The following is a 55582-nucleotide window of genomic DNA, read 5'->3' as shown; positions in this document are numbered from 1 at the left end:
AGGTCGAGCATCCCGTCACCGAGCTCGTCACCGGCGTCGACCTCGTCGAGCAGATGATCCGCGTCGCCGCCGGCGAGAAGCTCGCCATTGCGCAGAAGGACGTCACGCTCACCGGCTGGGCGGTGGAATCGCGCCTCTACGCCGAAGATCCGTTCCGCAACTTCCTGCCCTCGATCGGGCGGCTCGTGAAGTATCGCCCGCCGGCGGAAGCCAGCAAGGACGGCATCACCGTGCGCAACGACACCGGCGTGCAGGAGGGCGGCGAGATCTCGATCCATTACGATCCGATGATCGCCAAGCTCGTCACGCATGCGCCGTCGCGCGCGGCCGCGATCGAAGCCCAGGCCACCGCGCTGGATTCGTTCTATGTCGACGGCATCAGGCATAACATCCCGTTCCTGTCGGCCTTGATGCATCATCCGCGCTGGCGCGAGGGGAGGCTCTCGACCGGTTTCATCGCCGAGGAATTCCCCAAGGGTTTTGCGGTGCGCGTGCCGGAAGGCGAGGTCGCCCGCCGCATCGCCGCCGTCGGTGCCGCCATCGATCACGTGCTTGGGGAGCGCAAGCGGCAGATCTCGGGCCAGATGGGCGGCCGTGTCGTGCAGCGCGAACGCCGCCGCGCGGTTTGGCTCGACCGCCAGGAAATCCAGCTCGAGGTCGGACGTGAGGGCGAGGCCATCGCAATCCGCTTCATCGATGCCGAAGGCAGGGCCGGCAATGCCCATCTGTTGCAGTCGCCGTGGAAGCCGGGCGATCCGGTCTGGCAGGGCACCATCGACGGGCACTTCGTCGCGGTGCAGGCGCGCCCGATTGCGAACGGCATCCGCCTCGCGCATCAGGGCGTCGAGGTTCCGGTCTATGTCTGGACCGAAGCCGAAGCCGCTTCGGCCCGGCTGATGCCGGTGATGACGGCCTCCGACAGCGGCAAGAAGCTGCTCTGTCCGATGCCGGGCCTCGTCGTCTCGATCGCCGTGAGCGAGGGGCAGGAGGTCAAGGCCGGCGAAACGCTCGCCGTGGTCGAAGCCATGAAGATGCAGAACGTGCTGCGCGCCGAGCAGGACGGCACTGTGAAGAAGATCCACGCCAGTGCGGGCGCGACGCTGGCGGTGGACGCGCTGATTTTGGAGTTTGCGTAAAGCAGGTGAGTGGGGCCCTCACTGGCCCCACCAACACTGTCATTGCGAGCGCAGCGAAGCAATCCAGACTGCCTCTGCGGAAAGACTCTGGATTGCTTCGCTACGCTCGCAATGACGGAGTATCTTGCGGCTGCGTCGCAACAATTGGGAGGGCAACCATGGCCTTTCGTTCCCGCCGCGAGAAATTGCGCTCCATCCTTTCGGGCGCAACGTGCGTCCATCCCGGTTCCGTCTACGACGCGATCTCGATCCGTATCGCCGAGGATCTCGGCTTTCCCCTCGGCATGTTCGGCGGCTCGGTGGCATCGCTCGCCGTGCTCGGCGACCCCGATATCACCCTGATCACGCTCACCGAGCTTGGCGAACAGATGCGGCGGATGTCGCGGGCCTCGACATTGCCTGTGCTGGTCGATGCCGATCACGGCTATGGCAATGCGCTCAACGTGCGCCGCACGGTGCAGGAGCTCGAGACCGCTGGCGCCGCCGGCCTCACCATCGAGGATACGCTGCTGCCGGCCGCCTTCGGTGAAACAAAGACGCAGCTGATCTCACTGGAGGAGGGCCTCGGCAAGATGAAGGCTGCGCTCAGCGGCCGCAGCGATCCGTCGCTGGTCATCATGGGCCGCACCGGTGCTGCCTCGATCACCTCGATCGAGGACGCGATCCGCCGTGCCAAGGCCTATGAGGCCACCGGCGTCGATGCGCTGTTCTTCACCGGCATCAAGTCGCGCGCCGAACTGGAAGCGGTCGCAGCGGCGACGCGCCTGCCGATCGTGCTGGGCGGCGCGCCGGAAGAATTGAGCACGCCCGACTATCTCGCCAGCCAGCGCGTGCGCATCGCGCTGCAGGGCCATGCGCCGATCGCCGCGGCGACGCAGGCCGTCTACGACACGCTGAAGGTGCTCCGTGAAGGCACCGCGCCAAAGGCCCTGAAGGGCATTGCCTCCGCCGAAATGATGGGGCGGGTCACGCGCGAGGCCGAGACGAGGGCGCGCAGCGCCGATGTTCTCGGGCTAAAGACATGAGCCGGGCGATCCTCCAGGTCATGATCCGCGGGCGCGTTCAGGGCGTCGGCTATCGCGCCTGGGTCGAATTCCAGGCGACCACCAGCGGTCTCGAAGGCTGGGTCCGCAACCGCCGCGACGGCAGCGTGGAAGCGCTGTTCGCAGGCGCGCCGAACCACGTCGCCGACATGGTCGCATTGTGCCGCCATGGTCCGCCATCCTCACGCGTCGACAGCGTCACCAGCGAGACGGCGAGCGCCGATCAGCTGGATCTGCGCCGGGCAGGAGAAGCATTCTCGGTGTTGCCGACCGTTTAGGTGGTCTGCCTCGGGGAGAGCTCGAGCCTCACCTCGGCAGCTTGGCGATCGCCTCGCTCAGCTCGTGGATCTCGTACGGCTTGCGCAGGATCGGGAAGTCGCCGCGCACGTCGGCGGCGACCTCGCTGTAGCCGGTGGCGAGAAGGATCGGCAGGCCGGGGCGGATCTGACGCAGACGATGGGCGAGGGTGAGGCCATCCATCTTGCCCGGCATCACGATGTCCGAGAACACGAAGTCGACGCCGTCGGTCTCGATCTCGCGCAATGCCGCTTCTGCGTCGGCGACCCGGCGTACGTGGTAGCCGAGCTGCTCCAATAGGCCGATGCTGACCAGCGCGACGTCGGGATTGTCCTCGACCAGCAGCACCGTTCCGCTTCCACGGAACGGGACCGCCTCCGCGGTGTCCCGTGCCGGCGCGTCCGTGCCGCGCGGCAGCAGGACGGTGAAGATCGTGCCCTTGCCGAGCTCGCTTGCGACCTTCACTGTGCCGCCGGCCTGATGGGCGAAGCCGTGCACCTGGGACAGGCCGAGACCGGTGCCCTTGCCGATCGCCTTTGTGGTGAAGAACGGCTCGAAGATCTTGTCGACGACGTCGGCGGGAATGCCGAGCCCGGTGTCGGCGACGTCGATCGCCACGAACTCGCCGGCCAGCGGGACCTCGTCCAACGTGACGTTGCGGGCGCTGATCGTCACCGTGCCGCCGTCGGGCATCGCGTCGCGGGCATTGATGACGAGATTGAGCAGCGCCGTCTCGAGCTCCGAGACGTCGGTCCTGACCGGCCAGACCTCGCGGGCGACGTCGAAGACGAGGCGCACGGAACTGCCGACACCGGTGTCGAGCACCGCGCGGATCGCCGCGATGCGTTCGGCGAGATCGATCACCTGCGGGTTGACACTCTGTCGCCGCGCGAAGGTGAGGAGCTGGTTGGTGAGCGCGGCGCCCCGCCTGGTCGCAGTCTCGATCGCGGAGATCGCGCGCTGAAGCTTGGCATCGTCGATCGCCCCCTTCTTCAGGACGTGGAGGCTGCCGCTGATGATCATCAGGAGGTTGTTGAAGTCGTGGGCGACGCCGCCGGTAAGCTGGCCGAGCGCATCGAATTTCTGCGATTCGGCGAGTTGCTTCTGCATCGCCTCGAGCTTGAGCTGGGCATTGCGCCGCTCCGTGATGTCGCGCGTGATCTTGGCGAAGCCGATGAGCTCGCCGTCCTCGTAGATCGGGTCGATCACGACGCTCGCCCAGAAGAAGGTGCCGTCCTTGCGGACGCGCCAGCCTTCTTCCTCGTAGCGCCCTTTGTCCCGGGCGATGCCGAGCGCGCGGGCCGGCTTGCCGTTGGCCCGGTCGGTCTCGGTATAGAAGCGCGAAAAATGCTGGCCGACGATCTCTTCGGGAGAATAGCCCTTGATGCGTTCCCCGCCGATGTTCCAGCTCGTGATGATCCCCTTGGGGTCGAGCATGTACAGGGCGTAGTCGGCAACTCCCCCAACCAACAGCCTGAAACTGCGTTCGCTCTCGAACAAGTCTCTCTGCTGACTGGACTTTTTAACCATTCCTGAAACCCCACCTCGACGGGTGCAAACGTTCAAGCGGTGGTTTGGTTCCGGGCCTCTGGGAGGTTTTTAGGCAAATGCGGCCGTCGGTATGCAGCAACCGGGCTGCGAAGAGGCTCTTGACACTCAATCGTGTCCGTCAGATATTTCTGTTATGACAGAAATGACCGGAAAAAAGAAACTCCCCGCCGCCGTCGAGCGCTTCATCCTGCATTGGGGCGACATGGGAGACGAGTGGGGCGTCAACCGCTCGGTCAGCCAGATCCACGGGCTGCTCTATTTGTCCGAGGCGCCGATGACGGCCGAGGACATTGCCGACACGCTCGGCATGGCGCGCTCCAACGTCTCCAATTCGCTCAAGGAGCTGCTCGCCTGGAATTTGATCCGGCGGGTGCCGATCCTCGGCGACCGCCGCGACCACTATGAGGCCGAGACCGACATCTGGGAGGTCGCGGCCCGGATCGCGGCACGGCGCAAGGAGCGCGAGCTCGATCCGGCCATCGCAGCGCTCCGGGCCTGCGTGTCCGATGCTGCCGAGGATCCGGCCGTCAATCCGGTCGCGAGCAAGCGGCTGAAGGAGATGCTCGCCTTCACCGAGCTCGCCGACCACTGGTTCATGCAGATGCTGAAGGTGCCGCGGCCGCGGCTTGTGGCCTTGATGCGGCTTGGCGAGAAGATCGCCAACCTGCTGCCGCTGGGCAAGGCCAAATAGTTCTTGAGGAGGGTGCGATGACGTCGGCTCGATTATCAGGCTCCAACGCACCTCCCTCCGCTCACACCAAGCTGCTCGACGATCGCCGCTTCCGTGTGCTGTTGCCGGACGAAGATTGGGGTCGCCTGCCGCTCGCGACCTGGCGGCGCTTTTCCAAGCGCGTCGCCGACGGCGACAGCGTGGTCTATGTCGGGATCGTCGACGAAGCCGCCTTCAGCGACTTCGGCTGGTGGTTCGCGCAAGCCGCGCGCCTGATCGGTGGGCCGCTGCCGACCGGACGCGATATCGGCGTGCCCATGATCGTGACTGTTACCGAGGACGGCGCGACCGGCGGCCAGACCTGGACGCGTATCTGCGCGCGCAAGCGCGGCTTTCCGCAAGTCATCCATTCCGCAAAACGCTTCGCCGGCCCGACCGGCCTCGAGGAATATGTCGGCTTTGGCGTCTCGATGGCGCTGCGCATCGCGGTCGAAGGCCAGACACTGACCTTCCGCAGCGCCGGTTACGGCCTGCAGCTCGGACGGCTCTGGATCCCGCTGCCGGAATGGCTCACGCCCGGCGACCTCACGGTGACGCACAGCGATCTCGGCGAGGGTGCCTTTCGTTTCACCCTCGATGTCACTCACCCGCGTTACGGCGCGCTGATCCACCAGTCCGCCGTCTTCAGGGAGACCGTATCATGACGCCGCTGCTGTGGGCCCTCATTGCCATCCAGATCGTGATGGGCGTGTTCGACACCCTCTATCACCACGAATTCACGGAGCGCTTGGCCTGGCGGGTGTCGCAGCGGTTCGAGCTGAAGCTGCACGGTATCCGCAACATGCTCTACGCGCTGCTGTTCCTGCTGCTCGGCTGGCTCGAGGTCCATGGTGTGCTGGCGCTGCTGATCGTTGCCGTGCTGGTCGGGGAGATCGTCATTACGCTGATGGATTTCGTCGAGGAGGATCTGAGCCGAAAACTGCCGCCAAGCGAGCGGATCAACCACACGCTGCTCGCCATCAATTATGGTGCCATCCTCGTGCTGCTGCTGCCCGTGCTGATCGCCTGGGCGATGCAGCCGTTTGCTGTCAGCGTCGTGTATCAGGGCCTGCTCAGCATCGCCGCGACCGCCTGTGCGGCTGGCGCGGCGCTGTGCGGTGTCAGGGATTTTGCGGCGACGCGCCGGCTCAGCCGCATGCGCAGCGTGCCGGCAGAAGGACTTGTCGAGAAGCTTCCCGGCCGCAAGACCGTGCTGATATCAGGCGCCACCGGGTTCATCGGTAGCCGCCTTGCGGCAAGCCTCAGCGGGTCAGGGCATCACGTCATCGCGCTGATCCGCAACCCCGCCAAAGCCGAAATGCTGCCGCCGCCGGTCACGCTGATCACAAGCCTCGACCAGCTTGCCTCGGACACGCCAATCGACGCCATCGTCAATCTCGCCGGTGAGCCGATCGGCAACGGCCTGTGGACCGAGGCAAAGCGCGCGAAGATCATTGGCTCGCGCATCGACATGACCGGCGCGATCGTGAAGTTGATCGCGAGGCTCGACCGCAAGCCCGAGGTGCTGGTCAGCGGCTCCGCGATCGGCTGGTACGGATTGTGGGCCGACCAGGTGCTGACGGAGTCGGCGAAGGCGCATGCCTGCTTCAGCCATGAGCTGTGCGCGGCCTGGGAGAAAGCGGCGCGGCCGGCGGAAGAACTCGGCATCCGCGTGGTCTATTTGCGCATCGGCCTCGTGCTCGGCACCGAAGGCGGCTTCATCACTCGGATGCTGACGCCGTTCGAATTCGGCCTCGGTGGCCCGCTTGGCACCGGCCGGCAGTGGATGTCCTGGATCGAGCGCGACGATCTGATCCGGCTGATCGCCTATGTGATGGCAACGCCCGATCTTTCAGGTCCCGTCAACGCCACCGCTCCGATCCCTGTCACCAACGCAAAATTCACCGAGGAGCTCGGTCGCCGTTTGCACCGGCCCGTGGTGTTCCGCATTCCCGGCGGCCTGTTGCGCCGTTTCGGCGGCGGCTTCGCCGACGAACTGCTGCTCGGCGGTCAGCGCGTGCTGCCGAACAAGGCGCTGAGCCGCGGTTTTGTCTTTAGGCACGAGACGCTGCGCAGTGCGTTCGAGGCGATCTTGTGAGACTTCAGCTGGCGGCCACGCTCCGGAACGTCGCCGCCACCGCGCGCAGTGCCGCGAGCTTTGTGGGGTCGCTGACCTTCGAATGCAGCATCACCTTTGAGCCGCCGAGTTTCGGTAGCTTGAGCGCAGGGCCAATGTCGACCAGCCCGGCAGGCGCGATCCGCCGCGCCAACGGTGCGATGGCAAGCCCGGCAAGGGCGGCGGCGACCACCGCCGTGACGCCGCCGCCGACAAAGCGCTCGCGCCAGGCGAGGCCGGCCTTGTCGAGCGCGCGCGCGGCGACCGCGCGGACGCCGCAGGGCGGGGCAAGCGTTGCGAGCGGCAACGGCTCACCCTTCGGCAAAGTGAAGCGCCGCGACGCGAACCAGCCAAACTCGTCCTCGGCCAGCTTCTCGCCGCCCCGGCGGCTGCCTTCCTGGCGGACGATCACCGCATCCAGCTCACCCCCGTCATAGGCATCCTGCATCTCGCGCGAGAAGCCGATGGTGACGGCGAGGGTGAGGCTTGAGGACATCGCGTGCAGGCGTTCGAGCAGCGGCACCAGTTCGGGGCCCGCGGCATGATCGGAGATGCCGAGCGAGAGCGACTGCGCGGCTGGCACCTCGCCCGACAGCGCGCGGTCATGTGCCTCCATCAGCGCGCGGGCGCGATCGAGGAACGCGGCGCCGTCGGCGGTGAGCCGGACCGCGCGGGGCGAGCGTTCGACGAGGCGTTTGCCCAGCAATGTTTCCAGCCGCTGCAGCTTCAGGCTGACGGCCGCCTGCGTCGTGCCGAGGGCTTCGGCCGCACGCGTAAAGCTCTGGAGGTCGGCGACCAGCAGAAAAGCCTGGACGGTGGCGATGTCGAGTGTGGTTGTCATTAGGGATCGTTATCACTTGTATCAACGAAGATGAGGTACCAAAATGAAGGCCGGAGGTCTAGCTTCTCACCAACGCCGCAAGAAACCCGCGGCAATCGAGGAGAACGACCATGCCCCTGATCACTGTGTCCTACACCACCTCCCGTCAGTCGCCGTCGCTGAAGGCCGACATCGCAAACGCTGTGTCCGAACTCACCGCCGAGATACTGCACAAGGACCCCAAGGTCACCGCCATCATCGTGAAGTCCGTCGATGCCGGCGACTGGTTCGCCGGTGGCAAGTCGCTCGCCGAGCAGAAGCTTGCCAGCTACTGGATCGACATCCACGTCACCGAAGGCACCAACACCAAGGACGAGAAGGCGGCCTATCTTGCCGCCATGTTCAAGCGCATGGCCGGGATCCTGGGCCCGCTGCATCCCGAGACCTATTTGCATGTCGACGAGGTCAAGGGCGATGCCTACGGTTTTGGCGGCCTCACCCAGGAGCGGCGTTACATTGCCGGCAAGCTCGAGGTTGCGCTCAAGGCGGCGTGATGCCGAAAGCCGCGGGTGAGCGATCTCACCCGCGGCCTGACCTTCAGCTCGCCGCGCGGAACTGCACTTCGGCGTTGTTGATGAAGCACGTCTTGTCGAACAGATTCAGGTCCAGCGGGTTCGGCAAGCGGACATCGCTGAGGTCCGGGCAGGGCTTGACTGCGGAATCGTAGGACCGATCGATCTGCGAGATGAAGACAACGATCAGCCCCTTGTCGCGCGCGAACGATTTCAGCGCGCGCACTTGAACGGTCAGGTCAGGGTTTTCCCGCCTCTGGTCGAGCAGTTGCAGATAGTCGATCACCACGAATGTGCCGCGCGGCGCCGAAGCCATTTGCTTCACGACATAGTCGGCACTGATGACGTCGGAGCAATCGATCTCAAGCAGCTTGTCGAATTGCGCCGGCTCCACACCGATCGCGCGAAGGCGTTCCAACACACCTCGCTCGGTATACTCGAGCGAGAAGAACGCGGCGCGATGGCCCGACCTCATGGCTTCGACGGCAAGTTCGAGGCTCATCAGCGTCTTGCCCTGGCCGGGACGCGCCCCGACCAGCACGAGGTCGCCCGGCCGGAGTTGCGGGAACAGTTTGCTCGCCGGCGTCAGCGCGGCTGCTTTGGCCGCGAGCATGCTCCAGGCGGAAAACCCCTCCGTCGCTGCGACGCGGTCAAGCGCGTCGTGGAGCGGAATGCTGGCTTCGCGGGACAGGCGCTTCGCCTTCCGCTTCAGATGATAGATAGGCGCAGACAGCTTCATCGTCAAAACCTCCCATTGCGAGCATGGATCGCAATCCCTCCTTATGCCTGGCGCTCGAACAGTCGGCCGATGATCAACTCGCCCGGCATGAGGTCTGCTTTCCCGGCGGAGGGGGGAGGCGTGGGCGGCACCGGAAACAAGCATAGCCGATTCCGCTACGAGCGGAGAATTCGTGCGGTCAGGCTCGAACAGAAAAATGTCAGGCAGCCGCTTCCGGCAGCCGCGCGCGGGTCGGTCCGAACAGCTGCTCGAACGCCTGGCGCAGCGCGACGTCGACATCGGCCATGGTCGCGAGCTGGCCGAGATCGACCAGCGAGGTGACGCCGTAGCGCGGGTCGGCGACGCCGCAGGGCACGATGCCGGAGAAATGCTCTAGCTCCGGCTCGACATTGATGGCGATGCCGTGGAACGAGACCCAGCGCTTCAACCGGACGCCAATCGCGGCGATCTTGTCCTCGTGCTCAGGCCCCTTGTCGGGCCGCTTCACCCAGACGCCGACTCGGTCCTCACGCCGCTCGCCGCGGACGTTGAACGCGGCCAGCGTGCGCAGGATCAATTCTTCCAGGCTCGCGACATAGGCCCGCACGTCTGGCCGGCGGCGCTTGAGGTCGAGCATGATGTAGGCCACCCGCTGGCCAGGGCCGTGATAGGTCAGCTGCCCGCCGCGGCCGGTGGGGAAGGTCGGGAAGCGGGCATCGAGCAGGTCGCTTTCCTTGCCGGAGGTGCCGGAAGTGTAGAGCGGGGGATGCTCGAGCAGCCAGACCAGCTCCGGCGCCTCGCCCGCCGCAATCGCCGCAACGCGGGCCTCCATGGCGGCCACGGCCTCCGGATAGGGCACCAGCGCGTCCGAGATTCGCCACTCGACGGGCTCGCCGCCCGAGGCGGAAAACGACGTCAAATCGAGGTGTTGGCGCTGTTCTTGGCGGGGGTTTTGAGGGGAATTAACCATTGGCTAACCATAACGTGGTGATGATCTCGGGAGCAAACGAAGAGTCCTAAGTCCCAAGTTGCGGCGGTCCTGACAGTGCCCACTCTCGATAAAGTCACCGTGGATCTCATGGTTGTCCTCGGGACGACCACGATGCCGATCCATCAAGTATTACGTCTTTCCCGCGGCGCCATCATCGAGCTGGACGCAACCGAGGCCGACGAGGTCAAGGTGTTGGCCAATAATCTGCCGGTCGCCTCCGGCGTCGTGCTGGTCGACCGCAACCGGATCGCGGTCGAGGTCAAGCAGATGCTGCCGCGAACACCGGGGACCCGGTAGGGCCCGGGCACGCGGTGACGGCCCGGGCACGCGGTAGCGGTCCGGACATCCGATAGGGCCGATCCGGGCAGGTGGAGATTTCCTCCCAAGCTTGTGGAATTCAGGGCTTCTGCAGGCTTGTATCCCTCTGATGGATTTGTTAGATCGGCGCCGCTGATCCGGCCAGCCTTCAAAGCCTCAGGCCGGCATCTCCTAGCGCTCGTGGCGGAACTGGTAGACGCGCTGCCTTGAGGTGGCAGTGGGTAACACCGTGGGGGTTCGAGTCCCTCCGAGCGCACCAAAACTCACATTTCCTCTTGAAATGATTAGGCTTTTTACTGGTTATTGCCCGGGAAAGTCACCACTCCGTTCCGGCGCTGCGTTCGTGCGCTGTTCGCCTGATGCTCAGCCACGCCGTCCTCCAGTGACTGGCCCTGATCGTACGGGATGATCTTCTCCATCCGCTGATCCCGAGTCTCTCTCTCGATTCGCCTGCGCGATGTAGTGCGCGGGCATTTTGGGGTCGATCCAGCCAAGCATGGCCATTATTTGCCTCTCAGTGCAGTCGGCGTAGGCGGCGACTTCGGCTCGGGCCTCTCGAACGCCATGGCAGCTTTTCTTCGGTTCGTTGACGCCCGCGAGGACTGCATACTTTTGAACTTAGCCGCCCACGCCTTCTTGTTCATCGGCTGCACCCGGCCACGGACGACTTTGCCGGTGAATACCTCGGCTCTGATGATATTCGCCGCGCGAGCCGCGCTCAGGCTCGCAGCGAGCTCCGGATGGAGAGGCACAGGGAACGGGTGAGCATCTTCAGTGTTGCGGCGCTCCGCCTCGCGGCACTTTCCCGCAAAGTTGCGCAACAGCTGAGCTTGCGCGCCGCATTCGGCGCGGCGGAGCCGAAGTCGAGGAGGTTTGGCCTAGGCCTGCGTTTGGCTAACCGAGCAACTCTCGTGCGATGACGACCCGCTGGATTTGGTTCGTGCCCTCAAATATCTGAGTTAGCTTTGCGTCGCGCATCATGCGCTCGACGGGATAATCCATGGTGTAGCCATAGCCCCCGAATATCTGCACCGCATCCGTTGTCACCTTCATGGCCATATCGCTAGCCACACATTTGGCCATGCTGGCGAGAACATTCAGGCGCTTCCAGTCGCTTGCGTCGCCCGCCCGTGCGCACTCGTACACCAGCGCGCGCGCCGCCTCGATCTGCATGGCCATGTCGGCGAGCATGAACTGTACGCCCTGAAACTCGGAGATCGCCTTCTTGAATTGCCTTCGCTCTTTCGCGTAGGCGACGCAGGCGTCGAGTGCGCCCTGAGCCAATCCGACAGATTGAGCTCCAATCGTCGGCCGATTGAGATCGAGGGCGCGCATCGAGGCTCGAAAGCCCTTGCCTTCTTCCCCGACCAGATTTTCCAGCGGGACGCGCACATTGTCGAAGAAGATCGGCGTGTTCGGCGCGCCCCGGAAACCCATTTTGCGCTCGTGACGGCCAAAAGAGATGCCTTTCATCTTCTTCGGCTCGACAATGAAGGCGCTTATGCCGTCGGCGCCTGGACTGTCGCTGGTCCGGGCCATCACGACAATGTAGTCGGCGACCACTCCGTAGCTGCACCACTGCTTGCGGCCGTCGAGGATGTAGGAATCGCCGTCTTTCCGGGCGCGCGTTGCGATCGCGGTGACGTCTGAGCCGGCCTGCGGCTCGGAGATCGCAATTGCCGTGACGACGCCGCCCTTGGCGATGATCGGCAGGTACCTTCTTCGCTGTTCCTCCGAACCGAAATGAAGCAGCGGCATAATGAACATCGTGTTCAGACAGGCAATCGACGCGCAGGCCGGCGATATTCTCGAAATCTCCTCGCGCGCGATGCAGGCGAGGGTGAGATTGCCGTTCGGCCCGCCATATTGCTCCGGCACCCAGAGCTGCATCAGTCCCATTTCGCCGAACAACTTCACGAGCTCGGTCGGAAAACGATCGGTTTCGTCGATTTCGGCGGCGATCGGCGCCACATGCTTCTCGGCCATTTTGCGGACGGTGTTGCGGAAGGCGATCTGCTCCTCGGAAAAGCTCATGGGCCCTCGTTGTGGATTTTCTTGAGCGCAGCCCGAAAATTGGGCTTCCATTGAATGGGTGATCCATTTAATAATTCACCACATGAGCACCAAGTCAAGCCCCCGCGCCAGTGCGCAGTCACGCAAGGTTTCATCCGGCAGGCGGGAGCGCCCGGCCGATCAGCGAGCGACGGCAAGTCCCGCGCCGGCTCCCAGGTTCCGGCCGATCCATACGAGGCGGGCGTTCGAGGAAATCTGCGAACGCATCCGCGAGCAGCTCGCGCTCGGGCTGCTGAAGCCAGGCGACAAGCTGCCTCCGGAGCGCGACCTGGCGCAGCAGCTCGGCGTGAGCCGGAATGTCCTGCGGGAGGCCCTGCGCAGCCTCGAGATGGCCGGCGTGCTTCGATTGTTGAAGGGCGTCAAAGGCGGGGCCTTCATCCAGGAAGGCGACACCAGCCGCATGAACGACGTCATGCGGGACATGCTGAGCCTCGGCACGATTTCCGTGCGGGAATTGTCCGAGGCGCGCGTCCACGTGCTCGACCTCATCGTCGGACTTGCGTGCGATCATGCACGCCAGTCCGATCTCGACGCGCTGGAGGCCAATATCCGGCGAACCGAGCTTGCGACGAAGGAAGGGAGGCTGCTCGACCGGGTCGAGTGCTCGCGCGAGTTCTACAAGTTGCTCGCGGCTTCGACCAGAAACAAGGTCATCGCGATGATCATGGATTCAGTGACCGAAATTCACATGCGCTTCGTCTACGCCAAGGTGGCCTCGAGCGGCGTTGCGATGAGCCGGCTCGCCGAGCGGCGGCGTCAATTGCTCTCCGCCATCGCCGAACGAAATGTCTCATCGGCGCGCCGCCTGATGCGCGCGCATCTCGAAGCTGTCCAGCGAATGCTCGAGCAGGACCCGGGCGCTATGTCGCTGCATGTCGCGCTGGCCGAGGTCCAGCCGGGCATGCGGCGTTAGCCGGGCTTGGACGACAGCCTGCGCTCAAATCACGATAACAACGGGAGGAACAAAGTGTCGAATTACGCGAAGTATGAATGCCTCAAGGTCGACGTGTCGGAGAAGGTGGCGACGGTGACCCTGAACCGGCCGCAGTCGCGCAACGCGATCAATCAGAAGCTGATCCGCGAGCTGCGGACGATCTGGGACGACCTCGCCGATGACCATGCCGTCAGCGTCGTGGTGCTGACCGGCGCCGGCGATTACTTCAGCGTTGGCGGCGACGTCAAAGCCATGTCGGAGCGTCCCGGCGGGGACGTCCTGGAGGAGGGCGAGGTGCATGATCCCATGATCAGCCGCCGCGGCGTTACCCGCCAGCTCGAGCTCGACAAGCCGATCATCGCGGCGATCAATGGCGATGCCATCGGGCTCGCTGCGACCCACGCCTTGCTGTGCGACATCACGGTCATGTCCGAGGATGCGCGCATTGGCGACACGCACGTCTCGCGCGTTGGGCTGGTTGCCGGAGACGGTGGCACCGTGATCTGGCCGTTGCTGGTCGGCGTCAACAAAGCCAAGGAGTTTTTGATCCGTGGCACGCTGCTCAAGGGCCGGGAAGCGGAACGGATTGGCCTCGTCAATCACGTGGTTCCACGTGCTGAAGTGCTGGGCAAGGCGCGGGAAATCGCCATTGAACTGGCGAACGGTCCAACCTGGGCGATCCGCTGGACCAAGCTGTCGATCAACCAGATCGTGAAGGATCGCGTGAACATGTTGCTCGAGGCGTCAATGGCGCTCGAACAGGTTACGTTCGAGACAGCGGATCACAAGGAGGCAACCATGTCCTTTAAGGAGAAACGCAAGCCGAGGTTCGGCCAGGCGTAGGCTCTCGCGATGGCGGCCTCCGGCATCGAAAGCGAGGACGTTGCGGTCATGCTTCGCGATTCCTTGCGCGGGCTTCTCGAATCGCGCTGGCGGGCCGACTGCCTGAAGGATGGTGCGTCTCCGGAAGCGATCACCGAGATATGGGACAAGCTGGTCCGGCAAGGTGTCACGGTTCTGGGCGCCGATCCGGAGGAGGGCGGCCTTCGCGAGATCCTGGCGGTGATGGAAGAACTCGGCCGCGCGGCATGCCCCGCTCCGATGTGGTCTGCCGTGCTGGCCAATCTCGTGCTGTCGGATGCATCCACCGATGCAGGTGAGTTGCAAAAAGCACTTCACGTGGGCGCGGCGCGCATTGTCTTTTCCTTCGCCGCGTTCGATTCCGATCCCGGTATCGGGTCGATCAGGCTTCATGGCGAGAAGGCAACGGGATCGCTTCGGTTCGTCGAGGCCGCGGGCAGCGCTACGCACCTGCTCGCGCCGGTGGACGAGGCGCATCTAGCGCTCGTCGACCTTCGGGCTCCCGGCGTTAATCGCATGCCTACGCGCGCGATGGGCGCCTGGGGTAATTGGGAGCTGACGCTCGATGCGGCGCCGGCAAGGCTTGTTCCTGCTACCAACACCAGCCTCAGCGACCTGCGATCGATCGCGCGTCTGGCGCTGCTGGCGCGCTCCCATGGCGCCGCGCGTCGCGCGTTCGAGCTGGCGGTAGCCTATGCCGGCGAACGGCAGCAGTTCGGCCAACCGATCGGGCGATTTCAGGCGATCCAGCACAAGCTCGCCAACTGCTTCATCGACCTCGAGGGCGTACGTCTCGTTCTGCACCACGCGGCAAAGCTTTGGGATGAGAGCGATCACGATTGGCGATACTTCTCCGATTGCGCCATGGCGTTTGCGGGCCCGGCATTGCGCCGCGTTTCGCTGGAGACGCAGCACACATTCGGTGCCATCGGCTACGCCGAAGAACACGAAGCCCCTCTGCACTTCAAGCGCGTGCATCTGGACACCATAGCGCTTGGCGGCGCGGCCCACGCCAGACGAAGCCTCGCGGCCCACCTGTTCGACAACGGTGGTGCCGGGATGCCGCAATACGATCTCGGCCCCGCCGGGAACGAACTGCGCGAACATGTCAGGCGGTGGCTTGCGCAAAATTGGACGGGCGGCAGAAAGGCCGCTTTTGATGCCAAGCCGTTCGCAAAGCGTGAGTTCGACGCTGAATTTGCTGCCGATATCGGGAGCACCGGCTGGATCGGCCTCGGCTGGCCGCAGGAGTTCGGCGGCCAGGCGCGTTCGCCGCTTGAGCAAATCGCCTTCATGGAGACGATGGAGCAAGGTGAGACTCCGCGCACTGGCGCGTCGATCCAGGCCAACGCCTTGATGATGTTCGGAACGCCCGAGCAACAGAAGAAATACTTGCCGGAAATTCTGCGCGGCGAGGCGATGCATGGGATGGGTTACAGCGAGCCGCAGGCAGGATCCGACCTTGCGGCTCTGCGAACCAGCGCCGTCCGCGACGGCGACCATTGGGTCATCAATGGTCAGAAGATCTGGACCACGACCTGGTGGGGCAAATACATGTTCCTGGCGGCGCGAACAGACAAGAACGCCAAGCCCCATGCCGGCATCAGCATGTTCATCGTGCCGATGAATACGCCCGGGATCACGGTCCGGCCGGCAACCACCATGTACGATGGAACATTCGCCAACATCTTCTACGACGATGTTCGCGTGCCGCTGGAGAACCTCGTCGGCGGTGAAAACCAGGGCTGGAAAGTCCTGACCGGAGCGCTCGCTTTCGAACGGGGGCTGGTCGGCGGCGGCATCGTGCTGAAAGTCGCGCATGCCTTTGAACAGTTACGCCAGCATGTGATGGTTCGGCAGGAGTTGAGTGGAGACCCGATCATCCGTGACCGCATGGCGGCGTTCGCCTGCGAAATCGAGATCGGCCGCCAACTGATGATGCATTGCGCGGGCCTTGCGGCGGACGGCATCACGCCGCCAGAATATGGCGCGATCAGCAAGGTCTTTTCCAGCGAGCTGATGGAACGCTTTGGTGAAGCCGCGCTCGACATGCTCGGCATGCGCGCCACGCTGTCCGAACAGATGCCGGGCGCCATCGACAACGGCCGGTTCGAGCAAAACCTGCGTCATTCCCTGATGTGGGTGATCAGCATCGGCACGAACGAAATTCAGCGCAGCTTGATCGCGCAGCGTGCGCTTGGCTTACCGCGATAGGAACCGATGATGACACAGGGCCAATCATTGAAATCACCACTCGACGGCGTCCGCGTGCTGGATTTCTCCATCATGCTGGCCGGACCGTATTGCGCCCGGTTGTTGGCGGATGTCGGCGCCGAAGTGATCAAGGTCGAGCCGCCGGAGGGCGAGGAGATGCGCCTGCGCGCGCCCCTTCGCGACGGCCAAAGCGCCTATTTCGGTCAGCTCAATGCCGGTAAAAAGAGCATCGCGCTGGACCTCAAATCGTCCGAGGCGATCAAGCTCGTGCACCGCATGGTCGAAAGCACGGACATTCTGGTTGAGAATTTCCGGCCCGGTGTGATGGAGCGTCTGGGTCTCGGCTATGAGGCGCTTCGCAAGATCAATCCCCGTTTGATCTATTGCTCGATATCCGGCTACGGCCAGACCGGCCCGCAATCGGAGCGTCCGGCCTATGCGATGATCGTTCATGCCGAGAGCGGGTTCGACCGCGCGCTGATGCGATACGCGGGTGATCGCGACAGGCCGGCGGCGGGGGCGGTGTTCGTTGCCGATATTCTCGGCGGCATTTTCGGCTTCTCGGCGATTCAAACGGCGATGGTGCAACGAGAGCGCACGGGAGCAGGGCAGCACGTCGATGTCGTACTGATGGACAGCATGCTGAATCTTCTGGTGTACGAGCTGCAGGAAGCGCAGTTCTCGGCGCCGGTGGCTCGCCCGACCTATGGTCCTGTGCGCGCAAAGGATGGCGACGTCCTGATCGCGCCGGTGTCAGTGCGCAATTTCTCGGCGCTTCGCGACCTGACGGGCCTGCCGGAGCTCTCGTCCGACCCTCGTTTCGCTTCGGTGTCGGGGCGCGGTGCGAACTGGAGCGCGATGATGCAGGTCGTCGAGCGGTGGACGATGCAGCACACGGTGGATGAATGCCTGGCCGCTCTCGATCGTGCTGGAGTTCCGAGCGCCCGCTTTCGCGATCCCGCGGAAACGTTGGATGACCCGCATTTGTCCGCTCGCGGCGTATTTGCGCCGATTGCCGACGTCGCAGGCGAGTTCAAGGGTGTTAACGCACCGTGGCGGATGTCGGGCGCGCGGACCGGAATCGGTCGCGACATCCCCGCTATCGGCGAGCATCGGGACGAGATTCTCGCTCGCGTGCTCGGCCTGTCCAAGAATGATGTCGGACAGGCGGCTGCGGCCGGCGCATTTGGGAAGGGTGAGACCTCTCCATGATTTGATGCTGCAAGCCGCGAAGTTTTCTGCCGCAAGACAATCAAAAAAATAGCGTGGGAGGATCGACGTGAAGGTGCTAAGTGTTCTGGCTTTCATATTCGGGGCTGCAATCCTCGTCGCGCCCGCCGCGGCGGACAATTATCCCTCACGTCCGATCCGGCTCATCGTGCCATATCCCGCCGGCGGTTCGACCGACATCATGGCGCGCGCACTGCAGGAGCCGATGGCAAAAATCCTCGGCCAGCCGATCGTCATCGACAATCGCGGCGGCGCAGCCGGCACGACCGGTTCCAATGAAGCGGCTCGATCGGACGCCGACGGTTACACACTTCTGTTCGCCAATAATGGGCCGATTTCGATCGCGCCGTTGCTGCAGAAAGGCATCGACTTCGATCCGCTGAAGAGTTTTGCGCCGGTGTCGCTGGTCTCCACGGCGCCGCTGGTTCTGGTGGCGAGCGAAAAGGTGCCCGTGAACGACGTCGCCGGGCTCCTTGCCTACGCCAAGGCGCAGAGCAAGCCGATGCTGTATGCCTCCGCCGGACCAGGTTCGCTCGGGCATCTGAGCACCGAGCGCTTCCTCAATCAGGCAGGCCTGCAAATGGTTCACGTCCCATACCGGGGCCAGGCGCCGACGACGCTTGCGATTTTTGCCGGCGAGGTCGACATTCTGCTTACGACCACTTCGGACACGCTGAACGAGCACATCCGTTCTGGCAGGGTGAAGTTGCTGGGGGTTTCATCGCCTGGTCCTTCGCCGGTTGCTGCTGGTACGGCACCCATCGGCAATGCCTTGAAGGGCTATTCGGTCGAAACGTGGTTCGGCATTCTCGCGCCGGCTGGCACTCCGCCGGACGTCGTGGCCAAGCTCAACGCCGCGCTTGGTACGGTCCTGGCGATGCCGCAAATACGGGATCGCTTCCTCTCCTATGGTGTGGAGGCCAAGGCCAGCACGCCTGCCGAACTGCACGCCTTGATTGCCGCAGAAATCCCATCCTGGCGCAAGGTGATCGAGGAACGCAACGTCAAGACCGAATAGCGAGACGATGCTAGTCGAGCGTGATGTTGGCCTCCTTCACCACCTTCGCCCACTTGTCGAGATCGGCGCGGATGGTGGCCGCGAAAGCGTCCGGCGTTGAGCTCTTCGGTTCGACGCCGAGCTTCTTGAGGGCCTCCTGTACGGACGGCGTCGCGACGGCGCGCGTGACTGCGTCGTTCAACTTGGCCACGATCTCTGGCGGGGTGCCGGCAGGCGAGAGGATGCCAAACCACACCACGACCTCAAATCCGGGAAGCGCTTCGTTGATCGTCGGCATGTTCGGAAACAGCGGCGAGCGCGCCGCGGTGCTGATGCCGAGCGATTTGAGCGTGCCTGCCTGGACCTGACCCATGCCTTCGAGCGGCGTGATGAAGTAGACCGAAACCTGGCCCGCCAGCGTATCGTTAGTTGCCGGGGCGCCCCCACGATACGGAACATGCTGCATTTCAATGCCGGCCTGACGGCGAAACAGCTCCGCCGTGACATGCGAGGCCGATCCTTGCCCGACCGACGCATAGGTGAGGGCGTTGGGATCCTTCTTGCCGCGCGCGATGAGATCGGTGACGCTGCTGATGCCGGTCGACGGCGCCGTCACCAGCAGGAACGGCACGTCGACGACCTTCGAGATCGGAATGAAATCGCGGAGAGGATCGTAGGCGAGCTTCTTGTAGAGGCTCGCGTTCAGCGCATTCGGTCCGAGATTGCCGAATACGATCGTGTATCCGTCCGGCATCGCCCGAGCGGCTTCCGTCGTGCCGATGATTCCTCCGGCGCCCGACTTGTTGTCAATGATGACCGGCTTGCCCAGGATTTCCGTAAGAGGTTGCAGGATCGCCCGCGCCAGAATGTCGGTTGAGCCGCCTGCCGGATAGGGCACGATCATCCGGATCGCACGCTCCGGATACCCCTCGGCCAGAGCAGGGGCCGCCAATAGGAACGACAACAGCAGAACCAGCGCGCGCATCGGCGCCTCCCCTATACGGACGCTCTAGGGCGCCTCGGAAATATATTTAGTACGTATACGTATCGTATTGGCCTGGGGATTTCAACCGCCATGGCCGGGCAAGCGGCCGCCCGGCCGCAACCGCAGGGCTCAGGCGCCGGGTTCGGGAGGGGGAGACTTCGCGATCGCCAGCATGCAACGCAGGAAATGCGCGCGGTCGTCCTGGCTCAAGGGAGCAAGCATGAGGTCCTGCAGCCGGGCCGCGGCCGGAACCACCGCCATCAGGGCGCTGGTGCCCTTGGCCGTGATCTGGACCTGGATCGAACGGCGATCGTCGGGATGGCTCTTCTTGGAGATCAGCCTGCGTGCGGTCATCCGCTTCAGCATTTCGCTCAGCGTGTTCCGATCGCAACTGATGCGTTCTGCAAGGTCCGACGCGGTCATGGGACCCTGTTGCAGCAGCGCCATCAGAACGCCGAACTGCCGGGGAGTGATGTCGGTCTGCCGCGTTACGCTCTGGTAGAGACCGTCATATTTGGCTTCGAGCAGGCGCAGCAGAAATCCGATGCCGTTCTCGAGCTTCCATTGGCGTGCCAGGGCGGCAGCCGAACTCGCAGCCTCGTCTTTCTCGACCGACATGGTGTTGCTTTCCCCAACTGCTCCTGTGCAAACAAGCGGTTAGCAGCTTGGCCGCGACCTCTCAACCGCCCGCCTTCTGGAACGCAGCCCGACTGTTGCCAGAGAGACGTCGATATGATACGTATACGTACTAACTGGCGCTGACGGCAAGAGGCGCCGTCCGGGAGACCCTGCTTGGATCTGCGCGCTCTGCTGTCGATTCCGTATCTGCTTGAGGCGGAAGCCGTTGAGACCGAGCCGGGAGAATGGCTCGTTCGCCTCGCCTATCCGGAGCTTCCCGGCTGCACCGCGGAAGGGGTCGTCGTTGAAGACGTGCTGAAGGATCTGGAGCGTCAGCGGATCGAAATGATCGTCGGGCTGGTCGAGGCCGGAAAGCAGCCGCCGATTCCGCGGCAGCCGCTTGCTTCATCGGACCCGCTATGGACGGCCCGCGATCTCGGATTGTCCGATCGGGTGGCGACCTTGCTGGACGCGAGACCGACCCAAAATCGAACCTGACAACAGCGATCGAGGAGAAAATCATGCTCTCGCACGAGGACAACGAGCGGCTGGTAAGGGTCGGCAAGGGCACTCCGCTGGGGGAGTTGTTCCGTCTCTACTGGATTCCGTTCCTGCCATCGGCCGATCTGGCACGCGACGGACAACCCAAACGTATCCGACTGCTTGGCGAAGATCTCGTGACCTTCCGCGACACCGAGGGCCGCGTCGGTCTGGTCGATCAGGCCTGTCCGCACCGAGGTGCGCCGATGGTTTTCGCCCGCAATGAGGATTGCGGACTGCGCTGCGTCTATCACGGCTGGAAGTTCGACGTCACGGGCGCAGTGGTGGACATGCCGGCCGAACCGGTCCGAAGCCGGCTGAAGGAGCGGGTGCGGATCAAGGCCTATGCCTGCCGCGAGCGCAACGGAATGATCTGGGCCTATATGGGGCCGGATCAGGCCGCGCCTCCGCCGCTGCCGAATGTCGAATGGAATCTTGTCCCCGAGGAGCAGGTTCACATTTCGGTGCGCGTTCAGGAGTGCAATTGGCTGCAGGCCGTCGAAGGAGAGATCGATTCCGCGCACGCACCGCTGCTTCACGGCCGTCTCGATGCGCAGGGCACCACCAGCGCCTGGATCCAGAAGCGCGACCTCCGCCCGACCTTTGAATGCGTCAAGCAGGATTTCGGCATGAGCATTGCGGCACGCCGGAACTACGACGCCAATACGCTCTACTGGCGCGTCAATCAGTTCATGCTGCCGTTCTACACACTCGTTCCGCCGCTATCGCCGTTTCCCGATCTGAGCGGCCATGCATGGGTGCCGATCGACGACGAGAACACGCTCTGCATCATGTTCTCCTATCATCCCTCGCAGCCTCTGCTGGCCAAGACGCGCGAGGTCTTCGCGGAAGGGCACAAGGGCCGGGAGAGCGGCCACGCCAGCCGCCACGCGCTGGTCAAGCAGCCGGTGACGGTGCCGTACGCGGACTATTGGACGAAGTACAATCCGCAGAACGGATATCAGTTCGATTATGAGGCACAGCGGACAACATGGTTCTCCGGTCTGCCCGGTCTTTGGGTCCAGGACGGGGCGTGCCAGAGCGGGGTGTCACCGATCGCCGACCGCACCAAAGAGAACTTGTGTTCCAGCGATACCGGTATCGCGATGACCAGACGATTCATTCTGGAAGCGCTGGGCGCCTATCGCGACCACGGCACCAGGCCGAAGGGCGTCACTGATCCGGATGTGTTCATGGTCCGCGCGGTGTCCTTGCGGCTGCCGCCGGAAGACTCCTGGATCGATTCCGGCGCGCCTTTCATGCGGGCGAAGCTCGGCACGGATTTCGGCTACGAGCTTTGAGCGCTTCAACATGGCCGGCGACCTGCAGGAACTGCGAGTGAAGCGCATCGGCTATGAAGCCGAGAGCATCAATTCCTATGAGCTGGTGCTTCCGGCAGGAGGCGAGCTCGCACCATTCACCGCCGGCAGCCACATCGATCTGCATCTGAAGAACGGCATGATCCGCAGCTATTCGCTCGTCAACGATCAGAGTGAACGGCATCGCTACGTCATTGCCGTGAACAAGGATGCTGTCGGGCGCGGCGGCTCGAGCTTCGTCCACGACAGCTTCAAGGCCGGCGATATCGTTACGGTCTCCATGCCGCGAAACAACTTTGCGCTGCGCGAGGATGCGGAATCTTCCCTGCTGATCGCGGGCGGCGTCGGCATTACGCCGCTGGTGTCGATGATCCGGCGCCTGCAGGCGTTGCGCCGACCGTGGAAACTGTTCTACGCGGCACGGGCGCGGCGGGCTGCGGCATTTCTTGGCGAGCTCGGCGCCATCGGGCCGGACGCGCAGCTCCATCTCCACTTCGACGATGAACATGGCGGCCGACCGCTCGACCTTGCCGCCATCGTCGCAGGCGCACCGGCGAGCGCGCATCTCTATTGCTGCGGCCCGGTGCCGATGCTGGAAGCCTTCGAGAAAGTCACGGCGGGCCGTGCGGCGGGGCATGTCCACGTCGAGTATTTCCAGGCCAAACAGGCCCCGGCCGTCGACGGCGGATTTGAGGTCAGACTGGCGCGCAGCAATCGCACGATCGCGGTCGAGCCGGGCAAGACCATTCTGAATGCCGTTCTCGATGCCGGCGTCATGGCGAATTACTCCTGTTCCGAAGGCGTTTGCGGCACCTGCGAAACGCGGGTGATCGAGGGAATCCCTGATCATCGCGATCTGTTCCTGAGTCCGGAAGAGCAGGCGGCGAACAAGACTATCATGATCTGCTGTTCGGGATCGAAGTCCGGCACGCTGGTGCTCGATCTTTGACCGGTTCATCTCGGAGCAAAAACCATATGGGTGGAAAGATGCTGGATCGGATCGAAGCGGAGTTTCCCGAGCACACGCCCCGAACACCCGATGCGCCCAAGGCGCTTGCCGGGATCAGGGTCGTGGACTTCTCGCATTTCATTGCAGGTCCGTTCGCGACGATGATCCTGGCCGACATCGGCGCCGAGGTGATTAAAGTCGAGGCCCCTGTGCGTGGCGACGACCTGCGGCGCTACCCGCCCGTCGATGGCAGGCTGAACTACGGTGCGCCGTTCCTGTGGACCAATCGCAACAAGCGAAGTGTGGCGATCGATCTGAAATCGCCCGAAGGCGTCGAGGTCGCACGGGAGCTTATCCGCACGGCGGACGTCGTGGTCGAGAATTTCTCCACGGGGGTCATGGAGCGGTTCGGACTGGGCTACGAGAGTTGTCGTCAGATCAGGCCATCGATCATCTATTGCGCGGTTTCTGCCTATGGTCGGGAGGGGCCTTTCTCGGACCGGCTCGGCTTCGATCCCATCGCCCAGGTCGAGAGCGGATTTGTATCCATGAACGGCTACGCGGACCGCGAGGGCGTGCGCGCGCTGTCACCGGTCATGGATATCAGCACGGCGATGATGGCCAGCAATGCCGTTCTCGGCGCACTCGTCGCACGCGAACGCACCGGCATGGGGCAGGCCATTGAGGTGTCGCTGTTCGACACTGCCGTTTTGATGACCGGTTATGCGTCGATGCAGCAGTTGTTCACCGGAACGGATCCGCAGCGTCACGGCAACACCAGTCCCGATACCTGCCCCTCGGGGGTCTTTCAGGCGACCGATTCGACGTTTTACATCAACTGCGGCAACGACAAGATCTTTCAGCGCCTGATGTCACAGGTGATCGAGCGTCCCGATCTCGCATCGTCCGATCTCTATGCGACCGGACCTGACCGTATACGGCGCCGCGAAGAATTGTTTGCGATCCTCGGCGAAGCGTTCGCGCAGCATCCCTGGTCGCACTGGCAGTCGCGGATGCGCGCTGCGGGCGTGCCTTGCGGCAAGGTCCGGACGGTCGGTGAGGCCATCCGCTCTCCGGAAGCGCGCGAGCGCGGCATCGTCACGCGGATTCCTCATGACGAGGTGGGGTGGGTACCGAACGTCAGCCTGCCGATCCGCTATTCGCAGACGCCGGTCGTCGACCCCGTGGCCGCTCCCGCCGTCGGCCAGCATACCGGGCAGGTGCTCCGTGATCTGCTTGGCTATGATGAAAAGCGCCTCGCGCGGCTGGCCGAGGCCGGCGCATTCGGGGCGGGCGCGCCCTCGCGGCCGGTGAAGACATGACGGCGCGGGCACCAGGCGAGCGCACGCTGCGAGGCCGCGTGGCCGTGATCGGGATCGGCGAGACGGAGTACTATCGTCACGGAGCGTCGCCCGACCCCGAATTCAAGCTGGCCCTCAAGGCGATCCTGGCAGCCTGCGACGATGCCGGGCTCGACCCGCGCGACATCGATGGGTTCTCGTCCTACAGCGACGACCGCAGCGAGGCGGGGCGGTTGGCGGCAGCGCTGGGAACACGCCGGTTGAGCACGGCCGTGATGCAATGGGGCGGGGGAGGCGGGGGGTGCTGCGCGGCGGTGGCCAACGCCGCTGCTTCCATCGTTGCCGGCCTTGCGGATTGCGTCGTGGTGTTCCGCTCGCTGGCGCAAGGGCAGTACGGACGTTTTGGGCAGGCCGGCGGTATCGGCACCATCTCGGGCGAGAGGGCGTATCTGATGCCGTATGGCGTGTTGGCGCCGCCGCAGCGCTTTGCGATGCGCGTGCGGCGCTACATGCATGAGCATGGCGTGCGGCAGGAAGCCATGCAGGCGATTGCGCTGGCCTCGTACCATCATGCGCAGTCGAACCCCCGCGCGGTGATGTTCGGCAAGCCGCTCGATCCCGAAAAGTACAACGCCTCGCGCTGGATTGCCGAGCCGTTTCACCTTTTCGATTGTTGCATGGAGAATGACGGCGCCGCGGCGATCATCCTCGTGCCCGAGGAGCGCGCCGGAGATTTCCGTAACAAGCCGGCCTACATTCTCGGTGCGGCCACTGGCGCCGGATATCGCAGCGGAGCGATGCCGCATAATTCGCCGCAATATGCCAGCGCCAGTTTTGAAATGCTCGCGCCCGCGCTCTACCGTATGGCCGGCATCAGCCCCGCCGACGTCAATGTCGTTCAGAGCTATGAGAATTTTACCGGCGGCGTGGTGATGGCGCTGGTCGAGCATGGCTTCTTCAAGCCCGAGGAGGCGAACGGCTTTCTTACGCTCGACAATCTGATCGCGCCCTCGGGGAAGCTGCCGCTCAACACCAGCGGGGGGAATCTGGCCGAGTGCTACATGCACGGCTTCGAGCTGGTGATCGAGGCGGTGCGCCAGATACGCGGCCAGTCGGTCAACCAGGTCAAGCGCAACGATGTGGCGATGGTGATCGGCGGGCCGATGGTGACACCGGCCAGCAACCTTCTGCTCGGCTCCGGAGCGACGCTATGAGCGACACACCGCGCACGACTTATCTTCCCGAGGGATTGCCGATTCCGGTTCCTGAAAACGATGGACTATCGGCGCCGTATTGGGCGGGGTTGCAACAGGACCGCCTCCTGGTGCAGCGCTGCCCCCGCTGCACGACCTGGCAGTTCGGGCCGGAATGGCTTTGCCACCACTGCCATTCGTTCGACATCGAATGGACCGAGGTCGAGCCGCGCGGCCGCATCTTCAGTTGGGAGCGGGTCTGGAGCCCTTCCCACGACGCATTGCGCCGGCATGGACCGTATCTTGCCGTCTTGATAGAGCTGCCGCATGCGGGACATGTGCGCATGGTGGGGAATCTGCTCGGCGATCCCCTGCAAACCGTTACCATCGGCGCTGACGTCGAGGGCGTATTCGAGCATCATCGCGACTCCACGCCGTCATATTCGTTGCTGCATTGGCAAACCACCGGATGAAGCCGGCGAGGTGAGGGCAACCGACGTCAGGCCGGCGCGCGCGAGCGACGGCGGGCGTCGCTGCGCAGCCGGACTTTCTCGGTATTCAGCAGGTGCTCGTTGAGCTTGGTGAGATAGCTGCGCATCGTCTCACAGGCGCCTTTGGTGTCCTTGGCCTTGATCTGCTCGATCAGCCGCAGGCGGGAGGCGATCACCGGGTCATGGGCGGGCGGTCCGGCGATCAGGACAAAGCGGCGGATCACGGATGCCATGGCCTCCAGAATCGCCGACATCACCTGGTTGCCGGTCGAGTTTGCCAGCAAAGTGCTGAACTCGACGGCCTTCAAGGTCCGCTCCTCGTAAAGGCCCTGCCTCGTCAACTCGACGGTCTCAGCCACGTTCCTGCTCAGCCGCTCGATGTCCGCGGGCTTGGCGCGCTCGCAGGCGGCGCGTACCACGGCGTCCATCACCATGACCCTCGCCTCGAGCAACGTCGCCAGCGAAACATGACCGAAGTCGAGCATGTCGCGGAACGTTCGGGTGACCTGCCCGGCGCCGCTCCGGGTGATGAAAGCGCCACCCCGGCTTCCCTTTCGCATTTCGACGATGCCGGCGATCTCGAGGCTGCGGATGGCTTCACGCAACGCGGTCCGGCTGACATCGAGCATCTCGGACAATTCGCGCTCGGACGGCAGCCGGTCGCCGGCTTTCAGTTCGCCGCTGACGAGCTTGGCGCGGATCGCATCGCAGATCTCCTCGAAGATGCGGCGGGTCTTGATGGGACGGAAGGGTCTTTCGGCAGATCGGCTATCCCGGTGATCACCAGCCGATAGCGGCGCGCCGTCCGCGGTCTTTCGACCGGTACGCGGCTCTGGCCTGGATCGTTGTTGCGGCATGAGTCGTCCCTGGGCTGTCAGGTCTTCATCAGCCGCCGCCTGCCGCTTTGCAAGGGCCTCCGCCGGCCAATCAGATGGAAATGTGGAAACCACCGTTGACCGCGATATGCTGGCCGGTGATGTACGAGGCCGCGTCCGACAGCAGGAAGCATACCGGCTGCACCACCTCTTCGGGCTGGGCCCAGCGCCCCATCGGAATGCGGGCCAATATTCCGTCGCGGAACTTGTCGCCACGGATGGTTTCCGTCATGGGCGTCTCGACCACGCCAAAGCAGACTGAATTGGTCCGGACTCCGAACTTTGACCATTCCTTGGCCGATGTCATCGTCATCCCCAGCATGCCGCTCTTGGCAGCGGCATAATTGATCTGTCCCATCGCGCCGGCCCGCCCTGCATCGGACGAGATATTGACGATGGAGCCGACGCTGGTCTCGCCGCCCTTGGCGCGCTGCAGCATGGTGCGTCCCACCGCCTGGGTCCACAGGAATGCGCCGGTCAGATGCACCTCGATAACCGCATTCCATTGCGCAAGCGTCATCTTCTCCGACATCGCCGGCCTGGTGATGCCGGCATTGTTAACGAGGCCATGGATCGCACCGAACCGCTCGACGATCTTCTCGACTGCATCCGTTGCGAACGACTCATCCGTCACGCTGCCGGTGATGGTCATCAGGTGGCGGTCGGACGTGTCGTAGGTGGAGAGCGTGTCGCGATTGAGGTCGATGGCGACCGCGTTGGCGCCGAGCTCTCGCGCCAGGTTGATCGTGGCGCGGCCGATGCCTTGGCCCGCGCCGGTAACGACGACGGTCTTGCCTTCCAGAGAAACGATATTGCGCATGGCTTTGCGTCCTCAGGCTTCAGATCAGGGTGAACATCGGCGCGAGTGTGCCGTCAGCGCCCGGGCGAACGCTCAGGCGGACGGCTGCGCCATTGGACAAGGCACTCGCCGGACTGTCGACGATTGAGGTCATCAGCGTCGGGCCCTCGTCGAGCGTGACATAGGCAAGAACCGGCAGGTCCTTGGCCGAGCGCAGCACGCTGTAGGCGTAGATCGCTCCGGTGCCGCGGCTTTCCAGCCATTCGGTCGCGTCCGAAAAGCAGAACGGGCAGCCCGCGCGCGGATAGAAATGCGGCTGTCGGCAGTGCGTACACGTCTTGATCAGCAGCTTCCCCTCGCGAAGGGCCTCGAAATAGGGTTGGATTTCGGGATTTGCGGATGGTGCAGGGGTTTGCGACACGGGGATCACTGCCTTTCCAGAATGACGGTGGCGCTGCCATGGCGCGTTCCGAGCGAGCCGCCGGTGCCATGTGCCAGGGCCAGCGCGCAGTTGGGCACCTGCACGGCAGGATGGGCCTCGCCGCGCAACTGACGGACAGCCTCGAGCACCTTTGTCATACCGCCACGATTGCCCGGATGATTGTTGCAAAGACCGCCGCCGTCGGTGTTGAAGGGCAGCTTGCCGTGTCCCGCGATCAAATTTCCGTCGGCCACGAAGCGGCCGCCCTGGCCCTTGGCACAGAAGCCGAGATCCTCGAGCGTCATCAGCACGGTGATGGTGAAACTGTCGTAGATCGAGGCGTATTGGATGTCTGAGGGACGGACGCCGGCCTCTTCAAATGCGCGCGGTCCGGACCAGACGGCGCCACTGTAGGTAAGATCGATTCTGCCGCCGGCGGAATGCTTGATCGCCTCGCCGGCCCCCCGGATGCTGACAACCGGTCTTTTGAGACTGCCCGCGATTTCCGGGGCGACAAGGACGATTGCGCCGCCGCCGTCGCTGATCACACAGCAGTCGAGGCGATGCAGGGGATCCGCCACCATCGGAGAATTCAGCACGTCCTCGACCGTCACGACGTTCCGCAGCATGGCGTGGGGATTGTGCTGAGCGTGATGGGAGGCCGCGACCTTGATCCAGGCGAGTTGTTCCGACGTGGTTCCGAACTCGTGCATGTGACGATTGGCGGCTGCGCCGTACATCGTCGCGATCACGGGATTGAAGGGCGCCTCGAAGGGCGCATCTGCCGTCGCGCCCGGTGCCGGACGGACCTGGTGTTGGCCGGCGGCGCGGGGCCGGCCTGCCAAGGTGATCAAGGCGACCCTGCACTTTCCGAGCGCGATCGCGGCCGCCGCATGGCCGACCGCCAGCACATAAGCGGAGCCGCCGGTATCCGTCGAATCGACATGACGCGGTTTGAGGTTGAGGTACTCGACCATGTTCATCGGGCCAAGCCCGGGAGCATCGCCGGCACAGAAATAGCCGTCCACGTCGTCTTTGCTGAGGCCTGCGTCGGCGAGCGCGCCGCGCGCGACTTCCGCGTGAATCTGCGCGAGCGACAGCCCGTCGGCCTTCCGTGTCGGATGTTCGTAGATCCCGGCGATGCAGGCCTTGCCCCGAATGCTCAAAGGTATTTCCTTGGTCTATTGATATAATGGTCAGTCCATTATATTGATGCCGATGTCAAGTTGGGCGAAGACCCGCGGACGGAGGAAATGTGAGCGACGAAAACGCGACCATCATCGTCGGCGAACGCACCCGCTCGAAGTCCGAGCTTTTGGCGCGCGGACGCCGGGCTGCCACTGGACTGGCGAAGCTCGGCGTTCGCGAAAACGACGCCGTGGCCTTGCTGCTGCGAAACGACTTTGCCTTCCTCGAAGCGACCCATGCCGCGAACGCCATCGGTGCCTATGCGGTGCCGCTCAACTGGCACGCAAGTCCCGACGAAATCACCTATATGTTGGGAGATGCGAAGCCGAAGGCGCTGATCGTTCACGCCGACTTGCTTGAGCCGGTGCGCCGGATCATTCCGGCAGCATGCGAGGTCCTTGTCGTGTCGGGCCCAGACGAGGCCAATTCCGTCACCATGCGTGACGGCGATCAGGATTGGGACCGCTGGCTGGATGCGCACCCGGAATGGGACAGGCCGCCGCAACCGCCACGCTCGTCCTGGATCTACACATCAGGAACAACGGGCCGCCCCAAGGGGGTCCGGCGGGAGCCGGCAACGCCGCAACAGTCCGCGGCGATGCGCGATCTGTTCCGTGTCGTCTATGGATGCCGCGAGGGAATGCGCTCATATGTCGGCGGACCGCTCTATCATGCCTCGCCGAACGCCTTTGCGCGGCAAGGCCTGGCGCTGGCCGATACGCTGGTGTTGTCATCGCGCTTCGATCCTGAAGAGCTGCTCCGGCAGATCGACCGCCACCGTTTGACGACGCTTGTGATGGTGCCGACGTTCTTTGTGCGGCTGCTCAAGCTCCCGGAAGAGGTGCGGCGCAAATACGACCTGTCTTCGCTCGAACTGGTGCTGCATACCGGCGCGCCGTGTCCGCCGGATGTCAAGCGGGCGATGATCGCCTGGTGGGGGCCGGTTCTCGTCGAAACCTACGGCGGCTCCGAAACTGGCGTCGCCACGATTTGCACATCACAAGACTGGCTCTCCAGACCCGGAACCGTGGGGCGTGTTGCTCCCGGCGGCACGATCAAGATATTCGACGAGCAGCGGCGCGAACAGCCGCCGGGCGTCAGCGGCGAGATCTACGCGCGCTCGCCGGCCTATCCGGATTTCAACTACCACGGTCGCGATGATGATCGCCGCGCCGTGGAAATCGACGGCCTGATCACCTGCGGCGATGTCGGCTATCTCGACGCCGACGGCTATTTGTTCCTCAACGACCGCAAGCGGGACATGATCATCTCGGGCGGGGTGAACATCTATCCGGCCGAAATCGAAGCGGTGCTTCAAAGCTGTCCGGGCGTCCAGGACTGCGCGGTTTTCGGCATTCCCGATGACGAGTTCGGTGAGCGCATCTACGCCGCCGTTCAACGCGACGCAGGCGCGGTGCTGACCGAAGACGATGTCAGGAACTTCGTACGCGAACGCCTGGCGGCTTTCAAGGTGCCGCGCGAGGTAGTCTTCCACGACACGTTGCCGCGCGAGGAGAGCGGCAAGATCTTCAAGCGTAAGCTGCGCGAGCCGTTCTGGGCCGGACGTTCAACACGAATCTGAGAGAGACCATGCTTACGCGACGTTCACTCGTGAAAGCCGCCGCCGGCCTTGCAACACTTGCCGCGACGCCCGTGCTGGCACAAACGGCGTCCTGGCCTAGCCGGCTGTTGAAGATCGTCGTGCCGCTGCCGCCGGGCGGCGTGATGGACGGCTTGACCCGCGTCGTGGCCGACCGGCTGGCGCAGCGCCTGGGCCAGTCCGTGATTGTGGAAAACAAGCCGGGCGCCAACGGCATGATCGCCGCGAGCGCGGTCGCGGGGGCGGACCCCGACGGCTACACCATTCTCTCCACCATGAGCTCGATCGTCCAGAACGTATCGCTGCACAAGTCGCCGAGCTACAAGATGTCCGACCTGTTGCCGTTGGCGCCTCTCGGTCGCTTGCCGATCGCGTTCATCGTGCCAAAGACGCTCGGCGTTACCACGTTGCGGGAATTCATCGGGAAGGCCCGCAGTAGCTCCAAACCCCTGAGTTACGGAACCTACGGCCTTGGTTCGAGCGCGCATATCATCGGCGAAGTGTTGATGAAGAACACCGGCATCAAGTTGCTCCAGGTGCCGTATCGCGGCGAGGCGCCGGCGCTGACCGCGATTCTTGCCGGCGAAGTGGACAGTGCCTTCGTATCGGTCGGTGGCGCTGTGGCTCAGGCGGAGAACGCGCTGACGCTGGCGATCGCTAATCCAGTGCGCATGAAGCGCTATCCCGATATACCCACCTTTGACGAGGCAGGATTTCCCGTGCTCGGCCTGACCGGGTTTAGCGGCTTCTTCGCACCGGCGGCCGTACCCAGGCCCGTTGCCGATCGGCTCGGCAGGGAATTGCGGGAAATCGTCGCGCTGCCCGATGTGAATTCCAAACTGCTTGATCTCGGGTTTGAGGATATGAGCGACGTCGCCGATTTTGCGGGCTTTGTCGACGATGAGGTCAAGCGATGGGCCTCCGTCATCCACGAATTCAATATCAGCATCTAGGATATTCCTGTGGCCATCAATCTCGAGGCGCTCCAGGCGCTGGAAATCACCGACATGCGGTTCGCGTATGGGGAGCGCGAGACGATGTTGTACGCGCTCAGCATCGGCATGGGACGCGATCCGCTCGACCTGCGCGAACTGCCGTTCGTCTACGAAGGCGAGGCCCTGCAGGCAGTTCCCACGATGGCGGTGGTGCTCGCGTCGACCGGGATAATTCGCAAGACCGGCGTCGACTTCACCAAGGTTCTGCATGGCGAGCAGCGGCTCACCCTGCATCGTCGGCTGCCGGTCGCAGGCGAACTGCTGGCGAATTCTCGCGTCGCGGCTGTCTATGACAAAGGCGCGGGCAAGGGCGCGGTACTGCTGCTCGAAACGACCGCGCGATCGGCAGCAGACAATGCACCACTCTTTACGTTCGTCATGACGATCATGGCGCGCGGTGACGGAGGATTCGGCGGACCTCGAGGTTCGGCCCCCGAGCCGCATCAGCTTCCGGAGAGGGCGCCGGACCATATCGAGGTCTTCAAGACCCGACCGGAAGCTGCGCTGCTGTACCGCCTGAACGGCGACCGCAATCCACTCCATGCGGATCCGAAGGTAGCGTTGCGCGCGGGGTTCGAGCGGCCGATCCTTCATGGGCTCGCGACATACGGTAGCGGCTGCCGTGCGCTCCTACGCGCCGTCTGCGATTATGACGCGGGAATGATGCGTTCGTTCGATGCCCGCTTCTCCGCGCCGGTCTATCCCGGCGACGAGATTGTCACCGATATCTGGCGTGACGGCGACATCGTGTCGTTCCGATGCCGTGTAGCCAACCGCGATGCTGTCGTTCTCAACAACGGACGATGTCTCCTCGGCGTTGCACCGTGAGGTCACCCCGGTGGGAAGGAGTGGTGGCCGCTGCCTCCCGCTGAAAGGGCGCGACGTGGGTCGGTTCTGGCGCTTGCGGAGCGCTGGCTTGATGCTGCGAGACCCGTTCGAATGCGCTTCGGGTCAACAGCTTGTCAAGCCCGGCGCGCTTGACGGGCCACTCAGAATGAGATCGGCAGAAGAGATCTTCACTTGCGTTTTCCAGCCGATCGATCCGATTCCAGGGAGTCCCCAGGGATGGCGCCAGCGTCGCACGGTGGCCGTACAAATCCGATCATTGGACACCCGAAGGCGACATAGCGCCGGTCAGGTTCGCCTTGGGCGCGCGGTCATGACCGAGCTCCAAACCCAAGAGCGAGTGCTGCACTTAAGCCATACTCTGTGCGGTTCCGTTGCTGCATCACGCTACACTTAGGAAAGACATCGAGCGTCTGCACGTTGTGAGCCGCCCTTCGATTTTAGATTCGAGTATGGTCAGCGATTGTCGCAAGCTATGCAGGTTGCTCGTCACTGCAAGGACACCAGCAGCCAGGCGCCCGCGGCCACACATGCAATGCCGGCGGCACGCGCGATCCATCGTCCGACCGGCGTCAGTTTCTCCAAAAGGACAAGCAGGGCCAAAAGCGCAATCCAAAGCACGTTCATCACCCCGCCGACGAACAAAAGCGCCATCAAGACCCAGCAGCAGCCGACACAATAGCCTCCATGTCGAAGCCCCAGCAGCAGGCAGCCTCGCGGGTGGTTCTGAAAGCCGCCGTGGCGCATCAGGAAGAGAAATGGCGACTGGCATTGGGCGAGACAGACATCCTTGAGCGGTGTCCACTGATAGACTCCCGCCGCGATCAATACGATTGCGCCGAGAAGGTTGCTGGCGATCGCCATCCGGGAGTCCAGCAGGGCTGCGCGCTCGATCACCCATTGGAGAAAGGTGGCAGCCAGCGAAAAGGCGCTCCAGGCGAGGAGATAGCCGGCCGCAAACCAGCCGGTTGCGGCAAACGGCTTGCCCTGTGCCTTCCACTGCCGACCCACCCGGGCGTACATGAGGATCATGGGCGCTGCCGAAGGTGCCATCATTCCGACCATCATCACCGTCCACATCAGGAACACATACGCGAACTCAATCGCTCGCCATGGCTCGCTGGCCGGCAGCATGATTCCAATCCCGGCCGGGATCATGCGGAACCCGGTCATGTCCATGCCGCCCATGTCCATGTCATTGGCGAGCCAGAGCACATAGCCCCATGCCAGCGCGACAATGATGGCGATCGCGCCGCCGACGACCCAGCGATCGCGCCGAAGCACGATTTCCAGGGTGCTGTCGGTCATTTGCGATTGATGTTGCCGGCCCTGTCACGGGGCCGCATCAGGAGTTGCATCACGCCTGGTTCGACCAGCTGATCGGCGCGTAGAGGCCGTTCTTGCCGGAATTGTCCCAGCGCATGCCATGATCGCTGAAGGTGTTGCCGGTGGCTCCGACCGCCATCACCATCCGGTCGGGGCTAACCGGATGGCCGATGTTCGCCCACATTTCCCCGCTCGGATGCATGGTGGGCAACGGATCGACGGACATGTGCAGAATGCCCGGGATTTCCGCGGACCGGGTCTTGCCGTTGATGCGGAATGTGATCGGGGCCTTGCGAACGCCCAGGTTCTTGCTGATCAGCGGTGTGAACGCGGCCATCGGACCGCCCGCGGCGCCGGTGAAGATCGCAGCCAGAGCCTCGGTCTGCGCATCGTCTGCGCGCTGATCGATATAGGCGGCTATCGACCAGTCACCGTCTGCCATGACCCCGGGCGCGTGAAGGATAACCAGGACATTGAGTCCATCGAGCGCGGTGTCGCCATAGCGGCCACTTTCGATGTGGAAGATCAGCGGTACGTTGCAGAAGCCCTCGGTCGGTCGTGCGGTCAACGGGAGAGCCGCCGACACGAGGCAGGGACACACGATACTGCAGCTGCAATTCTCGAAATAGTCACCGGAAAGGTGCCATGGGACATCCGCCATCGCTCTCTCCTGCCAGGCTGAACCCGATAGATTTCTCTCGAATGAGCTACGTCTGGTTGAAATTACGCCCTGCGGGGAGGTACCGCAAGGCGACTGCGGGGGCATTGGGCCCGGATAGATAACGTTATAATATTACATTCATTGTCAACTCCGGCGTCAAGTCGTTTGGCGGCTGAGCCCAAATTCACGCGGATATCCGGATGTCTGCCCGGCAAGTCCGCCCGGCGGCTGGTCGTTGGCCTCCACTTCTCCTCAAGCACTCCGCGCCGAGCGCCGCAGGGACTGCGGCGGTTGGCCGAAGGCGCGGATGAAGGCCCGGCGCATTCGTTCGGGATCGCGGAACCCCGTTGACAGTGCGACGCGCTCGATCGCTTCGCCCGAGGACTGCACGCGCTCGCGCGCGACCTCGACCCGTAATCGCTCGACGGCCTTGGTTGGCGTAGAGCCGGTTTCGGCGATGAAGGAACGCACGAAATGCCGCGCACTCAATCCCGCGCGTTCGGCCAGCGCATCGACGGTAAGCTGCGCGTCCAGATTCTCCCGTACCCACGACAGCAGGTTGGCGAAACGGCCGCTCGGAGTCTTGAGTTCGAGCAAGGTCGAGAACTGCGATTGCCCGCCGCCGCGGCGCTGATAGAGCACCAGCTGCCGTGCAGCCGCCCGCGAGATCTGTTCGCCGTGGTCCTCGGCAATCATCGCGAGCGCGAGATCGATTCCAGCGGTGATGCCTGCCGAGGTCCACACGCGATCGTCGCGGATGAAGATCTGGTCCGGCTCGAGCCTGACATTGGGATAGCGTCCGGTGAAGTCGCGTGTACAGGACCAGTGCGTGGTTGCGCAGCGGCCATCCAGCAGTCCGGCCTCGGCGAGAAGATAGGCGCCGTTGCAAACACTGGCCATGCGCACGCCGCGCTTCGCCAGTCTCTGAATGAAGGCGATCGTCGTCTTGCAGCGCGTAGCTGCTTCTACGCCTTCGCCGCCTGCAACGAGCAGCGTCGTGACAGAGCTTGCCGCACGCAAGCTGCGTGCAAACATCTCGGTGCCCGACGAGCTGCGCACCGCGCCGGCCCTGGTTGCAACCGTGATGACGTTCGGCGCATGCGGCACGTGACGTCTTGCGATCTCGAAGACCGAGATCGGGCCGGCCGCGTCCAGCAACTGGAATTCGGGAAAGATCAGGAAGCCGATCATGACGCGTCCAAAAATGAGGGAATTACGCCGTTTCCGACCTCAAGGCCAACATGGCAGGCTGCAGCCGTCAAGCGCGATGTCGAGGTTGGTCATGTCGGGTCCGTTGCAGATCGGTCTTCTGGTTTTTCCCCGTGTCACCCAGCTCGATCTCACCGGTCCCGCGCAGGTCTTCTCCAGCCTGCCTGATGTGAGCGTGCATCTGGTCTGGAAACGCATCGAGCCCGTGCCGAGCGATTCGGTGATCTTGCTGACGCCGACCGTCACCTTCGCCGATTGCCCGCAGCTCGACGTGATCTGCGTTCCCGGCGGCTACGGCACCGATGAGCTGATGCTCGACGAAGAGGTTCTCGCATTCCTGCGCAAGCAGGAGACGGGCGCAAAATACGTCACGTCGGTCTGCACCGGCTCGCTGGTGCTCGGCGCTGCCGGCCTGTTGCAGGGATATCGTGCGGCGACGCACTGGACGGCCACTGATGCATTGCCGTTCTTCGGCGCGTCGGTGTCGCGGGAGCGGGTCTGCATCGATCGCAATCGCATCACGGGCGGCGGCATCACGGCGGGAATCGATTTCGCGCTCACGCTGGTCTCGATGCTTCGAGGCCGCGTCGCCGCCGAGATGATCCAGCTCCGCATGGAATACAATCCTGCGCCGCCGTTCGAGGCCGGCTCGCCGGATACGGCGCCGGCCGCGATCGTCGCGGCGATGAAGGAGCGCGTGGCGCCGTCGCAGGCGCGGCGGCTCGAGTTCGTCAGGAAGGCCGTGGGTCAACGGGGATAGCGCGGGTCATCGCCGACATGCGCTGCGATGCTGAAACGGAGGGGCAATGGCGTCTTGTCGTATTGGAGAGTTGCGGTCGTGGCAGCGGCGGCTTGGTCGGTTGAGCTTTGTTCTTACCGTGGCACTGGGGCCGGTCGCGCTGATCGCGCCAGGCGCAGCCGCCGAGTTCTCCGGCGGGGTGGTCAGGATCGGCATCGTCAATGATCAGGCCGGGCCGTTGTCGGACCTCGCCGGACCCGGATCGGTCGTCGCCGCGAAGCTGGCCGTCGAGGATTTCCAGAAGGTCGCACCGGGGCTCAAGGTCGACATCGTCGTTGCCGACCATCAGAACAAGCCGGATATAGGTGCCCAAATCGTCCGCAAATGGTTCGACGTGGACGGGGTCGACATGGTGGCCGATGTCGGCAACTCCGCGGTGGCGCTCGCCATCCAGTCGATCGCGCGCGACAAGAACAAGCCCGTCATCTACTCGGCTGTCGGCACGACCGATATCGGCGGCAAGCAATGTTCGCGCACCGGGCTGATGTGGCTGCACGACAACTACAATCTGGTTGCCGGATCGGTTCGCAGGCTGGTGTCGCAAGGCAATGACAGCTGGTTCTTCATCGCAGCCGACTACGCATTCGGACGCAACATGGTGGAGGTGTCGCAGCGCGTGCTTGCTGCGACCGGCGCCAAGTCGCTCGGCGCGGTGTTTCATCCGCTGGGCAATGCCGACTACAGCTCGTTCCTGCTCCAGGCCCAGGCCTCGAAGGCCAAGGTCGTCGCTTTCGCCAATGCCGGCGAGCAGCTCGTGACCTCGATGAAGCAATGGAACGAGTTCGGAATGAACGCGGGGGCGCAGAAGCCGGTCGCCGAGCTGATGTTCCTGACTGACGTGCACGCCATGGGGGTCGAAACGGCGAAGGGGCTGACCACGGTCACGGCCTGGTACTGGAATCTCAGCGAGGAGACGCGCGCTTTCGCCGAGCGGTTCTTCAGGCTGCACAAGGCGATGCCGACCGCGCCGCAGGCAGCCGTCTATTCCGCCGTGTTGCAATATTTAAAGGCGGCAGCCGCAGCCGGAACCGACGAGACGAATGCCGTCCTGGAGAAGATGCACGCGATGCCGGTGGACGACTTCTACGCGCGGGGCGCGCGTCTGCGCGCCGACAACAAGCTCGTGCACGATTTCTATCTGGTCGAGGTCAAGCAGCCGGCGGAGGTCAAGACGCCCTGGGACTACTACAAGGTCGTCGAGAAAATCCCCGCCGAGGACGCGTATCTCCCCCTCAGCCAGAGCGAATGTCCTTCGCTCAAGGCATCGGGAAACTAAATTCGGCCGGGGCGGGGCCAAAGTAGCGCCCCGCTCAGCCGTATTCCTCGCCGATACCGTATTCCTTGTAGATCTCGAGCGGGTCCGACTCCGGAAACAGGCGGCATTTGGCCTGGGCGAGGTGCAGACTCACCGCCGCCGGCTCCTTGCCGTTCGCGAGCATCTTGCGGATGTCGTCCATATGCGCGCTCGGCTGGTGCTTCGGCGCGAGCTGTTCCAGCGCGACCAGCGCGGTTGCGAGGGCCTCGGTCAGAACCCATTCGTCGTGGCCCGTGATTCCCTTCTTCGGCATCGGCAGACCCCAGATATGGCGGCGGTACCCAGTCTATCGCGACTTCCGCCAAATCGCCATTGAGCCCATGCGAGGCGCCCGCGCGAGGCCGCGCCGGGTTGCATTATGGCGGCCCGTGGCGAAAAGGCGGCAAGTTGCAGGACCGTGGTATCTTTGTTGAAACACTCTTGGCGTAGACGGACGCCTGCAGGGATCCGGTCGGCAGTTCCGGTCTGGCTCCACTGACCCCGCATCCGCAACGCGCTCCCGCCTGCGCACCCTCAAGGCTCAAGCCAGCATGGTCTTTCTCAGCTTCGTCTACCGCTTCATCACCAACTTCGCGTTCCTGGCGGTGGTCTATTTCAGCCTGAACTTCATGGAGAAGTATCCGAACCGGGCAATCCTCGCGATCCTGGTGCTGGTCTATGCCGGCATGCGCGCAGCCTCGACGCTGCGAGCGTTCTACTTCTTCCAGAAGATCGAGAAGCTGGAGGCCGAGACGAAACGCCTTCAGGCCCCGATCAATGACGGCTCGGGTGGAACCAATGCGCGCAAGCAGGTCGTTGCCGACGTGGCGCGGCTGCGGCGCGACGGCGAGCTTAAATCCTATATGGATCTGTTCTTCCTGGCGCTGATCGTGCTGCTCTGCGTTGCCGCGATCATGCGGCAATAACTCTTAAGCGCGCTTTTTCACGCTGGTCGCGACGCGGGTCGGGCGGAACGCCGTGCCCTTGGACGCAGTGCTCTTGGCCTGAGCGGTATGCTTGGGGGCCGCCGCCGCATGCGCGGTCCGGGCAGCGTGCGTCTTGCCGGCCTTGGCGTTTGCGGCCTTGCCCTTGCCCGCCCGGGGCGTCTCGGCCGCCATCGCCATCCGCGTCGCGGCGCGCCGCGACAGGGACGTGGACAGCAGCACCTCGACCGAGCCCTCGGGGATCGCAAACAGATCGCGGGCAGGTACGGGCAGGGTGGAGGCGACATCCACCTGACCCTTGGTCCGGTGCGGTAGCAGCGGCTGATGCTCGGACTGCGCATTGAGGTCGGCCAGCGCGGGCGCCGGCAGCGTCCGGGCCTCGGTGAACACGAAATTCGGAACGGCCGGCCAGCGCGCGATCGGCACGGTCTCGGTCGGCGGATGCAGCAGCCATTCGACCGGTGTGGTCGGCGTTGCCGGCCGGTCAGGGGTCGCCGGCACCACATGCACGATGCGATAGCCGCGCGCCTTGAGGTCGCGGATGATCTTCGGCAGCGCTGCAACCGTCCGCGCCTGGATGTCGTGCAGCAGCAAAATGCCCTTGCCCTTGGCCTCAAGCCGCTGGATCGCGAGCTGATAGACGCGATCGGACGACACGTGCCGCCAGTCGTCGGCCGGGAAGTCGGCGCTCCAGACCTGGATGCCGCGCGAGATCAGGTAGTTCTCGACGCCCTCGGCGCGCATCAGGCCGGGAATGCGGAAGAACGGCGCGAGCTTTGACGGATCGGTCATCGCGGCCGAGGTCCACTCGATGCCGCCATTGATCTCGGGCTCGTATTTCTCGACCGGCATCCGGTCGAACGTCAGCGGATGGTTCATGCTGTGGGTGCCGACGGTGTGCCCCGCCGCCACCAGCTTGCGCACGCCTTCCGGGTTCGCCTTGGCCTGACCGCCGATGATGAAGAAGGTGGCCTTGATGCACTCGTCATCGAGCATCTTGAGGACCTGATTGGAGTATTTCGGCAGCGGGCCGTCGTCGAAGGTCAGGACGACCTCATGGTCCTTCAGTGGCAGCGTCTCGCGGTACTGCATGGTGCCGATGCGGGGATGCTCGCGTGGATCCACCACGAGGGTGCGGGACGTGCCGAGCGCGTCGGGATGACCGGGGCAGTCGGCCGCAAAGGCCGCGGGTGCGCCCACGGTCAGCAGTCCAAGGAATCCGCTGAGACAGAGGACGATCCACGATCGCGTCCGAACCACAACGCTACTTCCGATCATCAATCCCGTCTGCCCTGGTACGATTGCCGCCATAGTAGGTCGGAGACGCCTGGAAACGGTTCAGGCGCCATGCCATTCCATCTTTGCCTTCCGTAGCATGAACAGAGTGTTAATAGGGCCAAAATCACCCCATTTTGCGCCGCCGTGACATTCCGGCATCAGCGCGCATCGGCATTCTTCTGTGACGTGCCCGCCGGGACCACGTGAACCACGCGAAACCCGTTCTCTTTCAGATACCGGAGGAAAGCCGGCATGATCGCCGCCGTGCGCGCCTTGGGGTCATGGAAGAGGATGATACCCTTGCCTGCGGCAGCCAGGCGCTCGGTGACCAGCTTCAGTTCCTGCTCCGGCGTCATCTCGTTCCAGTCACTGGCCCAGAGGTCGGCCCCGAACACGACGATGCCGCGCGATTGCAGCAGATCGAGCTGTGCTTGCGTCGCCTCGAAATAGGGGAAGCGGAAGAACGGCGTCGAGGGCGTGGTCGTCGAGACCCCGTGCAGCGCCATCTCGTCGGCTGCGATGCCGCGGTCGATCTCGCTCCTCGCCTTGTCGAACGGGATCCGCGCCATGAACGGATGCGAGAAGGTGTGATGGCCGATGGTATGGCCTTCTCGCGCGATGCGCTTGACCATCTCGGGGTGCTCGGAGGCGTGCAGGCCGATCAGGAAGAACGTCGCGCGGACGCATTCCTGCGCCAGCGCCGCCAGCACCTTCGACGTCGTCGGCGGGTGCGGGCCATCGTCGAAGGTCAGCACGACCTCGTGATCGGCGAGCGCCAGCGTCTGCGGAAAGCTCTTCAGGCCGACGCGCGGCGTGGCCTTGGCGTCGACGCTCAGGAGACGCGACGTGCCGAGCGCATCCTTGCGCGGGCACTCGGCGGCATCCGCCACGGTCATGCCGGTGACGGCCGCAAGCACCGCGCCCGCCGACATCGATGTCCATTTCAGCCGAAGCATCTTTGCCATTGCGCTCGCGATTGCCTTGTGGGTATTGCCTGAACCATCGGCTCAGACCACTCGTTCCAACCTGTCAAACGGCGAGGCGCACCATGGATGAACATATGGACGGTGCCCCATCCGCCGCGGATTCGGTACTCGACCACGTGCCGATGCGCAATGAAGACGGCGAAATTCGTCACGAATTCGTCGAGGAAATTGCCCATGCGATCGAGGCCGGCGACAGCGCCGCGCTGCGTGCCTGCGTTGCCGAGCTGCACGAGGCCGACCTCGGCGACCTGATCGGAGCCCTCGCGCCCGACGACCGCGTCCGCCTGGTCGAGCTCACGGGGCGCGACTTCGACTTCTCGGCGTTGAACGAGGTCGACGAGGCCGTGCGCGAGGAGATCCTCGAGGAACTGCCGCCGGAGACGGTCGCCGAAGGCGTCCGCGAGCTCGAATCCGACGACGCGGTCGAGCTGCTGGAGACCCTCGACGAGGACGATCAGGAGGAGATCCTCGAGAAGCTGCCCTTGCAGGAGCGCGTCGCGCTCGAGCGCAGCCTGCTTTATCCGGAAAATTCCGCCGGCCGCCGCATGCAGACCGAGTTCATCGCGGTGCCCCAGGATTTCACCGTCGGGCAGGCGATCGACTACATGCGCGAGACGCCTGATCTGCCCGACCGCTTCTACGAGATCTACGTCGTCGACAAGGACCAGCACTGGCAGGGCGCCGTGCCGCTCGACGTGCTTCTGCGCGCGCGCCGCCCGGTGCCGCTCACCGAACTCACCGACGAGAACCGCCGCCGCGTCTCCGTCCTGGAGGACCAGGAGGAAGTGGCGCGTATGTTCGGCAAGTACAATCTGGTCGCAGCGCCCGTGCTCGACACCCAGGATCGTCTTGTCGGCGTCATCACCGTCGACGACGTCGTCGACGTCATCGAGGAGGAGGCGGACGAGGACCTCAAGGCGCTCGGCGGCGTCACCAGCGACGAAGAGCTGTCGGACACGTTCCTCACCATCGCCCGCGGCCGGTTCAACTGGCTGCTGGTGAACCTCGCCACCGCGTTCCTCGCGTCCTCCGTGCTCGGCCTGTTCGAGGGCCAGCTCGAGAAGATGGTCGCGCTCGCGGTACTGGCGCCGATCGTGGCGAGCCAGGGCGGCAATGCCGCCACCCAGACCATGACGGTGGCGGTGCGCGCGCTCGCCACCCGCGAGCTCGGCTCCTCCAATGCCTGGCGCGTGGTGCTGCGCGAGACGCTGGTCGGCCTCGTCAACGGCCTTGCCTTCGCCGTGATCACGGGCATTGCGGCGGTCGCCTGGTTCAAGATCCCGGGCCTCGGCATCGTCATCGGGCTCGCCATCATCTGCAACCTCGTCGCCGGCGCGCTCGGCGGCATCCTGATCCCGATGGCGCTGGAACGGGTGCGGGCCGATCCTGCAGTGGCGTCGGGCACGTTCGTCACCACGGTGACCGACGTGGTCGGCTTCTTCTCCTTCCTCGGCATTGCGACGCTCTGGTTCGGGTTGAAGTAGGAGGCGAGTTGAAGCGCGGCCCTCTCCCCGTCATTGCGAGCGCAGCGAAGCCGCCGCGGAGGGAGTCTGGATTGCTTCGTCGCAAGACCTCCTCGCAATGACGGGGCGGGCAGTGGGGCAGCCTCACTCTCGTGTCCTGGCTGCGCTGCGTCCGGGGCACGAGACCATCATCTTTAATCCGAACTTAAGCGACCTGCCGCATCATCGCCTGCGCTTGGGGGAATAGACATGCGGTTGCGGCTGAAGGCGGACGGACGGATCGTCGAGTTGCGGGACGGACAGGAATTTCCTGTCCAGCCGGCCGCCAATGCCGCGCAAGGCGAGGCCTCTTCGCTCGCGGTGCGTGACCTTCGGCGCCGCGCCTGCCTGACCCAGATGGAGTTCGCCGCCAAGCTCGGCGTTCCCGTCGAGACCATCCGCAACTGGGAGCAGGGCAAGCGCGCCCCGCGGGGACCGGCCCGAGCGCTGCTCGCGGTGATCGCGCATGCGCCCGAGACCGTGTTCCAGGCGCTGGCCAAGGTCTGACATCGAGCCCTGACGCCAAGGCCTCGCGCGAACCTCCTGTTAGCATTGCCCCGAAGATCCGTCCCGATGGCACCGACGTCCGTTGGCAACCATCACGGGCAAGTCCATAATGTCGGCCGGGACTGCGTGACAGAGAGGATTCCTCATGCTGTTCGTCGAGGCCAATGGCGCAAGGATCCCGGCGATCGGGCTCGGTACGTGGGAGCTGGAAGGGCGCACTTGCGCCCGCGTGGTCGAGCAGGCGCTGCGGCTCGGCTATCGCCACATCGACACCGCTCAGGTCTACGACAACGAGCGCGAGGTTGGTGATGGAATGCGCGCATCCGGCGTGCGCCGCGACGACGTCTTCCTGACCACCAAGGTCTGGACCAACCATTTCGCGCCCCACGATCTCGAACGCTCGGTCAAGGAGAGCCTCGCGCGCCTGCGGCTTCCCTCCGTCGATCTCCTGCTGCTGCACTGGCCCAACTCGCATGTGCCGCTGGCGGAGACGCTCGGGGCGCTGTCGCATGCCAAGCGCATGGGCCTGACCCGCCACATCGGGGTCTCCAACTTCACGGTGGCGTTGATCGAGCAGGCGGTCGCGCTGTCGAGCGAGCCGCTGGTCTGCAACCAGGTCGAATTCCATCCTTATCTCGACCAGGCCAAGGTGAGGGCGGCCTGCGACCAGAACGGTCTCGCGCTGGTCGCCTACAGTCCCATCGCCAAGGGTCGCATCAAGTCCGACCAGATGCTCGGCCTTATCGGTCGTGCGCATCGCAAGACACCGGCGCAGGTCTGCCTCCGCTGGCTGGTGCAGCAGAATGTCGCTGCGATCCCGCGCACCTCGCGCGTCGAACGCCTGTCGGAGAACATCGATATCTTCGATTTCGAGCTCTCGGACGACGAGATGGCGCAGATCGCCGCGCTGGCCAACCCCAAGGGTCGTCTGACCGATTTCGGCTTCGCACCGAAATGGGATTGAGGGGAGATCGCGGTATGCTAACAGCAGGGTGGCAACCCAAGACCGGGCGATGGAACTGCGGACAATCATACGGACGGACATTGCAGCGTCGGCGATCGCGCATCTGACGCTGGTGGCGCTGATCATCGTGATCAGCGAGGTTCATCCGTTTCGCAGCCAGACACCCGAGACCGTTTCGGTGGACATCGTCACCCCGGAGCAAGTGAAGCAGGAGGAAGCCAAGGCCCAAGAGAAGGCAGAGGAGAAGGCGAAGGAAGAGGCGAAGGAGAAGCTGACCGAGCCGCTCCCCGACCTCAAGCTGCCGAAGCTGGATTTCGCCGACAAGGACAAGGCGGAAACAGCGCCGAAGCCTGCGGCCAAGCAACAGGCCGCGCCGCCATCATCGCAGCAGAAGGCGTCGCCCGAACCGGAGCAGAAACAGCCGCAGCCGCAACCCTCGCAGGCGCCGAAGCAACGCGAGGCCGCCGCGCAGCCACAGGCCCAACAACCGCAGGCGACACAACCGCAGCCACAGTCGTCGCAACTGCCGCCGCCGCAGCCACTGCCGCAATCGCAACCCCAGCCGGCGCCGCAGGCGATGCAGCAGCCCCAGGCCGCGCCGCCGCCGGCCTATCAGGCGCCGGAGCCTGATGTCACGGTCAAGTATGGCGTCATGCTCGGGCTGCCGCCCGAACTGCCGACCGAGCTGAAGGACGCTCCAAAGGACGACGGCGGCGATGCCAAGGATTCAATTGCAGCCAAGCTGCCGGCCGAAGTCATCGCCGCGCTGCGTCGCCATTTGAGAAGCTGCGCCAAGCTGCCGGCCGGGGTCGAGGCGACCGACAACGTCCACATCAAGCTGCGCACGGTATTCGCCACCGACGGCACGCTGGCGCGCCCGCCGATCCTGATCGAGGCTCCGCCATCGGCAAAGGGCGTGGCCATCGTGAAGTCCGCAACGAGCGCGCTGCTTGCCTGCCAGCCTTACAAGATGCTGCCGGCCGACAAATACGAGGAATGGAAGGTGTTGGACCTGCCGTTCAGTCCGCGCGATTTCGGCGGCTAGCTCCCGTAGCCCGGGTGAGCGGAGCGATACCCGGGAAACCACTCGCCTTCGCTCCGAATGACAACAGCGTGCCGGACGCGGCGCAGCGTCCCTTCGACGGTGCGCTGCAGAGCCCGGGGCCGATCCATCCGCGTCGTACCGTATCGCTCTGGGCCCCGACTCTACGCAGCTACGTTGCAAGCAGCAGCGCGTCCGGGACACGAGCGCGCTACTGACCGCGCTTCATCTCCTCACCATCCGCGACCCATTCCGGCGCCATCGCGGCCCAGGCGCTGGAGGCGAACTGCCGCCGCCAAGTCACGACCACCACCGCGGCTGTGGTCACGAACAGCACCCAGGGGCTGACGAACCAGCCGAGATAGCCGAGCGCGAAGAAGAAGGCGCGCTGGCCGCGGTTGAAGTGGCGGCCGGCGGATTCGAACAGCCGCGAGGTGCGGATGACGTGAGCTTCGGCCGCCGGCGTGCCGGCTTGCGATGCCGGCGGCATGCCGCCGAACAGGATCGCGACATAGTTGAACAGGCGATAGGCCCAGGCGAACTTGAAGAAGGCGTAGACGCAGATTAGGACGAGGCCGACGCATTTCAGCTCCCACATCGCCGGCGAGGTGCTGAGGTCGATCGGCAGCTTGCTCAGAATCGTGATCGCATCGTTGGTGGCGTGCAGCAGCGCCAGCGCGCCACCGAGCGCGAACAGGCTGGTGGAGGCGAAGAAGGCGGTGCCGTTCTGGAGTGAGGCCATGATCTGCATGTCGACCATGCGCGTCTCGCGGTCGAGCAGGCGGCGCACCCAGACCTCGCGATAGCGGTTCATGCGCGCCGACAGGCTGTCGCGGCCATAGGCCGAGTGTTCCAGCGTCAGGGCATAGACCAGCCATTCGATGATGAAGAAGCCGACCGCGGTGATGTCGACCCAGTGCCTGCTCATGTCTTGCTCCTTTGGGGATCGCAACGATTGCCACGCATGGCCGGACGCAGCAACGATTGATTGGCGGCAGGCGATGGCGTTAAAAGCGGCTCGCTTCAAGACGTCTCGGGAAGGATCAGTGACATGGCAACGCTCAAGCTCGCGATCGGCAACAAGAACTACTCGTCATGGTCGATGCGGCCCTGGCTCGCGCTGCGCGCGAATGACATCCCGTTCGTGGAGACCCTGATCCCCCTCTACACCGACAATCCCGCCGACAAGGAGCAGATCCTGTCCTTCAGCCGCGCCGGCAAGGTGCCCGTGCTGGTCGATGGCGACGTGACGGTGTGGGATTCGCTCGCCATCATCGAGTACATTGCCGAGCGTTATCCGGAGAAGAAGCTGTGGCCCGAAGATGCCGCGGCGCGCGCCCATGCCCGTTCGGTCTGCGCCGAGATGCATTCCGGCTTCGTGCCGCTGCGCAGCGAATGCGGCATGAACCTGCATCGGCCGATTCGCGCCGTGGCCCTGTCGGCCGATGCCAAGGCCAACGTCGCGCGCATCGAGGAGATCTGGCGCGAGTGCCGCGCGCGCTACGGCGCCAGAGGACCGTTCCTGTTCGGCCGCTTCGGCGCGGCGGATGCGATGTATGCGCCGGTCGTGCACCGCTTCCGCACCTATGCGATCGAGGTGGCGGCGGACACGAAGGCCTACATGGAGACGATGATGGCATTGCCGGCATTCCAGGAATGGACGCGCGAGGGGATTGCCGAAACGCTCGTGATCGCGAAGTTCGAAGACGCGTGAGCGTGATTGTGATTGAGCGCGGCTTGACGGCATGCCGGATGGCGGCGCTCAATCGCCGCGCAACGACAAATTGAGAGAGGGCGCCATGGGAATCCTGGACTCGCTGGAAAACAATCCCGCGCTCCGCAGCGCACTCGGCCAGCTCGGTGCCGCCGTGCTGCCGGCCGTGCTCAACGAGGTGCTCGGCAGCAACAACCAGGGCGGCCTCAGCGCCATCGTCGCGAAACTCCAGCAGGCGGGTTTTGGCGAGCAGGTGAAGTCCTGGCTCGGCAACGGCCACAACCTGCCGATCTCGGCCGACCAGCTCCGCGCCGTGCTCGGCAGCGACACCGTCCGCCAGCTCGCCGCGCGCTACAACATCCCGGTCGACCAATTGGGTGAAATCCTCGCCCAGGAGCTGCCCAAGGCCGTCGACCAGGCAAGCCCGGCTGGCCATCTGCCCCATACTGCTTAAGGCCCGGTTCCAGCGGTATTAAAGCGGACCATTGTTTCCGTTATCGTCCTGAAAAGACTTAAAAATTTGTGTGTCCGCCAGGCTTGCATGAGGCTGGTCAAAAACGCCGCATGCATGCTATACAGCAGCCGGGTTTCCGGCCGGCCATCGCAGTGGGACCATGGGCGAGGCAGGCGTTGTTTGAGTGATGGAGAGGGTGTTGAAGCACAAATTCCCCGTTGGAACGCGCGTTTTGTTCACGGCCAGCAACATCGCGCGCCCCGCTGCCAGCGGCTCGTATGAGGTCATCCGCCTGCTGCCGACGGAAGGCGACGATTGCCAGTACCGGATCAAGAGCTCGACCGAGGCGTTCGAACGGGTCGCCAAGGAAAGTCAGCTGGCGCTGTCCTGACGCGCCTCCGACACCGCCGACTGCCATCGCGGACGAATCTGCTCCGCTCGCCGTCAAAAGGCCCGCTTCGCCTTCGCAAGGTGGGGCGGGGGCAGTTGCCGACTCGCGGTGCTCGCTTGACCATTCGCTCTTTGCTCGCGTGAGGGGACGTCGCGCATGAACTGGGCATGGGCCACTTCGCTCGACCAAACCTGGCGCTCGGCGGCCTTTCCGATGTGGATGACGCTGGCGGCCGCCGGCTTCTTCGGGTTGATCCTGCTGATCACGCTGCTGCGCGCCGAAAAGTCGGTCGCCAACGGCGCGCTGACCGTCATCACGCTGCTGTCCATCGCGATCGCGGGGGCGGCCACGATACGCGTCTATGGACCGGAAGCGCAGGACGCGCCGACCGAGGCGCGCGCGCAGGCTGTAGTCACCGCGAGCCTGCCGGCGCTGTCCTGTCTGGACGGCCTCGCCGGTGATGCCGTGGCCGCGGGCTGCGAGAAGGCGCTGTTCGGCGCACCCGACACGGCGGCGGCGGCCGTCGCCTACACCGCGGCCAGGATCGACCGGCTCACCGCGCTCGGCGATGCCGCCACCGCCGAGAAGAGCCTGACGCTCGACATGAAGGTGCTGCGCAAGTCGCTGGAGCGGGATCGCTACGGCCTCGTCGCGCAGGTGCTGGTCGCGCGCGACGGCTGCACGCAATTCGATTGTGCCGCCTTCCGCTCGCTGACCGATCAGCAGCAGGTCGCCGCCAACATGGAGTCCCATCTCTACGACACGCTGGTCGCACGCTACGCGCCGGCCTGGAACGCGCCCGCGGGAGTGTCGGCGCCGGCAATGCCCGCCACGGCCGCGCTCGCGGGGCTGCCGCCCTCGATGCCGACGGGCAGGCCGACCAATGCGGAGTTCCCGAGCGCCTCGTCGACGCCTCCGGTGAGCATCATGAACCCGGAGCCGTCCACTGCGGGGACGCGCCAAGCGGCGCCTGCCGGTGGCGCTGCGCCAGCGGCGCCGCGCGCGCCGGCCGCGACCTCGGCGCAGGCAGCTGCTCCCGCGGCACCGGCCGCCAAGAAGCCGTCGGCGCCGAAGGCCGCGCGTGCGCCGGCTGCAGCACCGGTTCCGCTCGCGCCGCCAGCTTCCGCGCCGGCTGCTCCGGCTGCGGATAACGAGTAGTTCGGCATTCCAAATGCGTGGCTGCCCGGCTAATGCTGGGACATGCCACTCCATCTGATCAAGCTCGCCGTCGGCTGCGACTCCGTCAAGGAATTGAAGGAGTGGGTGGCCGAACGGATGCAGACCGCCAAGAAGAAGGGTCTGCCGCAACACCACATCCACATCACCCGCATGGTGCCCAAGCGCGATGCCGAGATCCTCGCCGGCGGGTCGCTCTATTGGGTCATCAAGGGCGAGATCGCCGCACGCGAAAAGATCATCGGCATCGAGCCGTTCCGCGACAAGGACGGCATCGGACGCTGCCGGATCGTGATGCAGCCGAAGGTGGTGCCGGTCTCGCCGCGGCCTATGCGTCCGTTCCAGGGCTGGCGCTATCTCACCGAGGATTCCGTGCCGGCCGATCTCGGCAAGTCGGCCGCCGGCACCATCGCCGCGATGCCGGAGCCGATGCGGCGCGAGCTGCGCGATCTCGGACTGCTCTAAACCGCGATATTGTCGATCAGCCTGGTGGTGCCGAGCTTGGCTGCGACCAGGATCCGCAAGGGACCGTCCTTGCGCGAGGTGACCGGCGCCAGCGTCGCGGCATGGCGGGCCTCGAAATAGTCGAGCGCAAAGCCGGCTGCCTTGATCATCTCGGCGCCGCGCGCCATCGCGGACGCGATGGCTTCGCCGCCGCGGATGCGGCCGGCGCTGTCCTTCATGGCGCGGTAGAGCGTGATGGCGGTCTGGCGCTCCTCGGTCGAGAGGTAGACGTTGCGCGAGGACATCGCGAGCCCGTCGCGTTCGCGCACGGTACGGGAACCGATCACCTTGACGCCAAGGTCGAGGTCGCGGGCCATCTGCGTCACCACCCGCAATTGCTGGAAGTCCTTCTCGCCAAAGATCGCGACATCCGGCCGGCATTGCGTGAACAGCTTGCCGACGACGGTGGCGACGCCTCCGAAGAAGTGCGGCCTAAAGCGGTCCTCGAGTCCGGCCAGCGCCGGCCCCTCCGGCACAATGCGGGTGGCAAAGCCCTCCGGGTACATCGCCTCGACGCCGGGATGCCAGACGATGTCGACATCCTCCGCTGCGAGCTTGGCGATGTCCGACTTCCAGGTGCGCGGATAGGAACCGAAGTCCTCGGTCGGGGCGAATTGAGTCGGGTTGACGAAGATCGACACCACGACGCGGCTGGCCCGCCGCTTGGCAAGGCGCACCAGCGACACATGCCCGTCATGGAGCGCCCCCATGGTCGGGACCAGCGCGATCGTGGCCTTTCGCTTGCGAAGATTGTCGACGGCGCGCCGGAGCGCGGGGACCGTGCGGGCGATCAGAGGACTTGGTGACATCAGGACTCGACGGGTTGGGGAATCGGCAGGGAAGGACTGGACGCCTGGCGGGCTAACCTTAACAAGCGGCCGTCGTGGACGCCATGCGCCCGGATGCGGCACAGCATCCCCCGCGACGCGTGATGTCGCGACATTGTGGGCGGGATCACAGACGATGGATGGCGCCTCGTTTCATGATGAAGAACGGCGCGCTGCGATTTGCATTACCTGTCACGCATTTCACTTGACCGTAGACGCGGTCAACTCGAAGATATTCATCAGGGGTGTTGAGGGGTGCTATGCTGCTGCAAGCTAGCCAAGGCCAGTCAGGCTCGGCGCACGTGGTCGTGCTCGGCAACGAGAAGGGCGGCTCCGGCAAATCGACCACCGCCTTGCACATCGCCGTTGCGCTCCTGAAGGCCGGCCAGCGCGTCGCCACCATCGACCTCGATTGCCGCCAGCAAAGCTTCACCCACTACATCGACAACCGCGCCGCCTGGGCCCGCCGCACCAGGCTCGACCTCGAGCTGCCGGTGCATCGCTGCATCCGGCTCGGCGAGACCATGCAGATCGCCGAGAACGAGAACTCCGAGTTCCTGCAATTCATGGAAGCGGTCTCGGCGGTTGAGAGCAGCTTCGACTTCATCGTCATCGATACGCCCGGCACCGACAGCTACTTGATGCGGCTCGCGCATTCCATGGCCGACACGCTGGTCACGCCGATCAACGACAGCTTCCTCGACTTCGACGTGCTCGGCACCGTCGATCCCGCCAACTACGCGGTGACGGGCGAGAGCCACTATGCCGAGATGGTGCGGGATACCCGCCGCAAGCGCCGTCAGCTCGACGGCTCGACCACCGACTGGATCGTGGTGCGCAACCGCCTGTCCATGCTCGGCTCCCGCAACAAGCAACTCGTCGCCGACGGGCTGAAGGATTTGTCGCTGCGGCTCGGCTTCCGCTACGTCGACGGCTTCGCCGAGCGCGTGGTCTACCGCGAATTTTTTCCGCGTGGCCTGACCGCCCTCGACGAGATCGACGAGGCCACGCTCGGCATGCGACCGAATCTCGGCCATCTCACCGCGCGCGAGGAGGTGACAGGCCTGCTGCGCCAGCTCAAGCTGCCGCTCGACGAGCGCGGCCGCCGCCGTGCGGCAAATCGCGCCGAATGGTTCAGCCAGGTCGACAAGCCGCTCGAGATTCACGACATCCTCGGCGCCTGACGGAGCGGTATATTACTACTTCGGGCCCAAGCCGGACGGTTCCTGCCGGAACCGAGCCCGCTCCACGCCGTTTTCACCCTAGATTTACCGCGAAATTGAACCCCATCCAGACCGATTGCGTCGGATGGTGGATCGGCACCCTGACGTAGTCGTATGAGAAGGGGTGCCCAAGAAACGAGTGCGCCGCACAATGAAAGGGCTGGCGCTTCACAATATTTAGCCTTCCTGTCACGCTGCTGTGACATATATTAGGGAATAGGCGACCAGGGGCCGAAGAGCCTCGGAAGAACACGATTTTCAACAGGGATTCAGGCCGCAAGAGCCTGAGGCTGAGGACGAAAATGAAGCGTGGAATTGCCGTTCTGGTTTCGGTCAGTGCCCTCTGCGGCATCGCCTATTTCACGGCGAGCAAGTGGGCGATCAAGCACGAGACTATCACCTTCTACGACGCTTCGCGCGACAACCGTCCCGTGCCGGTCGATATCGCGGTCCGCCGCGACAAGGAAATGCAGGCCAATGCCGGCATGATCACGCTGCCGGTCGCGGTTATCAATCACGGCAACACCGTCAAGAACACCGAGTACGGCTTCCTCGCCAATATCTTTGCTGCGCGTGGCTACATGGTCGTGAGCCCGCAGCATGACCTGCCGACCGATCCTCCGATGGTGACCAAGCCGGGCGAGCTCTATGTCGGCCGCCTGCCGCAGATCCTGCGCGGTGTCGCCAACATCCATCTCGCCATGCAGGAGATGAAGAAGGTCCAGCCCAACGCCGACTACGACAAGGTGACGATGGTCGGCCACTCCATGGGCGGCGACATCACCATGTATTTCGCCAAGCAGTATCCGGACGAGGTCAAGAAGGTCGTCACGCTCGACAATCTGCGTGTGCCGTTCGTCACCGCCGGTAAGTTCAAGATCCTGTCGTTCCGTTCCCAGGATCCGCAGTTCAAGACCGATGCGGGCGTCATCCCGACCGACGAGGAGTGCGAGAAGGCGGGCATCCAGGTCGTCAAGACCGAATTCCAGCACAACGACATGCGCGACACCGGTCCGGACGCGGCGAAGAACTCGATCCAGAGCATGCTCGACAAGTTCCTGAACACGACCGACAGCGAGGTGGCGCCGGTCGACACGCAGTCGTCTCCGCCCAAGATTCTCGAACCCGGTCCGGTCGCCCTGATGGCACCCGCCAAGAGCTGACGCACAAGAGCTGACGGCTCGCTGAAGGGCCGATACCGATCTGCAAAGCCTCCGCCGGCGTCCGCCCGCGGAGGCTTTGCACATTGACCGGGCCGCGGGCGCTGACCACATTACCTGCTCGCGTACGGTGAAGAGCAGCTATGTCAGGCGAACCTATCAAACCGCGTGGTGGCGATGCCGTGTCGGCGCAGGCGGACGGCGCGCTGCCGCAGGCAAGGACCTCGACCTCGGAGGACATTGCGGCCTTCGTCGCGAAGGCGCGGGCGCTGTCGCCGCATGCGCCAGGCGCAAAGGGCAGGCTGATCTTCGCGCTGGATGCGACCATGAGCCGGCAGCCGACCTGGGACATGGCCTGCGCGCTCCAGGCCGACATGTTTCGCGAGACCGCGGCGCTCGGCAGCCTCGACATCCGGCTGGTCTACTATCGCGGCTTCAACGAGTGCCGCGCCTCGGGTTGGATCTCCGACAGCGCAAGGCTTGCGACGCTGATGAGCAAGATCGATTGCCGCGGCGGCGACACCCAGATCGGCAAGGTGCTGAGCGAGGCGAGGCGCGAGGCGGTCGCATCCGGTGTGCGCGCCGTCGTCTTCGTCGGCGACGCCATGGAGGAGAAGGTCGACGAGCTCTGCGCCAAGGCCGGCGAGCTCGGCATGCTCAAGGTCCCCGTCTTCCTGTTTCAGGAAGGCCACGATGCCGTGGCTGAGAAGGCCTTTCGCGAGATCGCGCGCCTGACAGGCGGTGCCTGGTGCCGGTTTGATCCTGGTGCTGCGGCGCAGCTGCGCGAGCTGTTGCGTGCGGCCGCCGCCTATGCCGCCGGTGGCCGCGAGGCGCTACTGAAGCTGGCCAAGAGCACGAGCGGCGCGGCCAAGCTGATCGGCCAGATGAAGTAGTGCTCAGGCTGGCCCTCGGCGGTGAACGCCATGCATTTTGGCGCAAGGACGATTATATTCCGGTCATGACCCTGATCGCCGGCGCCGTCGCCGTTATCACGCTCTATCTGTTGCTCCAGATGTTCCGCTCCGCCAATCCGGCGGTGCTGGCGCGCACCATCAAGTTCGGCGGTGGCGTCGTCGCGCTGGCGGTCGCGGCCTTCACGGGCTTACGGGGCGAGCTGGCGGTTGCGATCCCGCTCGGAATTTTCGGCGCCGGGCTGCTCGGCTGGACTCCGCTCGCGAATGCCGGTTTCGGGAATGTCGGCGGCCTGTTCGGTGGCGGCGCGACGCGCCCGACCGGACAGGCCTCGCGGGTGCGCTCGCCATTCCTCGACATGCGGCTCGACCACGATTCCGGCCAGCTCGGCGGCCGGATCATTGCTGGGCCTCACGCAGGGCGCGATCTCGACGAGTTCGATCTCGCGGGCCTCTTGGCGATGGTCCCGGCGTTCGACGCCGAGAGCGTGGCCTTACTTGAAAGCTATCTGGACCGCCGGTTTCCCGCTTGGCGTCAGAACGCGCAGGGCGACGCGGCAGGGGGGCAGCGCCGCACGGCGGCGAGTGGCAAAATGACGGCGGAGGAAGCCTATCAGATCCTTGGCTTGCAGCCGGGCGCGGGGCGTGACGACATCAGCCGGGCCCACAAATCCCTGATGAAGAAACTCCATCCCGACCAGGGGGGCTCGACGTATCTCGCTGCCCGGGTAAACGAGGCCAAGGATACTCTGCTTCGCACGCATAACGGCTGACTCCGGCACTACGCTACAAACGCCCGTACCGCGTGAGCTCTGCTGCTCTGTCTGTCGTCGCCCCGATGCCCGCCATTGTCGGCGTGGTCGATACCTTGAGTAAAAATTTAACCGTAAATTGTTGACGAGAGGTTGTCGCGGAACAGGGACTGCCGCATCCCCAAAACAAAAATGCCCGCGCCTTGCGCGGGCATTTTGATCGGAGTGGCGCGAGCGATCAGTTGCGCACGGTGATGCAGGAGATGTCGGCGCGCTTCAGGGCGCGGCAAACGGCCTCGGCCTGGTCGCGCTCGAGCCCGGCGAAACGGGCGCGGTAGAGCTTGCGATTGTCCTTGGCGACAACAGGCTCGGTGAACGGATCGGCCTTGCTGAGCAGCCCGCGGGCCGAACTGCGCGCGGCGTCGATGCGCTGCTGGGCTTCGTTCTCGCTCTCGAGCGCGCCGACCTGGACGATCCAGCCGCTGTGAGTGACGGCCGGCTTGGTGGTGGCGCCCATCTGGACCGGCTGCGGCGCCGGATCGGCGGACGCGAGCTTCGGAGCGGCCGGGGCGGGCGCGGCGGCGGCGGTCGTGGCCGGCAGCACGCCGAGGATGCCGTTTCCGGTGCCGAAGCCGGCCGGCTGCCGCGGCAGCTCGGTACGGACGACTTCCGCCTTCGGCGCTTCCGGCTGGATCTGGGGTTCGGGCTTGTTGATCAGGTCGGCGCGGGCGACGACGGCGCCGGAGGTTTCCGCGACGTCGGACCGGGAGGCAATGGTGCTCGTGACTTGCGGAGCGACCGGAGCCGGGGCGGCAGAGGCGACCTTGACGGCGCCGGCCTTGACCTGAACGGTCTTGACGCGGACCGGCCTCATCGGTTCGGACGAGCCGGGGATGATCGACAGCGGCTGGCTCGAGATCACGCCATTGGTGAGCGGCGCGGGCTCGATCTTGGATTCAGTCGGCCGAACCTCGGGCTTGCTGGCTTCCGGCTTGGGCGGGGCCGGCGGCACCGCAGCCGTCGCCGCGGCAAGCGTCGACAGGCGCGCAGCGAGACGCGACGGAGCTGCTTCCGGAGCAGGAGCGGCCGCCGCCTGGACCTGAGGCGCGGGGCGGGCCGGGGTATCCGACGCGTCGGCGACCTCGGCAGAAGCATCAGCACCGTTGCGCTCGGTGACAGCAGCAACGGTGTGCGTGGTCGCGCCCTTCTCGAGGTTCTCGGCCAGCAGGTTGCGCATGATGGCGTCGCGCGAGCCGCC

At 64.5% G+C, this 55582-nt stretch carries 59 protein-coding genes and 1 tRNA gene (1 of these 60 only partly in view); 39 read left to right on the top strand and 21 right to left on the bottom strand.

Translation table 11 applies throughout. The features are described from left to right. From A5906_RS20505 to A5906_RS20495, 3 genes are all read left to right on the top strand, one after another. Positions 1-1136: part of an ATP-binding protein coding region (locus A5906_RS20505; RefSeq protein ID WP_245326815.1), annotated on the top strand (this coding region is incomplete at its 5' end). Its footprint begins 704 nt before the window's first position; the window shows 1136 of its 1840 annotated nt. Positions 1137-1294: 158 nt separating this feature from the next. Continuing rightward, positions 1295-2161 (top strand): isocitrate lyase/PEP mutase family protein, encoded by an 867-nt coding sequence (locus A5906_RS20500; protein WP_080137144.1) that lies wholly within the window; start codon positions 1295-1297, stop codon positions 2159-2161. Beyond that, positions 2158-2457 (top strand): acylphosphatase, encoded by a 300-nt coding sequence (locus tag A5906_RS20495; protein WP_080137143.1) that lies wholly within the window; start codon positions 2158-2160, stop codon positions 2455-2457. Before A5906_RS20500 ends, A5906_RS20495 begins: the two co-directional genes overlap by 4 nt. Before the next feature lie 28 nt (positions 2458-2485). Here the strand turns inward: A5906_RS20495 and A5906_RS20490 are convergent, their stop codons facing one another. Then, complete coding sequence (locus A5906_RS20490) at positions 2486-4006, bottom strand: ATP-binding protein (RefSeq protein WP_080137142.1); 1521 nt, start codon at positions 4004-4006, stop codon at positions 2486-2488. Positions 4007-4160: 154 nt separating this feature from the next. On the opposite strand from A5906_RS20490, the gene A5906_RS20485 reads away from it, so the two are divergent. Genes A5906_RS20485 through A5906_RS20475 form a run of 3 tightly spaced genes read left to right on the top strand, consistent with a single transcriptional unit; the run spans position 4161 to position 6834 of the window. Further along, positions 4161-4718 carry a GbsR/MarR family transcriptional regulator gene (locus A5906_RS20485; RefSeq protein ID WP_080137141.1) on the top strand — a complete coding sequence of 186 codons (558 nt, stop codon included), beginning with the start codon at positions 4161-4163 and terminating at the stop codon, positions 4716-4718. Between the two features lie 17 nt (positions 4719-4735). Next, positions 4736-5401, top strand: a complete 666-nt coding sequence (locus A5906_RS20480) for a DUF4166 domain-containing protein (protein ID WP_080137140.1) — start codon at positions 4736-4738, stop codon at positions 5399-5401. After that, positions 5398-6834, top strand: coding sequence for a TIGR01777 family oxidoreductase (locus tag A5906_RS20475; protein WP_080137139.1), 1437 nt, complete (start codon positions 5398-5400; stop codon positions 6832-6834). Before A5906_RS20480 ends, A5906_RS20475 begins: the two co-directional genes overlap by 4 nt. Positions 6835-6838: 4 nt before the next feature. On the opposite strand, the gene A5906_RS20470 is transcribed toward A5906_RS20475, so the two are convergent. Further along, positions 6839-7693, bottom strand: a complete 855-nt coding sequence (locus A5906_RS20470) for a LysR family transcriptional regulator (RefSeq protein ID WP_080137138.1) — start codon at positions 7691-7693, stop codon at positions 6839-6841. 110 nt (positions 7694-7803) lie between these two features. On the opposite strand from A5906_RS20470, the gene A5906_RS20465 reads away from it, so the two are divergent. Further along, the gene (locus A5906_RS20465; RefSeq protein ID WP_026312690.1) at positions 7804-8226 is read left to right on the top strand and encodes a tautomerase family protein; all 423 of its coding nucleotides are present in this window, start codon (positions 7804-7806) and stop codon (positions 8224-8226) included. A gap of 43 nt (positions 8227-8269) precedes the next feature. Here the strand turns inward: A5906_RS20465 and A5906_RS20460 are convergent, their stop codons facing one another. Beyond that, on the bottom strand, positions 8270-8983 hold the full coding sequence (locus tag A5906_RS20460; RefSeq protein ID WP_080137137.1) for a DNA helicase: 714 nt from the start codon (positions 8981-8983) through the stop codon (positions 8270-8272). Between the two features lie 199 nt (positions 8984-9182). Next, positions 9183-9932 (bottom strand): lipoyl(octanoyl) transferase LipB, encoded by a 750-nt coding sequence (gene lipB / locus A5906_RS20455; RefSeq protein WP_080137136.1) that lies wholly within the window; start codon positions 9930-9932, stop codon positions 9183-9185. Positions 9933-10007: 75 nt separating this feature from the next. Between lipB and A5906_RS20450 the strand changes: the two genes are divergently transcribed. Then, the gene (locus A5906_RS20450) at positions 10008-10250 is read left to right on the top strand and encodes a FliM/FliN family flagellar motor switch protein (protein WP_011088012.1); all 243 of its coding nucleotides are present in this window, start codon (positions 10008-10010) and stop codon (positions 10248-10250) included. Between the two features lie 195 nt (positions 10251-10445). Further along, positions 10446-10530, top strand: a tRNA-Leu gene (locus A5906_RS20445). A 34-nt stretch (positions 10531-10564) separates the two neighbouring features. On the opposite strand, the gene A5906_RS45985 is transcribed toward A5906_RS20445, so the two are convergent. Further along, positions 10565-10690 (bottom strand): hypothetical protein, encoded by a 126-nt coding sequence (locus A5906_RS45985; RefSeq protein WP_283807710.1) that lies wholly within the window; start codon positions 10688-10690, stop codon positions 10565-10567. Positions 10691-11165: 475 nt separating this feature from the next. Continuing rightward, a complete protein-coding gene (locus A5906_RS20435) occupies positions 11166-12305 on the bottom strand; it encodes an acyl-CoA dehydrogenase family protein (RefSeq protein ID WP_080137134.1) in 1140 nt (379 codons plus the stop codon). Between the two features lie 82 nt (positions 12306-12387). On the opposite strand from A5906_RS20435, the gene A5906_RS20430 reads away from it, so the two are divergent. The 5 genes from A5906_RS20430 to A5906_RS20410 all read left to right on the top strand — a co-directional run bounded on the left by A5906_RS20430 (position 12388) and on the right by A5906_RS20410 (position 18601). Further along, complete coding sequence (locus tag A5906_RS20430; RefSeq protein WP_080137133.1) at positions 12388-13257, top strand: FadR/GntR family transcriptional regulator; 870 nt, start codon at positions 12388-12390, stop codon at positions 13255-13257. Positions 13258-13263: 6 nt separating this feature from the next. Beyond that, on the top strand, positions 13264-14121 hold the full coding sequence (locus A5906_RS20425; RefSeq protein WP_245326813.1) for an enoyl-CoA hydratase/isomerase family protein: 858 nt from the start codon (positions 13264-13266) through the stop codon (positions 14119-14121). A gap of 9 nt (positions 14122-14130) precedes the next feature. Further along, complete coding sequence (locus tag A5906_RS20420) at positions 14131-16353, top strand: acyl-CoA dehydrogenase family protein (RefSeq protein ID WP_080137132.1); 2223 nt, start codon at positions 14131-14133, stop codon at positions 16351-16353. 6 nt (positions 16354-16359) lie between these two features. Then, the gene (locus A5906_RS20415) at positions 16360-17565 is read left to right on the top strand and encodes a CaiB/BaiF CoA transferase family protein (RefSeq protein WP_080137131.1); all 1206 of its coding nucleotides are present in this window, start codon (positions 16360-16362) and stop codon (positions 17563-17565) included. A gap of 199 nt (positions 17566-17764) precedes the next feature. Next, positions 17765-18601: a Bug family tripartite tricarboxylate transporter substrate binding protein gene (locus A5906_RS20410; protein ID WP_136615368.1), complete on the top strand. Its 837-nt coding sequence runs from the start codon at positions 17765-17767 to the stop codon at positions 18599-18601. Positions 18602-18611: 10 nt separating this feature from the next. Here the strand turns inward: A5906_RS20410 and A5906_RS20405 are convergent, their stop codons facing one another. Both A5906_RS20405 and A5906_RS20400 read right to left on the bottom strand, forming a co-directional pair. Further along, positions 18612-19565: a Bug family tripartite tricarboxylate transporter substrate binding protein gene (locus tag A5906_RS20405; RefSeq protein WP_080137129.1), complete on the bottom strand. Its 954-nt coding sequence runs from the start codon at positions 19563-19565 to the stop codon at positions 18612-18614. Between the two features lie 129 nt (positions 19566-19694). Beyond that, positions 19695-20183 carry a MarR family winged helix-turn-helix transcriptional regulator gene (locus A5906_RS20400; protein ID WP_080137128.1) on the bottom strand — a complete coding sequence of 163 codons (489 nt, stop codon included), beginning with the start codon at positions 20181-20183 and terminating at the stop codon, positions 19695-19697. 174 nt (positions 20184-20357) lie between these two features. On the opposite strand from A5906_RS20400, the gene A5906_RS20395 reads away from it, so the two are divergent. Genes A5906_RS20395 through A5906_RS20370 form a run of 6 tightly spaced genes read left to right on the top strand, consistent with a single transcriptional unit; the run spans position 20358 to position 25958 of the window. Continuing rightward, complete coding sequence (locus A5906_RS20395; RefSeq protein WP_080137127.1) at positions 20358-20681, top strand: hypothetical protein; 324 nt, start codon at positions 20358-20360, stop codon at positions 20679-20681. Positions 20682-20704: 23 nt separating this feature from the next. After that, the gene (locus A5906_RS20390) at positions 20705-22024 is read left to right on the top strand and encodes a Rieske 2Fe-2S domain-containing protein (protein WP_080137126.1); all 1320 of its coding nucleotides are present in this window, start codon (positions 20705-20707) and stop codon (positions 22022-22024) included. 10 nt (positions 22025-22034) lie between these two features. After that, positions 22035-22991, top strand: coding sequence for a PDR/VanB family oxidoreductase (locus tag A5906_RS20385; RefSeq protein ID WP_080137125.1), 957 nt, complete (start codon positions 22035-22037; stop codon positions 22989-22991). Between the two features lie 38 nt (positions 22992-23029). Further along, the gene (locus A5906_RS20380) at positions 23030-24313 is read left to right on the top strand and encodes a CaiB/BaiF CoA transferase family protein (RefSeq protein ID WP_080137312.1); all 1284 of its coding nucleotides are present in this window, start codon (positions 23030-23032) and stop codon (positions 24311-24313) included. Beyond that, a complete protein-coding gene (locus A5906_RS20375) occupies positions 24310-25506 on the top strand; it encodes a thiolase C-terminal domain-containing protein (protein WP_080137124.1) in 1197 nt (398 codons plus the stop codon). The genes A5906_RS20380 and A5906_RS20375 overlap by 4 nt, the downstream gene beginning before the upstream one ends. Beyond that, a complete protein-coding gene (locus tag A5906_RS20370; RefSeq protein WP_080137123.1) occupies positions 25503-25958 on the top strand; it encodes a Zn-ribbon domain-containing OB-fold protein in 456 nt (151 codons plus the stop codon). Before A5906_RS20375 ends, A5906_RS20370 begins: the two co-directional genes overlap by 4 nt. Positions 25959-25984: 26 nt before the next feature. Here the strand turns inward: A5906_RS20370 and A5906_RS20365 are convergent, their stop codons facing one another. The 4 genes from A5906_RS20365 to A5906_RS20350 all read right to left on the bottom strand — a co-directional run bounded on the left by A5906_RS20365 (position 25985) and on the right by A5906_RS20350 (position 29237). Beyond that, positions 25985-26833, bottom strand: coding sequence for a FadR/GntR family transcriptional regulator (locus A5906_RS20365; RefSeq protein WP_080137122.1), 849 nt, complete (start codon positions 26831-26833; stop codon positions 25985-25987). Between the two features lie 70 nt (positions 26834-26903). Then, a complete protein-coding gene (locus A5906_RS20360) occupies positions 26904-27671 on the bottom strand; it encodes an SDR family NAD(P)-dependent oxidoreductase (protein ID WP_080137121.1) in 768 nt (255 codons plus the stop codon). Between the two features lie 19 nt (positions 27672-27690). Further along, entirely contained in the window at positions 27691-28071 is a 381-nt protein-coding gene (locus A5906_RS20355) for a Zn-ribbon domain-containing OB-fold protein (RefSeq protein WP_245326812.1), read from the bottom strand. A gap of 5 nt (positions 28072-28076) precedes the next feature. Beyond that, complete coding sequence (locus A5906_RS20350; protein ID WP_080137119.1) at positions 28077-29237, bottom strand: thiolase domain-containing protein; 1161 nt, start codon at positions 29235-29237, stop codon at positions 28077-28079. Between the two features lie 89 nt (positions 29238-29326). Here A5906_RS20350 and A5906_RS20345 point away from each other — a divergent pair, with 89 nt between their 5' ends. Genes A5906_RS20345 through A5906_RS20335 form a run of 3 tightly spaced genes read left to right on the top strand, consistent with a single transcriptional unit; the run spans position 29327 to position 32682 of the window. After that, positions 29327-30841, top strand: coding sequence for an acyl-CoA synthetase (locus A5906_RS20345; RefSeq protein ID WP_080137118.1), 1515 nt, complete (start codon positions 29327-29329; stop codon positions 30839-30841). A 29-nt stretch (positions 30842-30870) separates the two neighbouring features. Then, positions 30871-31812: a tripartite tricarboxylate transporter substrate binding protein gene (locus A5906_RS20340; protein WP_161495412.1), complete on the top strand. Its 942-nt coding sequence runs from the start codon at positions 30871-30873 to the stop codon at positions 31810-31812. 9 nt (positions 31813-31821) lie between these two features. Next, positions 31822-32682, top strand: coding sequence for a MaoC family dehydratase (locus tag A5906_RS20335; protein ID WP_080137116.1), 861 nt, complete (start codon positions 31822-31824; stop codon positions 32680-32682). Between the two features lie 507 nt (positions 32683-33189). Here the strand turns inward: A5906_RS20335 and A5906_RS20330 are convergent. The 3 genes from A5906_RS20330 to A5906_RS20320 form a co-directional block, all read right to left on the bottom strand. After that, entirely contained in the window at positions 33190-34008 is an 819-nt protein-coding gene (locus A5906_RS20330) for a DUF2182 domain-containing protein (protein ID WP_080137115.1), read from the bottom strand. A gap of 49 nt (positions 34009-34057) precedes the next feature. Further along, positions 34058-34687, bottom strand: coding sequence for a DUF1326 domain-containing protein (locus A5906_RS20325; RefSeq protein ID WP_080137114.1), 630 nt, complete (start codon positions 34685-34687; stop codon positions 34058-34060). A 252-nt stretch (positions 34688-34939) separates the two neighbouring features. After that, entirely contained in the window at positions 34940-35878 is a 939-nt protein-coding gene (locus A5906_RS20320; RefSeq protein WP_080137113.1) for a GlxA family transcriptional regulator, read from the bottom strand. A gap of 91 nt (positions 35879-35969) precedes the next feature. Here A5906_RS20320 and A5906_RS20315 point away from each other — a divergent pair, with 91 nt between their 5' ends. Continuing rightward, positions 35970-36656, top strand: coding sequence for a DJ-1/PfpI family protein (locus A5906_RS20315; protein ID WP_080137112.1), 687 nt, complete (start codon positions 35970-35972; stop codon positions 36654-36656). Positions 36657-36756: 100 nt separating this feature from the next. Next, entirely contained in the window at positions 36757-37971 is a 1215-nt protein-coding gene (locus tag A5906_RS20310) for an ABC transporter substrate-binding protein (protein ID WP_245326810.1), read from the top strand. Between the two features lie 34 nt (positions 37972-38005). Here the strand turns inward: A5906_RS20310 and A5906_RS43100 are convergent, their stop codons facing one another. Then, positions 38006-38263, bottom strand: a complete 258-nt coding sequence (locus A5906_RS43100; RefSeq protein ID WP_080137110.1) for a hypothetical protein — start codon at positions 38261-38263, stop codon at positions 38006-38008. A gap of 277 nt (positions 38264-38540) precedes the next feature. Between A5906_RS43100 and A5906_RS20300 the strand changes: the two genes are divergently transcribed. Continuing rightward, positions 38541-38915, top strand: a complete 375-nt coding sequence (locus A5906_RS20300; protein WP_080137109.1) for a hypothetical protein — start codon at positions 38541-38543, stop codon at positions 38913-38915. Positions 38916-38918: 3 nt separating this feature from the next. Here the strand turns inward: A5906_RS20300 and A5906_RS20295 are convergent, their stop codons facing one another. Together A5906_RS20295 and A5906_RS20290 are read right to left on the bottom strand one after the other, a co-directional pair. After that, positions 38919-40211: a polysaccharide deacetylase family protein gene (locus A5906_RS20295; RefSeq protein ID WP_080137108.1), complete on the bottom strand. Its 1293-nt coding sequence runs from the start codon at positions 40209-40211 to the stop codon at positions 38919-38921. 158 nt (positions 40212-40369) lie between these two features. After that, the gene (locus tag A5906_RS20290; RefSeq protein WP_080137311.1) at positions 40370-41143 is read right to left on the bottom strand and encodes a polysaccharide deacetylase family protein; all 774 of its coding nucleotides are present in this window, start codon (positions 41141-41143) and stop codon (positions 40370-40372) included. Between the two features lie 116 nt (positions 41144-41259). Here A5906_RS20290 and mgtE point away from each other — a divergent pair, with 116 nt between their 5' ends. The 4 genes from mgtE to A5906_RS20270 all read left to right on the top strand — a co-directional run bounded on the left by mgtE (position 41260) and on the right by A5906_RS20270 (position 45215). Then, complete coding sequence (gene mgtE / locus A5906_RS20285; RefSeq protein ID WP_080137107.1) at positions 41260-42681, top strand: magnesium transporter; 1422 nt, start codon at positions 41260-41262, stop codon at positions 42679-42681. A 228-nt stretch (positions 42682-42909) separates the two neighbouring features. Continuing rightward, the gene (locus A5906_RS20280) at positions 42910-43206 is read left to right on the top strand and encodes a helix-turn-helix domain-containing protein (protein WP_080137106.1); all 297 of its coding nucleotides are present in this window, start codon (positions 42910-42912) and stop codon (positions 43204-43206) included. 145 nt (positions 43207-43351) lie between these two features. Beyond that, positions 43352-44170, top strand: coding sequence for an aldo/keto reductase (locus A5906_RS20275; protein WP_080137105.1), 819 nt, complete (start codon positions 43352-43354; stop codon positions 44168-44170). A gap of 49 nt (positions 44171-44219) precedes the next feature. Further along, a complete protein-coding gene (locus A5906_RS20270; protein ID WP_080137104.1) occupies positions 44220-45215 on the top strand; it encodes a hypothetical protein in 996 nt (331 codons plus the stop codon). 208 nt (positions 45216-45423) lie between these two features. Here the strand turns inward: A5906_RS20270 and A5906_RS20265 are convergent, their stop codons facing one another. Then, positions 45424-46140, bottom strand: coding sequence for a DUF599 domain-containing protein (locus A5906_RS20265; protein WP_080137103.1), 717 nt, complete (start codon positions 46138-46140; stop codon positions 45424-45426). Between the two features lie 123 nt (positions 46141-46263). Here A5906_RS20265 and A5906_RS20260 point away from each other — a divergent pair, with 123 nt between their 5' ends. The 5 genes from A5906_RS20260 to A5906_RS20240 all read left to right on the top strand — a co-directional run bounded on the left by A5906_RS20260 (position 46264) and on the right by A5906_RS20240 (position 49412). Beyond that, positions 46264-46926, top strand: a complete 663-nt coding sequence (locus A5906_RS20260; protein ID WP_080137102.1) for a glutathione S-transferase family protein — start codon at positions 46264-46266, stop codon at positions 46924-46926. An 85-nt stretch (positions 46927-47011) separates the two neighbouring features. Next, positions 47012-47380, top strand: a complete 369-nt coding sequence (locus A5906_RS20255) for a YidB family protein (protein WP_080137310.1) — start codon at positions 47012-47014, stop codon at positions 47378-47380. Between the two features lie 187 nt (positions 47381-47567). After that, positions 47568-47771, top strand: coding sequence for a hypothetical protein (locus tag A5906_RS20250; RefSeq protein ID WP_100233081.1), 204 nt, complete (start codon positions 47568-47570; stop codon positions 47769-47771). Between the two features lie 156 nt (positions 47772-47927). Continuing rightward, on the top strand, positions 47928-48929 hold the full coding sequence (locus A5906_RS20245) for a hypothetical protein (RefSeq protein ID WP_080137101.1): 1002 nt from the start codon (positions 47928-47930) through the stop codon (positions 48927-48929). Between the two features lie 42 nt (positions 48930-48971). Then, positions 48972-49412 carry a DUF1489 family protein gene (locus A5906_RS20240; protein WP_080137100.1) on the top strand — a complete coding sequence of 147 codons (441 nt, stop codon included), beginning with the start codon at positions 48972-48974 and terminating at the stop codon, positions 49410-49412. Here A5906_RS20240 and panC read toward each other — a convergent pair. Next, a complete protein-coding gene (gene panC / locus A5906_RS20235) occupies positions 49409-50260 on the bottom strand; it encodes a pantoate--beta-alanine ligase (RefSeq protein WP_080137099.1) in 852 nt (283 codons plus the stop codon). The genes A5906_RS20240 and panC overlap by 4 nt on opposite strands. A gap of 278 nt (positions 50261-50538) precedes the next feature. On the opposite strand from panC, the gene A5906_RS20230 reads away from it, so the two are divergent. From A5906_RS20230 to A5906_RS20215, 4 genes are all read left to right on the top strand, one after another. After that, the gene (locus A5906_RS20230) at positions 50539-51462 is read left to right on the top strand and encodes a division plane positioning ATPase MipZ (RefSeq protein WP_080137098.1); all 924 of its coding nucleotides are present in this window, start codon (positions 50539-50541) and stop codon (positions 51460-51462) included. Between the two features lie 341 nt (positions 51463-51803). Continuing rightward, positions 51804-52664, top strand: coding sequence for an alpha/beta fold hydrolase (locus A5906_RS20225; protein WP_080137097.1), 861 nt, complete (start codon positions 51804-51806; stop codon positions 52662-52664). Between the two features lie 140 nt (positions 52665-52804). After that, positions 52805-53554: a vWA domain-containing protein gene (locus tag A5906_RS20220; protein ID WP_080137096.1), complete on the top strand. Its 750-nt coding sequence runs from the start codon at positions 52805-52807 to the stop codon at positions 53552-53554. A gap of 65 nt (positions 53555-53619) precedes the next feature. Continuing rightward, on the top strand, positions 53620-54345 hold the full coding sequence (locus tag A5906_RS20215; RefSeq protein WP_080137308.1) for a DnaJ domain-containing protein: 726 nt from the start codon (positions 53620-53622) through the stop codon (positions 54343-54345). 217 nt (positions 54346-54562) lie between these two features. On the opposite strand, the gene A5906_RS44760 is transcribed toward A5906_RS20215, so the two are convergent. Next, positions 54563-55582, bottom strand: a 1020-nt coding sequence (locus A5906_RS44760) for an SPOR domain-containing protein (protein ID WP_245326809.1), incomplete at its 5' end; no start/stop codon positions are given.

The sequence above is a fragment of the Bradyrhizobium sacchari genome (assembly GCF_002068095.1).
Classification (GTDB): domain Bacteria; phylum Pseudomonadota; class Alphaproteobacteria; order Rhizobiales; family Xanthobacteraceae; genus Bradyrhizobium; species Bradyrhizobium sacchari.
This window is presented reverse-complemented; position numbering and strand designations above follow the sequence as displayed.

Coding starts and splice junctions, on each gene's coding strand:
- A5906_RS20500 (WP_080137144.1), top strand. CDS start 1,295: ATGGCCTTTCGTTCCCGCCGCGAGAAATTGCGCTCCATCCTTTCGGGC.
- A5906_RS20495 (WP_080137143.1), top strand. CDS start 2,158: ATGAGCCGGGCGATCCTCCAGGTCATGATCCGCGGGCGCGTTCAGGGC.
- A5906_RS20490 (WP_080137142.1), bottom strand. CDS start 4,006: ATGGTTAAAAAGTCCAGTCAGCAGAGAGACTTGTTCGAGAGCGAACGC.
- A5906_RS20485 (WP_080137141.1), top strand. CDS start 4,161: ATGACAGAAATGACCGGAAAAAAGAAACTCCCCGCCGCCGTCGAGCGC.
- A5906_RS20480 (WP_080137140.1), top strand. CDS start 4,736: ATGACGTCGGCTCGATTATCAGGCTCCAACGCACCTCCCTCCGCTCAC.
- A5906_RS20475 (WP_080137139.1), top strand. CDS start 5,398: ATGACGCCGCTGCTGTGGGCCCTCATTGCCATCCAGATCGTGATGGGC.
- A5906_RS20470 (WP_080137138.1), bottom strand. CDS start 7,693: ATGACAACCACACTCGACATCGCCACCGTCCAGGCTTTTCTGCTGGTC.
- A5906_RS20465 (WP_026312690.1), top strand. CDS start 7,804: ATGCCCCTGATCACTGTGTCCTACACCACCTCCCGTCAGTCGCCGTCG.
- A5906_RS20460 (WP_080137137.1), bottom strand. CDS start 8,983: ATGAAGCTGTCTGCGCCTATCTATCATCTGAAGCGGAAGGCGAAGCGC.
- lipB (WP_080137136.1), bottom strand. CDS start 9,932: ATGGTTAATTCCCCTCAAAACCCCCGCCAAGAACAGCGCCAACACCTC.
- A5906_RS45985 (WP_283807710.1), bottom strand. CDS start 10,690: ATGGAGAAGATCATCCCGTACGATCAGGGCCAGTCACTGGAGGACGGC.
- A5906_RS20435 (WP_080137134.1), bottom strand. CDS start 12,305: ATGAGCTTTTCCGAGGAGCAGATCGCCTTCCGCAACACCGTCCGCAAA.
- A5906_RS20430 (WP_080137133.1), top strand. CDS start 12,388: ATGAGCACCAAGTCAAGCCCCCGCGCCAGTGCGCAGTCACGCAAGGTT.
- A5906_RS20420 (WP_080137132.1), top strand. CDS start 14,131: ATGGCGGCCTCCGGCATCGAAAGCGAGGACGTTGCGGTCATGCTTCGC.
- A5906_RS20415 (WP_080137131.1), top strand. CDS start 16,360: ATGATGACACAGGGCCAATCATTGAAATCACCACTCGACGGCGTCCGC.
- A5906_RS20410 (WP_136615368.1), top strand. CDS start 17,765: ATGGCGCGCGCACTGCAGGAGCCGATGGCAAAAATCCTCGGCCAGCCG.
- A5906_RS20405 (WP_080137129.1), bottom strand. CDS start 19,565: ATGCGCGCGCTGGTTCTGCTGTTGTCGTTCCTATTGGCGGCCCCTGCT.
- A5906_RS20400 (WP_080137128.1), bottom strand. CDS start 20,183: ATGTCGGTCGAGAAAGACGAGGCTGCGAGTTCGGCTGCCGCCCTGGCA.
- A5906_RS20390 (WP_080137126.1), top strand. CDS start 20,705: ATGCTCTCGCACGAGGACAACGAGCGGCTGGTAAGGGTCGGCAAGGGC.
- A5906_RS20385 (WP_080137125.1), top strand. CDS start 22,035: ATGGCCGGCGACCTGCAGGAACTGCGAGTGAAGCGCATCGGCTATGAA.
- A5906_RS20380 (WP_080137312.1), top strand. CDS start 23,030: ATGCTGGATCGGATCGAAGCGGAGTTTCCCGAGCACACGCCCCGAACA.
- A5906_RS20375 (WP_080137124.1), top strand. CDS start 24,310: ATGACGGCGCGGGCACCAGGCGAGCGCACGCTGCGAGGCCGCGTGGCC.
- A5906_RS20370 (WP_080137123.1), top strand. CDS start 25,503: ATGAGCGACACACCGCGCACGACTTATCTTCCCGAGGGATTGCCGATT.
- A5906_RS20365 (WP_080137122.1), bottom strand. CDS start 26,833: ATGCCGCAACAACGATCCAGGCCAGAGCCGCGTACCGGTCGAAAGACC.
- A5906_RS20360 (WP_080137121.1), bottom strand. CDS start 27,671: ATGCGCAATATCGTTTCTCTGGAAGGCAAGACCGTCGTCGTTACCGGC.
- A5906_RS20330 (WP_080137115.1), bottom strand. CDS start 34,008: ATGACCGACAGCACCCTGGAAATCGTGCTTCGGCGCGATCGCTGGGTC.
- A5906_RS20325 (WP_080137114.1), bottom strand. CDS start 34,687: ATGGCGGATGTCCCATGGCACCTTTCCGGTGACTATTTCGAGAATTGC.
- A5906_RS20320 (WP_080137113.1), bottom strand. CDS start 35,878: ATGATCGGCTTCCTGATCTTTCCCGAATTCCAGTTGCTGGACGCGGCC.
- A5906_RS20315 (WP_080137112.1), top strand. CDS start 35,970: ATGTCGGGTCCGTTGCAGATCGGTCTTCTGGTTTTTCCCCGTGTCACC.
- A5906_RS43100 (WP_080137110.1), bottom strand. CDS start 38,263: ATGCCGAAGAAGGGAATCACGGGCCACGACGAATGGGTTCTGACCGAG.
- A5906_RS20300 (WP_080137109.1), top strand. CDS start 38,541: ATGGTCTTTCTCAGCTTCGTCTACCGCTTCATCACCAACTTCGCGTTC.
- A5906_RS20295 (WP_080137108.1), bottom strand. CDS start 40,211: ATGATCGGAAGTAGCGTTGTGGTTCGGACGCGATCGTGGATCGTCCTC.
- A5906_RS20290 (WP_080137311.1), bottom strand. CDS start 41,143: ATGTCGGCGGGCGCGGTGCTTGCGGCCGTCACCGGCATGACCGTGGCG.
- mgtE (WP_080137107.1), top strand. CDS start 41,260: ATGGATGAACATATGGACGGTGCCCCATCCGCCGCGGATTCGGTACTC.
- A5906_RS20280 (WP_080137106.1), top strand. CDS start 42,910: ATGCGGTTGCGGCTGAAGGCGGACGGACGGATCGTCGAGTTGCGGGAC.
- A5906_RS20275 (WP_080137105.1), top strand. CDS start 43,352: ATGCTGTTCGTCGAGGCCAATGGCGCAAGGATCCCGGCGATCGGGCTC.
- A5906_RS20270 (WP_080137104.1), top strand. CDS start 44,220: ATGGAACTGCGGACAATCATACGGACGGACATTGCAGCGTCGGCGATC.
- A5906_RS20265 (WP_080137103.1), bottom strand. CDS start 46,140: ATGAGCAGGCACTGGGTCGACATCACCGCGGTCGGCTTCTTCATCATC.
- A5906_RS20260 (WP_080137102.1), top strand. CDS start 46,264: ATGGCAACGCTCAAGCTCGCGATCGGCAACAAGAACTACTCGTCATGG.
- A5906_RS20255 (WP_080137310.1), top strand. CDS start 47,012: ATGGGAATCCTGGACTCGCTGGAAAACAATCCCGCGCTCCGCAGCGCA.
- A5906_RS20250 (WP_100233081.1), top strand. CDS start 47,568: ATGGAGAGGGTGTTGAAGCACAAATTCCCCGTTGGAACGCGCGTTTTG.
- A5906_RS20245 (WP_080137101.1), top strand. CDS start 47,928: ATGAACTGGGCATGGGCCACTTCGCTCGACCAAACCTGGCGCTCGGCG.
- A5906_RS20240 (WP_080137100.1), top strand. CDS start 48,972: ATGCCACTCCATCTGATCAAGCTCGCCGTCGGCTGCGACTCCGTCAAG.
- panC (WP_080137099.1), bottom strand. CDS start 50,260: ATGTCACCAAGTCCTCTGATCGCCCGCACGGTCCCCGCGCTCCGGCGC.
- A5906_RS20230 (WP_080137098.1), top strand. CDS start 50,539: ATGCTGCTGCAAGCTAGCCAAGGCCAGTCAGGCTCGGCGCACGTGGTC.
- A5906_RS20225 (WP_080137097.1), top strand. CDS start 51,804: ATGAAGCGTGGAATTGCCGTTCTGGTTTCGGTCAGTGCCCTCTGCGGC.
- A5906_RS20220 (WP_080137096.1), top strand. CDS start 52,805: ATGTCAGGCGAACCTATCAAACCGCGTGGTGGCGATGCCGTGTCGGCG.
- A5906_RS20215 (WP_080137308.1), top strand. CDS start 53,620: ATGACCCTGATCGCCGGCGCCGTCGCCGTTATCACGCTCTATCTGTTG.